The organism is Streptomyces sp. NPDC030991, assembly GCF_055571235.1.
The window spans coordinates 55,104-111,108 of the sequence record NZ_JBVIFR010000016.1 but is presented as its reverse complement, the minus strand read 5'-3'; the positions used below and the strand labels follow the sequence as shown (position 1 = coordinate 111,108).

The 56,005-nt window shown below is 72.8% G+C and carries 52 protein-coding genes, 2 pseudogenes and 1 riboswitch (1 of these 55 running past the window's edge); of the genes and pseudogenes, 22 read left to right on the top strand and 32 right to left on the bottom strand.

Features of this window, described 5'->3' with window-relative positions; translation table 11 throughout:
* Window positions 1-3 precede the first annotated feature (3 nt).
* Window positions 4-1,977, bottom strand: coding sequence for an APC family permease (locus ACZ45E_RS27650; protein WP_468225335.1), 1,974 nt, complete (start codon window positions 1,975-1,977; stop codon window positions 4-6).
* A gap of 119 nt (window positions 1,978-2,096) precedes the next feature.
* On the opposite strand from ACZ45E_RS27650, the gene ACZ45E_RS27645 reads away from it, so the two are divergent.
* The 5 genes and pseudogenes from ACZ45E_RS27645 to ACZ45E_RS27625 all read left to right on the top strand — a co-directional run bounded on the left by ACZ45E_RS27645 (window position 2,097) and on the right by ACZ45E_RS27625 (window position 9,745).
* Window positions 2,097-2,717: a YigZ family protein gene (locus ACZ45E_RS27645; RefSeq protein WP_468225332.1), complete on the top strand. Its 621-nt coding sequence runs from the start codon at window positions 2,097-2,099 to the stop codon at window positions 2,715-2,717.
* 228 nt (window positions 2,718-2,945) lie between these two features.
* Entirely contained in the window at window positions 2,946-4,349 is a 1,404-nt protein-coding gene (locus ACZ45E_RS27640; protein WP_468225329.1) for a ricin-type beta-trefoil lectin domain protein, read from the top strand.
* A gap of 82 nt (window positions 4,350-4,431) precedes the next feature.
* Window positions 4,432-5,289 (top strand): annotated as a pseudogene (locus tag ACZ45E_RS27635) (ThuA domain-containing protein); the annotation flags it as partial.
* A gap of 128 nt (window positions 5,290-5,417) precedes the next feature.
* On the top strand, window positions 5,418-6,581 hold the full coding sequence (locus ACZ45E_RS27630; RefSeq protein WP_468225326.1) for an exonuclease SbcCD subunit D: 1,164 nt from the start codon (window positions 5,418-5,420) through the stop codon (window positions 6,579-6,581).
* Entirely contained in the window at window positions 6,578-9,745 is a 3,168-nt protein-coding gene (locus tag ACZ45E_RS27625; RefSeq protein WP_468225324.1) for an AAA family ATPase, read from the top strand. The genes ACZ45E_RS27630 and ACZ45E_RS27625 overlap by 4 nt, the downstream gene beginning before the upstream one ends.
* 174 nt (window positions 9,746-9,919) lie before the next feature.
* Here the strand turns inward: ACZ45E_RS27625 and ACZ45E_RS27620 are convergent, their stop codons facing one another.
* On the bottom strand, window positions 9,920-10,387 hold the full coding sequence (locus ACZ45E_RS27620) for an Lrp/AsnC family transcriptional regulator (protein WP_468225322.1): 468 nt from the start codon (window positions 10,385-10,387) through the stop codon (window positions 9,920-9,922).
* 143 nt (window positions 10,388-10,530) lie between these two features.
* Here ACZ45E_RS27620 and ACZ45E_RS27615 point away from each other — a divergent pair, with 143 nt between their 5' ends.
* Window positions 10,531-11,007, top strand: a complete 477-nt coding sequence (locus tag ACZ45E_RS27615; RefSeq protein ID WP_468225319.1) for a rhodanese-like domain-containing protein — start codon at window positions 10,531-10,533, stop codon at window positions 11,005-11,007.
* Between the two features lie 180 nt (window positions 11,008-11,187).
* Here the strand turns inward: ACZ45E_RS27615 and ACZ45E_RS27610 are convergent, their stop codons facing one another.
* Window positions 11,188-12,888: a DUF885 domain-containing protein gene (locus ACZ45E_RS27610; protein ID WP_468225317.1), complete on the bottom strand. Its 1,701-nt coding sequence runs from the start codon at window positions 12,886-12,888 to the stop codon at window positions 11,188-11,190.
* 19 nt (window positions 12,889-12,907) lie between these two features.
* Entirely contained in the window at window positions 12,908-13,396 is a 489-nt protein-coding gene (locus ACZ45E_RS27605; protein ID WP_468225316.1) for an Lrp/AsnC family transcriptional regulator, read from the bottom strand.
* Window positions 13,397-13,455: 59 nt separating this feature from the next.
* Here ACZ45E_RS27605 and ACZ45E_RS27600 point away from each other — a divergent pair, with 59 nt between their 5' ends.
* On the top strand, window positions 13,456-14,706 hold the full coding sequence (locus ACZ45E_RS27600; RefSeq protein ID WP_468225314.1) for a trans-sulfuration enzyme family protein: 1,251 nt from the start codon (window positions 13,456-13,458) through the stop codon (window positions 14,704-14,706).
* Here ACZ45E_RS27600 and ACZ45E_RS27595 read toward each other — a convergent pair.
* From ACZ45E_RS27595 to pdxR, 3 genes are all read right to left on the bottom strand, one after another.
* Window positions 14,639-15,871 carry a GNAT family N-acetyltransferase gene (locus ACZ45E_RS27595; protein ID WP_468225311.1) on the bottom strand — a complete coding sequence of 411 codons (1,233 nt, stop codon included), beginning with the start codon at window positions 15,869-15,871 and terminating at the stop codon, window positions 14,639-14,641. The two genes, ACZ45E_RS27600 and ACZ45E_RS27595, sit on opposite strands and share 68 nt — an antisense overlap.
* A gap of 134 nt (window positions 15,872-16,005) precedes the next feature.
* The gene (locus ACZ45E_RS27590) at window positions 16,006-17,589 is read right to left on the bottom strand and encodes an alkaline phosphatase D family protein (protein ID WP_468225309.1); all 1,584 of its coding nucleotides are present in this window, start codon (window positions 17,587-17,589) and stop codon (window positions 16,006-16,008) included.
* A gap of 168 nt (window positions 17,590-17,757) precedes the next feature.
* A complete protein-coding gene (pdxR, locus tag ACZ45E_RS27585; protein WP_468225306.1) occupies window positions 17,758-19,194 on the bottom strand; it encodes a MocR-like pyridoxine biosynthesis transcription factor PdxR in 1,437 nt (478 codons plus the stop codon).
* Between the two features lie 205 nt (window positions 19,195-19,399).
* Here pdxR and ACZ45E_RS27580 point away from each other — a divergent pair.
* Window positions 19,400-20,248 (top strand): annotated as a pseudogene (locus ACZ45E_RS27580) (DMT family transporter); the annotation flags it as partial.
* 36 nt (window positions 20,249-20,284) lie between these two features.
* Here the strand turns inward: ACZ45E_RS27580 and ACZ45E_RS27575 are convergent.
* Window positions 20,285-21,115: an alpha/beta fold hydrolase gene (locus tag ACZ45E_RS27575; protein WP_468225303.1), complete on the bottom strand. Its 831-nt coding sequence runs from the start codon at window positions 21,113-21,115 to the stop codon at window positions 20,285-20,287.
* Window positions 21,116-21,268: 153 nt separating this feature from the next.
* Here ACZ45E_RS27575 and sigJ point away from each other — a divergent pair, with 153 nt between their 5' ends.
* Both sigJ and ACZ45E_RS27565 read left to right on the top strand, forming a co-directional pair.
* Window positions 21,269-22,150, top strand: coding sequence for an RNA polymerase sigma factor SigJ (sigJ, locus tag ACZ45E_RS27570; RefSeq protein ID WP_468225301.1), 882 nt, complete (start codon window positions 21,269-21,271; stop codon window positions 22,148-22,150).
* Between the two features lie 254 nt (window positions 22,151-22,404).
* The gene (locus tag ACZ45E_RS27565) at window positions 22,405-23,166 is read left to right on the top strand and encodes a GntR family transcriptional regulator (RefSeq protein WP_468225298.1); all 762 of its coding nucleotides are present in this window, start codon (window positions 22,405-22,407) and stop codon (window positions 23,164-23,166) included.
* Between the two features lie 141 nt (window positions 23,167-23,307).
* On the opposite strand, the gene ACZ45E_RS27560 is transcribed toward ACZ45E_RS27565, so the two are convergent.
* The 3 genes from ACZ45E_RS27560 to ACZ45E_RS27550 form a co-directional block, all read right to left on the bottom strand.
* Complete coding sequence (locus ACZ45E_RS27560; protein ID WP_468225296.1) at window positions 23,308-24,465, bottom strand: ROK family transcriptional regulator; 1,158 nt, start codon at window positions 24,463-24,465, stop codon at window positions 23,308-23,310.
* Between the two features lie 131 nt (window positions 24,466-24,596).
* Entirely contained in the window at window positions 24,597-25,247 is a 651-nt protein-coding gene (locus ACZ45E_RS27555) for a response regulator transcription factor (RefSeq protein WP_468225294.1), read from the bottom strand.
* Window positions 25,248-25,261: 14 nt separating this feature from the next.
* Window positions 25,262-26,479: a sensor histidine kinase gene (locus ACZ45E_RS27550; protein WP_468225292.1), complete on the bottom strand. Its 1,218-nt coding sequence runs from the start codon at window positions 26,477-26,479 to the stop codon at window positions 25,262-25,264.
* Between the two features lie 107 nt (window positions 26,480-26,586).
* On the opposite strand from ACZ45E_RS27550, the gene ACZ45E_RS27545 reads away from it, so the two are divergent.
* The 4 genes from ACZ45E_RS27545 (at window position 26,587) to ACZ45E_RS27530 (ending at window position 29,616) form a co-directional block, all read left to right on the top strand.
* On the top strand, window positions 26,587-27,510 hold the full coding sequence (locus ACZ45E_RS27545) for an ABC transporter ATP-binding protein (protein WP_468225289.1): 924 nt from the start codon (window positions 26,587-26,589) through the stop codon (window positions 27,508-27,510).
* Window positions 27,511-27,513: 3 nt separating this feature from the next.
* On the top strand, window positions 27,514-28,248 hold the full coding sequence (locus ACZ45E_RS27540) for an ABC transporter permease (RefSeq protein WP_468225287.1): 735 nt from the start codon (window positions 27,514-27,516) through the stop codon (window positions 28,246-28,248).
* Window positions 28,249-28,292: 44 nt separating this feature from the next.
* Window positions 28,293-28,712 carry a hypothetical protein gene (locus ACZ45E_RS27535; RefSeq protein ID WP_468225285.1) on the top strand — a complete coding sequence of 140 codons (420 nt, stop codon included), beginning with the start codon at window positions 28,293-28,295 and terminating at the stop codon, window positions 28,710-28,712.
* 97 nt (window positions 28,713-28,809) lie between these two features.
* Window positions 28,810-29,616 carry an SAM-dependent methyltransferase gene (locus ACZ45E_RS27530; RefSeq protein WP_468225282.1) on the top strand — a complete coding sequence of 269 codons (807 nt, stop codon included), beginning with the start codon at window positions 28,810-28,812 and terminating at the stop codon, window positions 29,614-29,616.
* Here the strand turns inward: ACZ45E_RS27530 and mug are convergent, their stop codons facing one another.
* The 7 genes from mug to ACZ45E_RS27495 form a co-directional block, all read right to left on the bottom strand.
* On the bottom strand, window positions 29,617-30,177 hold the full coding sequence (gene mug, locus ACZ45E_RS27525) for a G/U mismatch-specific DNA glycosylase (protein ID WP_468225544.1): 561 nt from the start codon (window positions 30,175-30,177) through the stop codon (window positions 29,617-29,619). It lies immediately after the preceding gene.
* Window positions 30,174-31,622, bottom strand: coding sequence for an adenylosuccinate lyase (gene purB, locus ACZ45E_RS27520; RefSeq protein WP_468225280.1), 1,449 nt, complete (start codon window positions 31,620-31,622; stop codon window positions 30,174-30,176). Before purB ends, mug begins: the two co-directional genes overlap by 4 nt.
* Window positions 31,623-31,688: 66 nt before the next feature.
* A complete protein-coding gene (locus ACZ45E_RS27515) occupies window positions 31,689-32,570 on the bottom strand; it encodes a Cgl0159 family (beta/alpha)8-fold protein (RefSeq protein ID WP_468225278.1) in 882 nt (293 codons plus the stop codon).
* On the bottom strand, window positions 32,567-33,541 hold the full coding sequence (iolC, locus tag ACZ45E_RS27510) for a 5-dehydro-2-deoxygluconokinase (RefSeq protein WP_468225276.1): 975 nt from the start codon (window positions 33,539-33,541) through the stop codon (window positions 32,567-32,569). Before iolC ends, ACZ45E_RS27515 begins: the two co-directional genes overlap by 4 nt.
* Before the next feature lie 3 nt (window positions 33,542-33,544).
* A complete protein-coding gene (locus ACZ45E_RS27505) occupies window positions 33,545-34,465 on the bottom strand; it encodes a TIM barrel protein (protein ID WP_468225274.1) in 921 nt (306 codons plus the stop codon).
* Window positions 34,466-34,631: 166 nt separating this feature from the next.
* Window positions 34,632-35,375 (bottom strand): GntR family transcriptional regulator, encoded by a 744-nt coding sequence (locus ACZ45E_RS27500; RefSeq protein WP_468225272.1) that lies wholly within the window; start codon window positions 35,373-35,375, stop codon window positions 34,632-34,634.
* A 147-nt stretch (window positions 35,376-35,522) separates the two neighbouring features.
* Window positions 35,523-36,296, bottom strand: a complete 774-nt coding sequence (locus ACZ45E_RS27495; protein WP_468225270.1) for an SGNH/GDSL hydrolase family protein — start codon at window positions 36,294-36,296, stop codon at window positions 35,523-35,525.
* Window positions 36,297-36,416: 120 nt separating this feature from the next.
* Between ACZ45E_RS27495 and ACZ45E_RS27490 the strand changes: the two genes are divergently transcribed.
* A complete protein-coding gene (locus tag ACZ45E_RS27490) occupies window positions 36,417-36,689 on the top strand; it encodes a holin (protein ID WP_468225267.1) in 273 nt (90 codons plus the stop codon).
* A gap of 34 nt (window positions 36,690-36,723) precedes the next feature.
* Here ACZ45E_RS27490 and ACZ45E_RS27485 read toward each other — a convergent pair whose 3' ends face one another.
* The 9 genes from ACZ45E_RS27485 to bioB all read right to left on the bottom strand — a co-directional run bounded on the left by ACZ45E_RS27485 (window position 36,724) and on the right by bioB (window position 47,345).
* Window positions 36,724-37,737: a hemolysin family protein gene (locus ACZ45E_RS27485; protein ID WP_468225266.1), complete on the bottom strand. Its 1,014-nt coding sequence runs from the start codon at window positions 37,735-37,737 to the stop codon at window positions 36,724-36,726.
* Window positions 37,734-39,068, bottom strand: coding sequence for a hemolysin family protein (locus ACZ45E_RS27480; protein ID WP_468225264.1), 1,335 nt, complete (start codon window positions 39,066-39,068; stop codon window positions 37,734-37,736). Before ACZ45E_RS27480 ends, ACZ45E_RS27485 begins: the two co-directional genes overlap by 4 nt.
* Window positions 39,069-39,254: 186 nt before the next feature.
* Window positions 39,255-39,683 (bottom strand): GNAT family N-acetyltransferase, encoded by a 429-nt coding sequence (locus ACZ45E_RS27475; RefSeq protein WP_468225262.1) that lies wholly within the window; start codon window positions 39,681-39,683, stop codon window positions 39,255-39,257.
* Between the two features lie 84 nt (window positions 39,684-39,767).
* A complete protein-coding gene (locus tag ACZ45E_RS27470; RefSeq protein ID WP_468225259.1) occupies window positions 39,768-42,332 on the bottom strand; it encodes an ABC transporter permease in 2,565 nt (854 codons plus the stop codon).
* Between the two features lie 2 nt (window positions 42,333-42,334).
* Complete coding sequence (locus ACZ45E_RS27465; protein ID WP_468225257.1) at window positions 42,335-43,129, bottom strand: ABC transporter ATP-binding protein; 795 nt, start codon at window positions 43,127-43,129, stop codon at window positions 42,335-42,337.
* Between the two features lie 150 nt (window positions 43,130-43,279).
* Window positions 43,280-43,999 (bottom strand): class I SAM-dependent methyltransferase, encoded by a 720-nt coding sequence (locus ACZ45E_RS27460; RefSeq protein WP_468225541.1) that lies wholly within the window; start codon window positions 43,997-43,999, stop codon window positions 43,280-43,282.
* Between the two features lie 213 nt (window positions 44,000-44,212).
* A complete protein-coding gene (bioD, locus tag ACZ45E_RS27455) occupies window positions 44,213-44,938 on the bottom strand; it encodes a dethiobiotin synthase (protein ID WP_468225254.1) in 726 nt (241 codons plus the stop codon).
* A 6-nt stretch (window positions 44,939-44,944) separates the two neighbouring features.
* On the bottom strand, window positions 44,945-46,222 hold the full coding sequence (locus tag ACZ45E_RS27450) for an adenosylmethionine--8-amino-7-oxononanoate transaminase (RefSeq protein WP_468225251.1): 1,278 nt from the start codon (window positions 46,220-46,222) through the stop codon (window positions 44,945-44,947).
* Window positions 46,215-47,345 (bottom strand): biotin synthase BioB, encoded by a 1,131-nt coding sequence (bioB, locus tag ACZ45E_RS27445; RefSeq protein ID WP_468225250.1) that lies wholly within the window; start codon window positions 47,343-47,345, stop codon window positions 46,215-46,217. Before bioB ends, ACZ45E_RS27450 begins: the two co-directional genes overlap by 8 nt.
* Window positions 47,346-47,488: 143 nt before the next feature.
* Here bioB and ACZ45E_RS27440 point away from each other — a divergent pair, with 143 nt between their 5' ends.
* Window positions 47,489-48,658 (top strand): 8-amino-7-oxononanoate synthase, encoded by a 1,170-nt coding sequence (locus ACZ45E_RS27440; RefSeq protein WP_468225248.1) that lies wholly within the window; start codon window positions 47,489-47,491, stop codon window positions 48,656-48,658.
* Here ACZ45E_RS27440 and ACZ45E_RS27435 read toward each other — a convergent pair.
* Together ACZ45E_RS27435 and ACZ45E_RS27430 are read right to left on the bottom strand one after the other, a co-directional pair.
* The gene (locus ACZ45E_RS27435) at window positions 48,642-48,875 is read right to left on the bottom strand and encodes a DUF397 domain-containing protein (protein ID WP_468225245.1); all 234 of its coding nucleotides are present in this window, start codon (window positions 48,873-48,875) and stop codon (window positions 48,642-48,644) included. The genes ACZ45E_RS27440 and ACZ45E_RS27435 overlap by 17 nt on opposite strands.
* Window positions 48,876-48,934: 59 nt before the next feature.
* A complete protein-coding gene (locus ACZ45E_RS27430; protein ID WP_468225242.1) occupies window positions 48,935-49,786 on the bottom strand; it encodes a helix-turn-helix domain-containing protein in 852 nt (283 codons plus the stop codon).
* A gap of 284 nt (window positions 49,787-50,070) precedes the next feature.
* Between ACZ45E_RS27430 and ACZ45E_RS27425 the strand changes: the two genes are divergently transcribed.
* Window positions 50,071-50,529, top strand: coding sequence for an ATP-binding protein (locus ACZ45E_RS27425; protein ID WP_468225239.1), 459 nt, complete (start codon window positions 50,071-50,073; stop codon window positions 50,527-50,529).
* Window positions 50,530-50,668: 139 nt separating this feature from the next.
* On the opposite strand, the gene ACZ45E_RS27420 is transcribed toward ACZ45E_RS27425, so the two are convergent.
* The 3 genes from ACZ45E_RS27420 to ACZ45E_RS27410 all read right to left on the bottom strand — a co-directional run bounded on the left by ACZ45E_RS27420 (window position 50,669) and on the right by ACZ45E_RS27410 (window position 52,625).
* Window positions 50,669-51,142, bottom strand: a complete 474-nt coding sequence (locus ACZ45E_RS27420) for a C40 family peptidase (protein WP_468225237.1) — start codon at window positions 51,140-51,142, stop codon at window positions 50,669-50,671.
* A 3-nt stretch (window positions 51,143-51,145) separates the two neighbouring features.
* Window positions 51,146-51,277: riboswitch (cyclic di-AMP (ydaO/yuaA leader) on the bottom strand.
* Between the two features lie 396 nt (window positions 51,278-51,673).
* A complete protein-coding gene (locus ACZ45E_RS27415; protein ID WP_468225234.1) occupies window positions 51,674-51,982 on the bottom strand; it encodes a hypothetical protein in 309 nt (102 codons plus the stop codon).
* Between the two features lie 7 nt (window positions 51,983-51,989).
* A complete protein-coding gene (locus tag ACZ45E_RS27410; protein WP_468225231.1) occupies window positions 51,990-52,625 on the bottom strand; it encodes an ATP-dependent Clp protease proteolytic subunit in 636 nt (211 codons plus the stop codon).
* 97 nt (window positions 52,626-52,722) lie between these two features.
* On the opposite strand from ACZ45E_RS27410, the gene ACZ45E_RS27405 reads away from it, so the two are divergent.
* The 5 genes from ACZ45E_RS27405 to ACZ45E_RS27385 all read left to right on the top strand — a co-directional run.
* On the top strand, window positions 52,723-53,010 hold the full coding sequence (locus ACZ45E_RS27405) for a type II toxin-antitoxin system Phd/YefM family antitoxin (RefSeq protein WP_468225228.1): 288 nt from the start codon (window positions 52,723-52,725) through the stop codon (window positions 53,008-53,010).
* 297 nt (window positions 53,011-53,307) lie between these two features.
* Complete coding sequence (locus tag ACZ45E_RS27400; RefSeq protein ID WP_468225538.1) at window positions 53,308-53,610, top strand: urease subunit gamma; 303 nt, start codon at window positions 53,308-53,310, stop codon at window positions 53,608-53,610.
* Window positions 53,611-53,624: 14 nt separating this feature from the next.
* Window positions 53,625-53,936, top strand: coding sequence for an urease subunit beta (locus ACZ45E_RS27395; protein WP_468225226.1), 312 nt, complete (start codon window positions 53,625-53,627; stop codon window positions 53,934-53,936).
* Window positions 53,929-55,650, top strand: coding sequence for an urease subunit alpha (locus tag ACZ45E_RS27390; RefSeq protein WP_468225223.1), 1,722 nt, complete (start codon window positions 53,929-53,931; stop codon window positions 55,648-55,650). Before ACZ45E_RS27395 ends, ACZ45E_RS27390 begins: the two co-directional genes overlap by 8 nt.
* A gap of 11 nt (window positions 55,651-55,661) precedes the next feature.
* Window positions 55,662-56,005: the 5' portion of an urease accessory protein UreF gene (locus tag ACZ45E_RS27385; RefSeq protein WP_468225222.1), read on the top strand. Its footprint extends 331 nt past the window's final position; 344 of the gene's 675 nt are visible here — the first part of the coding sequence; its start codon is at window positions 55,662-55,664; its stop codon lies off the right edge, out of view.

Genomic DNA, 56,005 nt, shown 5'->3' with positions numbered 1-56,005 from the left:
CCGTCAGCCGACGTGCACGCGCGGCCTGCGCTCCGGGTCGGGTTCCGCGCGGCGCAGCACCTCGCGGGTGACCGGGGCCACCTCGCCGTCGCCGAAGACCAGGAAACGCAGCAGGTGGCTGACGGGGTGGCCCTCGGTCCAGTTGAAGTAGGCGTGCGGGACCCGGCCCGTACGGTCGCGCAGGTTCATCAGGACCGCGGCCACGGTGTTCGGGACGCCCGGCCCGTGCACCCGCAGGCGGCGCACCCCGTGCTTCTCGTCGCCGTGCACGATCAGGTCCTCGGTGAAGTCCGAGGAGTCCTGGACGAAGACCTCCAGGAAGAGCACCGGCCCGCCCTCGGGGATGTGCGTGTCCTCGCGCTGGCAGTACTCCTTGTCGCGGTACTCGGCGGTGCTGTGCTCCTGCGGCTCGTTCGCGATGATCCGCAGCGGGCCCCGCGCCGCCGCCTCGTCGACGATCCGCGCGGCCGCGTCGTCGAACGTGACCGCGCCCGCGCGCAGCTCGAAGGCGCGGTGCACCCGCGAGGCGAAGGAGGAGAGCAGGATCGCCACGATGAAGATGAGGGCGATCTTGATGCCGTCGGGGCGCTCGACGACGTTGGTGACGAGCGTGTAGGCGAACACCGCGGTGATCGCGCCGAAGCCGATCGCCGCCCGGCGGTGGCCGCGCCGGTGCACGGCGACGGTCGACGCGAACGACGCCGACAGCATCAGCACCAGGACTCCGGTCGCGTAGGCGCCCGACTGGTCGTCGACGTTCGCGTTGAACCACAGGGTGATGGCGACCGCCGCCGCCATGAAGGTGAGGACCAGGGGGCGGACGGCCCGCGTCCATTCCGGGGCCATGCCGTAGCGCGGCAGGTAGCGGGGGACGAGGTTGAGCAGCCCCGCCATGGCGGAGGCGCCGGCGAACCAGAGGATGCAGATCGTCGAGACGTCGTAGACCGTGCCGAAGCCCTCGCCCAGATACGTGTGGGCGAGATAGGCGAGCGCGCGCCCGTTCGCCGGGCCGCCCGCCTCGAATGCGTCCTGCGGAATCAGGATCGTGGTGGCCAGGCTCGAAAGGAGCAGGAAACCGCTCATGATCAGTGCGGCCGTGGTGAGCAGCTTGCGGGTGTCGCGGACGCGGCCCGCCGGCCGCGCGTACGTGTCCGTGGCCTCGCCGCGCACCTGCGGCATCACCGCCACGCCGGTCTCGAAGCCGGACATGCCGAGCGCCAGCTTCGGGAAGACGAGCAGCGCGACACCGATCATCACGAACGGCGAGGAGTGCTCGGCCGTCATCGCGTCCCACCAGTTTCCGACCTTGACCGGCTCGGCCAGGACGTGGGTCGCGGCGGTGACGAGGACGACGACGTTCAGGACCAGATACGCGGCGACCAGCACGACCGCGACCCGGATGGCTTCCTGGAATCCCTTGAGGAAGACCGCGCCGAGCGCCGCGAGCAGCACCAGCGTGATCCAGGTGTTCGCACCGTGCAGCGCCTCGGGCGCGAACGGGTTCTCCACGACGTGGGCCGCCGCGTCCGCCGCCGAAAGCGTGATGGTGATCATGAAGTCGGTAGCGGCGAAACCCAGCAGCACCAGCACGAACAGCTTCCCCGCCCACCAGGGCAGGAGCCGCTCCAGCATGGCGATCGACCCCTCGCCGTGCGGCGACTCCTTGGCGACCCTGCGGTACACCGGCAGGGCGCCCAGCAGGGTGAGCGCGATCAGCACCAGCGTCGCCAGCGGCGACAGCAGGCCCGCGGCGAGGGCCGCGATGCCCGGCTGGTAGCCGAGGGTGGAGAAGTAGTCCACGCCGGTCAGGCACATCACGCGCCACCAGGTGTGACCCTCGTGCTCCGCCGGGACGTGCCCGTGCGGCCCCTGATGGCGGGCCGTCCGGTCGGTCAGCCCCTCCAGGAGCCAGGAACGCCAGCGGGGCGCGGGGGCGGGCGGCGAGGCGGCGGGGCGCTCGGCCCGGGTGCCGGTCATGGGGAGATGCTTCCTGTTCGGGCTGATCGAGCAAGGGGCGACGTGCGAGTATCCACCACATCGTCGCCCGCGCGTCGGGCGGGGGCGAGCCCGCCCGCACCTGCGCATACGCTGGGACGATGCAGGACGAGTACCGCACCGTGGCCCGCGAGGGCGTGCACGAGACAGAGATCAGCCGTTCCCGGTTCCTGTGCGCGCTCGCGCCCGCCGCGACGGAGGAGGAGGCGCAGGCCTTCGTAGCCCGGATCCGCAGGGAACACCCGACGGCGAGCCACAACTGCTTCGCGTACGTCATCGGCGCCGACGCCTCCGTACAGCGGGCGAGCGACGACGGTGAGCCGGGCGGCACGGCGGGCGCGCCGATGCTCCAGATGCTCACCCGGCGCGAGATGCGGTACGTCGTCGCGGTCGTCACGCGGTACTACGGAGGCGTGAAGCTGGGCGCGGGCGGGCTCATCCGGGCCTACGGGGGCGCGGTGGGGGAGGCCCTGGACGCTCTCGGCACGGTGACGCGCCGCCGGTTCCGGTTGGCCACGGTGACCGTCGACCACGCGCGCGCGGGGAAGATGGAGAACGACCTGCGGGCCACGGGCCGTGCGGTGCGCGACGTCCGCTACGGAGAGACCGTCGTCATCGAGATCGGGCTCCCCGAGGGGGATGTGGAGCAGTTCCTGGCGTGGCTGGCGGATGTGAGCGCGGGCACCGCCGCATGCGAACTGGGCGGAGAGGCGTACGGCTGAGCCGTCCTGCCGTTCATGGGCCCCCGGGAGAGTTCCCGGGGGCTTTCGCGTCTTCAACTCCTCGTGCGCGGACATCCGTTGAGGCCCTTCTTGGTTTCATCTCTTGACGGCTCTGGTGCAGACCTTTAGGTTCCCGATCGCCACAGCTTCATGAATGCACTCGTTGTTCATATGCATGAACAATCATCCCGACCGACGGCCTCCCCATGAAGGGCTGTGAACCCCCCCATGTCGATCCCGAACCCCCCTGTGCCCAGACTCACCCGCACGCGCTCGACCGCCCTGCGCGGCGTCCTCGCCACCGCACTGCTCGCGGTGTCGGCGAGCGCACTCGCCGCGACACCCGCCGCCGCGGCCACCGGCGCCATCGCCGGCCTCGCGGGCAAATGCCTCGACGTGGCGGCGGCCGACTCCGCCAACGGCACGGCCGTCCAGCTCCACGACTGCAACGGCACCGCCGCCCAGCAGTGGACGGTCGGCTCCGACGACACCCTCCGCGCCCTCGGCAAGTGCCTTGACGTCACCGGCGGTTCGACCGCCGACGGGGCCCGGCTCCAGCTGTGGGACTGCGCGGGCACCAACAACCAGAAGTGGTCCTTCTCCGCGGCCCGCGACCTCGTCGGCCGGCAGTCGGGCAAGTGCGCCGACGTCACCGGCAACACCTCGGCGAACGGCACCCCGGTCCAGATCTGGAGCTGCACCGGCGCCGCCAACCAGAAGTGGACCGCGCCCACCGGTGGCGGCACGGCCCCGGCCGCACCGATGGCCGTCGCCCCGTACCTCTACAACGGCTGGGGCAGCCCGCCGAACCCGGTCACCATCATGAACGCGACCGGCGTCAAGTGGTTCACGCTCGCCTTCGTGCTCAGCAACGGCAGCTGCAACCCCCAGTGGGACGGCGGACGCCCGCTGACCGGCGGCGTCGACCAGCAGACGATCAACACCGTGCGGGCGAACGGCGGGGACGTCATCCCGTCGTTCGGCGGCTACAGCGGCAACAAGCTGGAGAGCTCCTGCACCAGCGCCGGCGCGCTGGCGGGCGCGTACCAGAAGGTCATCGACGCCTACGGGCTCAAGGCCATCGACATCGACCTGGAGTCCGACGCGTACAGCAACCCGACCGTCCAGCAGCGCACCGTCGACGCGCTCAAGACGGTCAAGGCCGCCAACCCCGGCATCAAGGTGGTCGTCACCATCGGCACCGGGACCTCGGGACCCGACATGAGCCTCATCAACCGCGCCGACAACTCCGGTCTGAGCGTGGACAGTTGGACGATCATGCCGTTCGACTTCGGCGGCGCGGGACAGAACATGGGGACGCTGACCCTGCGCGCCGCGGAGGGCCTCAAGAACGCCCTCAAGAGCGCGTACGGCTACAGCGACGACCAGGCGTACCGGGACATGGGCATCTCCTCCATGAACGGCATCACCGACGACAACGAGACCGTCACCACCGCCGACTTCCGCACCATCCTCGGCTACGCGCAGCAGCACCACCTCGCGCGCCTGACGTTCTGGTCGGCCAACCGCGACCGGCCCTGCCCGGGCGCGTACCCGAACGACGACACCTGCTCGGGCGTGGCCCAGAGTGCCTGGCAGTTCACCGGCATCTTCGCCCAGTACACCGGCTGACCCCCATCCCCGCAGGAGAGTTCCGTGCTCAGATCCCTGCTCAGAAACCACCCGTAAACCGTACGGAAGGGATGAAACGGCAATGCGTACTCGTAGCTCCGGACCCGCCCGCACGGCCCTGCGGATCCTCCTCCTGCTCGCGGCCCTGATCGGCCTCGCGGCTCCACCGGCCGCGACGGCGGGCACCGAGGCGGCACCCTTCAAGGTGCTCGGCCTCCACAGCGGCACCTGGGACGCGGCGCACATCGACTTCGAGAAGGAGGCCAACAGCTGGTTCCCCCGGCAGGCCGCGGCGAACGGCTTCACCTACACCGCCAGCGACGACTGGAACCTCCTCGCCGACGGGGGCGTCAACGCCTACCAGGTCGTCCTCTTCCTCGACGACCTGCCGCAGACCGCCGCCCAGCGCACCGGGTTCGAGCGGTACATGCGCGCCGGCGGCGCCTGGATGGGCTTCCACGTCTCCGCCTTCACCACGGACGCGGCGAGCTGGTCCTGGTACCACAACCAGTTCCTCGGCAGCGGCGCCTTCAGGTCCAACACCTGGGGCCCCACGTCCGCGACCCTCCGGATCGAGGACCGCACGCACCCCTCCACCGTTCACCTGCCCGCCACGTTCACCTCGTCGGTCAGCGAGTGGTACAGCTGGTCCAACGACCTGCGGCGGAACCCGGACATCAAGATCCTGGCCTCCGTCGACCCCAGCAGCTTCCCGCTGGGCACGGACCCCGACCAGTCCTGGTACAGCGGCTACTACCCGATCCTGTGGACCAACACGAAGTACAAGATGCTCTACGCGAACTTCGGCCACAACGCGATGAACTACGACACGAACACCCGCCTCTCGTCGACCTTCGCGAGCGCGACCCAGAACCGGTTCCTGCTGGACGGGCTGAAGTGGCTCGGCGGCGCCACCGGGACGACCCCGCCGGACGACTCGCACTCATCACGGTGACCGCCGGCGGCCCCCCCGGGCCGGTGGTGACCGGCATCACGAGGTGCGGTGCGGGACGCCTGATCAGGGCGTTCCGCACGTGATGTCCGACCCAGCCGTTAGCCTCGTGTCCCATGAGACTGCTGCACACGTCCGACTGGCATCTGGGGCGCGCGTTCCACCGCGTGAGCATGCTCGATGCCCAGGCCGCGTTCATCGGCCACCTCGTCACCACGGTGCGCGAGCGTGACGTGGACGCGGTGGTCGTGTCGGGCGACGTCTACGACCGGGCGGTGCCGCCGCTCGCCGCCGTCGAGCTGTACGACGACGCGCTGCACCGCCTCGCCGAGCTCGGCGTGCCCACGGTGATGATCTCCGGGAACCACGACTCGGCCCGCCGCCTCGGTGTCGGCGCGGGACTGATCGGCCGCGCCGGCATCCATCTGCGTACGGAGCCGAGCCGCTGCGGCGACCCCGTCGTCCTGCCGGACGCCCACGGCGACGTCGCCCTCTACGGACTGCCGTACCTCGAACCGGCGCTGGTGAAGGACGAGTTCAAGGTCGCCAGGGCCGGTCACGAGCAGGTGCTCGCCGCCGCCATGGAGCGGGTCCGCGCCGACCTCGCCCGGCGCGCCGCCGGCACCCGCTCGGTGGTCCTCGCGCACGCCTTCGTGACCGGCGGCGCGCCCAGCGACAGCGAGCGCGACATCACGGTGGGCGGTGTCGCCGCCGTCCCGTCCGGCATCTTCGACGGCGTCGACTACGTGGCGCTCGGGCATCTGCACGGCAGCCAGGTCATCTCCGAGCGCGTCCGCTACTCCGGCTCGCCGCTGCCGTACTCCTTCTCCGAGGCCGACCACCGCAAGAGCATGTGGCTCGTCGACCTCGGCGCGGACGGTGCCGTCGCCGCCGAGCGGATCGACTGCCCTGTGCCCCGCCCGCTCGCCCGCGTCCGCGGCGACCTCGACGACCTCCTCGCCGACCCCGGCCTCACCGTCCACGAGGAGTCCTGGGTCGAGGCCACGCTCACCGACGAGGTGCGGCCCGACGACCCCATGGCCCGGCTCACCGACCGCTTCCCGCACACCCTCAGCCTGCTCTTCGAACCGCGCCGCACCGACGCCCGGCCCGAGGCCACGTACGCGGAGCGCCTCCAGGGCCGGGACGACCACGAGATCGCGGAGGACTTCGTGACCCACGTCCGGGGCGCCGGGCCCGACGAGGACGAGCGGGCGGTGCTGCGGGCCGTGATCGACACCGTCCGCACCGACGACATGGTGCGCGAGGTCGCCCGGTGAGGCTGCACACCCTGCGCGTCACCGCGTTCGGCCCCTTCGGCGGGGCCCAGGAGATCGACTTCGACGCCCTGTCGTCCGCCGGTCTCTTCCTGCTGCACGGGCCGACCGGCGCCGGCAAGACCTCCGTCCTCGACGCGGTCTGCTTCGCCCTGTACGGGTCCGTGCCCGGCGCCCGCCAGAGCGGCGGCGGCCAGGGGCAGAACCTGCGCAGCGACCACGCCGGGCCCGGCGTACGCACCGAGGTCGCCCTCGACCTGACCGTCGCGGGGCGCCGCCTAGAGCTCACCCGGCAGCCGCCGTTCGCCCGGCCCAAAAAGCGCGGCACCGGTTTCACGACGGAGAAGGCACAGAGCTGGCTGCGCGAGTACGACGCCGTGGCGGGCGAGTGGAAGGACCTCAGCCGCTCCCACCAGGAGATCGGCGAGGAGATCACCCAGCTGCTCGGCATGAGCAAGGACCAGTTCTGCCAGGTGGTGCTCTTGCCGCAGGGTGACTTCGCCCGGTTCCTGCGCGCCGACGCCGAAGCCCGCGGCAAGCTCCTCGGCCGTCTCTTCGACACCCACCGGTTCGCCGCCGTCGAGCAACGGCTCGCCGACGACCGGCGCGGCGCGGAGAAGCAAGTGACCGCAGGGGACGCCGAGTTGCTCGCCGACGCGCATCGCATGCAGCAGGCGGCGGGCGGCATCGTGGAGCTGCCCCCGGTCGACGCGGCGCCCGGCGACCCGGGACTCGCGGAGACCGTCCTGGCCTGGGCCGCGACCGCCCGCTCCGCCGCGCGCGAACACTTCACGCACGCCCATCTCGCCCTCGCCGCGGCCGAGTCGGCGCGCGTGGCGGCGCAGCGCGAGCTGTCCGACGTCATCGACACGGAGCGCCTGCAGCGCCGCTTCGCGGAGGCGCGGGCGCGGGCCGCCGCGCTGGCGGAGCGCGCCGATGAGCACCGGGCCGTCGAGGAGCGCATGGAGCGGGCCCGCAAGGCGGAGACGGTCGCACCCGCCCTCTCCCTGCGCGAGGCGGCGGAGGAGGAGCACCGGACGGCGCTACGGGAGGAGCAGCGGGCACGGGGCGCGCTGCGGACGGCGTTGCCGGGTGCGTCGGGGGCCCTGTGCGGGGCGCTCTCCGCGCCGGGTGCGCCGGGTGAGCCGGGCGCCCCGGACGGGTTGTTTCCCGCGCCGGGTGAACCGGTTCCGGCTGCCGGGGCCGGTTCCGCGCCGACCGGCGACGCGTTCGCCCCCGAGCCGCTCGCCGACGCGGGCCCGGCCGCACTCGCCGAGGCCGCACGGCGGGTCGCCCACGAGCTCGGCGGCCTCGACTCGGCGCGCCGTGCCGAACGCAGACTCGCCGCGCTCGCGCAGGAGCGCGCCGGACTCGACCGCGAGGAGCGCGCCGACACCGAACTCCTCGACGAGGCCGGGGCCTGGCTCGCCGCGTGGGACACCCGCCGCGCCGCTCTCCAGGCCGCTGTCGACGACGCCCAGGAAGCCGCGACCCGCGCCGAACACCTCGCCGGACAGCTGGACCCCGCGCGCCGCCAGGCCCGCGCCGCGGTCGAACGGGACCGGCTCGCCGCGCACGTCGAAGAGGTCGGCGCCGCGGTGCTGCGGGCCCGCGAGGACACGGCCGCCGCCCACGAGCACTGGCTCGGCCTCAAGGAGCAGCGGCTGCGCGATGTCGCCGCCGAACTCGCCGAGGGCCTCGTCGACGGCGCGCCCTGCACCGTCTGCGGGGCGACCGAACACCCCGCGCCCATGCGCAAGTCCGAGGGCCACGTCGACCGCGCCGCGGAGGAGGGCGCCCTCACCGCCTACCGCACCGCCGAGACGCGCCGCACCGACACCGAGCGCGCTCTGAGCGGCGTACGCGAGGAGCTGGCCGCCGCGAAGGCCGCCGCCGGGGACCAGGAGGCGGCTCGACTCGCCGAACTGGCCCGGGACCTGGAGGTCCGGCACGCCGACGCACGCGCCGCGGCCTCCGGACTGCACGCGGCCCGCGAGAGCCTCGCCCGCGCCGAGAGCGAGCACGAGCGTCGACTCGCGGCCCGCCAGGAAGCAGCGACCCGTACCGCCGCCCGCGCCTCCCTGCGTGAGGCGCTGGAGCGCGAACAGGCGGGCCTGGAGCGCGAGTTGACGCAGGCGCGCGGCAGCGCCGAGAGCGTCGAGGCGCGCGCGGCCCAGCTGGAGCGGCACGCGCGCCTGCTCACCGACGCCGCCGACGCCGCCCGCTCCGTCGAGGACACCGCGACCCGCCTCAAGGACGCGGACGCGCGACTCGCCGACGCCGCGTTCAGGGCCGGATTCGACACGCCACGGGCCGCGGCCATCGCGATCGTCGACGACACCGGACACCGGGAGCTGCAACACCGCCTGGACGCCTGGCAGTCGGAGCAGGCGACAGTCCGCGCCATGCTCGCGGAGGAGGACACCGCCGCCGCCTCGCACAGGCCGCCCGCCGATGTCACCGCGGCCCGCGCCGCGGCCGAGGCCGCGGACGCGCGCGTCCGGGCGGCAGGCTCCGCACGGGACGCGGCGGCCCGCCGCTGCGACGAACTCGACCGGCTCTCCCGCCGCGCCGCCACCGAGGCCCGCCGCCTGGGCCCGCTGCGCGCCACGTACAACCGCGTCGCCCGGCTCGCCTCACTCGCCGCCGGGACCTCCGCCGACAACGAACGCAAAATGCGCCTGGAGTCCTACGTCCTCGCCGCCCGCCTCGAACAGGTGGCGGCGGCCGCGACCGCGCGACTGCGCCGGATGTCGTCCGGCCGGTACACCCTGGTGCACTCCGACTCCCTCGCGGGGCGCGGCCGTTCGGGGCTCGGGCTGCATGTCGTCGACGCCTGGACGGGGCGCGAGCGCGACACGGCGACCCTCTCCGGCGGCGAGACGTTCTTCGCCTCGCTGGCCCTCGCGCTCGGCCTCGCCGACGTCGTCACGGACGAGGCGGGCGGGGTCCGCCTCGACACCCTCTTCATCGACGAGGGCTTCGGCAGCCTCGACGACCAGACCCTCGACGAGGTCCTCGACGTCCTCGACTCGCTGCGCGAGCGGGACCGCAGCGTCGGCATCGTCAGCCATGTGGGCGACCTGCGCCGCCGGGTCCACGCACAGCTGGAGGTCGTGAAGGGACGGGCCGGCTCGGTGGTGCGCCAGCGCGGGATCCAAGGCTGACGGCGTCAGGTCCGGGGAAGCGCCGCGGCCTGCCGCGCGCCCACGATCCGCGCCCACGATCCGCGCCCACGATCCGCACCCGCGACCCGCGCCCACGATCCGAACCCGCGATCCGAACCCGCGACCCGCACCCCTGGTCCGCACCTTTGGGCCCGCGCCGGGTCCGCACCCGGCTCAGCGACCGATCGCCCGGCGCGGCAGCGGTGACGAGTACACGACGCTCGTGGTCACGGAGCCCAACGCGCCGACCTTGCCGGAGACCTCCTCCAGGTGGCTCATCGAGCGGACCGCGACCTTGATCACGAAGCAGTCGTCGCCGGTGACGTGGTGCGCCTCCAGGATCTCCGGTGTCGCCTCGACCAGGTCGTGGAACGGCTTGTAGTTACCGTTCGGGTAGCGCAGCCGTACGTACGCGAGGATCGGCAGCCCGAGCCGCTCCGGCACCACGACCGCCGTGTACCCCGCGATGATCCCGGCCTCCTCCAGCCGGCGCACCCGCTCGGTGACGGCGCTGGCGGACATCGACACGGCTCGCGCGAGCTCGGCGTAACTGGCCCGTCCGTCGCGCTGGAGAGCTTCGAGGACGCGCCAGTCGGTGGCGTCCGGGACGTAGCCGGGCCCGGCTGTGGAATCGACGGTCATGGTCGAGAGATAGCAGGGAGATCCCCGGCGGAACAAGGGGGAGGCCGGGGATCGTCCCTTCAGGTCGCCGGTCGCCGCCCGTAGATTTCTCGCCAGGGGCCGGACCGCCGCCCCGCATCCCACCGAACGACGAGGACACCGCCATGCTCCCGACCACCGCCGACCCGGTGCTGCGCGTCGCCCCCGCCTCGCCCGCCGCCGCTGCCGCCTACTTCGGCGCGAGCCTCGCCTTCCACGCCGACGTGTCCGACGTCGCCGCCGCGCTCGCCGCCGGGAGCGAGCCCGGCTTCGTCGTGGTCGACTCCCGCTCGACCGCGTCGTGGGACCAGGGCCACGTCCCCGGCGCGGTGCACCTGCCGACCGCGCTCGTCGCCGAGCAGGCCGAGCACCTCCTCGACCGGTCCGTCCCCGTGGTCACCTACTGCTGGGGCCCGGGGTGCAACGGCGCCACCCGAGCGGCCCTCGCCCTCGCCGAACGGGGCTTCCAGGTCAAGGAGATGCTCGGCGGATTCGAGTACTGGGTCCGCGAAGGCTTCGCGTACGAGACGTGGGAGGGCCCCGCGCGCAGGGCCGCCGACCCGCTGACGGCGCCCGCCGACGCGGACGACTGCGGCTGCTGAACCCGGCCCGGCGGAGCCCGCCCCCCACCGGACCTGCAACCGGGGACCCGCCCACCGGGCCTACGACGTGGACAGCCCCGCCACCACCGAACCTGCAACCGGGGACAGTTCGACCACCGGACCTACAACCGGGACAGCCCGACCACCGGACCTACAACCTGGACAGCCCGACCACCGGACCTACAACCTGGACAGCTCGGCCACCAGGTCGTCCAGGCCGAGCGACCCCTGGGAGAGCGCCGCCATGTGCCACGCCTTCGCGTCGAAGGAATCCCCGTGCGCCGCCCGCGCGTTGGCCCGGCCGAGCAGCCACGCCCGCTCGCCCAGCTTGTAGCCGATGGCCTGCCCGGGGATCGACAGGTAGCGGGTCAGCTCGCTCTCCACGAAGTCCGCCGGGCGGCTGCTGTGGGCGCCGAAGAACTCCTGGGCCAGCTCCGGGGTCCACCGCTCACCCGGGTGGAACGGGGAGTCCGCCGGGATCTCCAGCTCCAGATGCATGCCGATGTCGACGATGACGCGGGCCGCGCGCATCATCTGCGCGTCCAGATAGCCGAGCCGCGTCTCGGCGTCGGTGAGGAAGCCCAGCTCGTCCATGAGGCGCTCCGCGTACAGCGCCCAGCCCTCGGCGTTGGCGGAGACCCCGCCGAGCGTCGCCTGGTAGCGGGAGAGGTCGTCCGCGACGTGCGCCCACTGCGCCAGTTGCAGGTGGTGGCCGGGGACGCCCTCGTGGTACCAGGTGGAGAGCAGGTCGTAGACCGGGAATCGGGTCGCGCCCATCGTGGGCAGCCACGTACGGCCGGGCCGCGAGAAGTCCACCGAAGGCGCCGTGTAGTAGGGCGCCGCGGCGCCGCCGGGCGGTGCGATGCAGGACTCCACCTTCCGGACCCGCTCGGCGAGTTCGAAGTGCGTGCCGTCGAGCGCTTCGATGGCCTCGTCCATGACGCTCTGCAGCCACTGCCGCACCTCGTCGACGCCCTCGATGTGCCGTCCGTGCTCGTCGAGGTGGGCGAGGGCCACCCATGGCGTCGCGGCGCCCGGCAGGATCTTCTCCGCCTCGGCGCGCATCTCGCCGAGCAGCCGGTGGAACTCGCTCCAGCCGTACGCGTACGCCTCGTCCAGGTCGAGGTCGGCGCCGTTGTAGTAGCGGGACCAGCGGGCGTACCGCTCGCGGCCCACCACGTCGGGGGAGCCCTCGATCGCGGGCGCGTACACGTCGCGCATCCAGTCGCGCAGTTCGACGGTGGCCGCGTCGGCCGCGCGCGCCGCCTCGGTGAGTTCGCCGCGCAGCGCCTCGGGCCCGTCGGCGGTGAACTCCTCGAACCAGCCGCGCCCCTGCCCCGCCCACTCGGTGAGCTGCTCGACGAAGGTGGCCGTCGGGCGCGGCGCGCCGTGCAGCTTCCGCTCCAGGCCGAGGCCGAGCGTCTCGCGGTACCCCGCGAACGCCGCCGGTACCGCCCGCAGCCGTTCGGCGACGGCCGCCCAGTCCTCGTCGGTGTCGGTCGGGGTGACCGTGAAGACCTCACGCACGTGGTGGACCGGCGAACCGAGGTTGCTGACGGCGCGCAGCGGCTCCTCGGCGTCGTGCACGGCGAGTTCGGCGGTCAGCCGCTCGCGCAGCAGCCGGGCGCAGCGCCGCTCGACGTCGCTGTCGGCGCCCGGCGCGCGCTCCGCCGCGTCGAGCCGGGCGAGGGTCTCGCGGGCCAGCCCGGCCACGGCCTCGATGCCCGCGGGGGAGAGGTCGGGCAGGCGGCCGTGGGACCCCGGGTCGCCGAGGTACGTACCGGTGACGGGGTCGAGGGCGACGTAGGCGTCGACGTAGGCGTCGGCGATCTGCCGGGGCAGCCGGCTCTGGGGATGCTGGTCGCTCGGTGTGGCTGACATGCGGACATCCTCGTACGGGTCAGGGGGCCGCGTCACCCTCGGGTGGCAGCAGCGGGCCGCACTCCCACTGCTGGAAGATCAGCCGGGTCTCGACGCGGGCCACCTCGTGCCGTGCCGTGAACGCGTCGAGGACGAGCCGCTGGAGATCCGCCATGTCGCGTACGGCCACGTGCACGAGGTAGTCGTCGGGGCCGGTCAGATGGAAGACCGTGCGCGCCTCGGGCAGCGCCCGGATCCGCTCCACGAACGGGCCGACGAGCTCCCTGCGGTGCGGGCGCACCTGCACCGAGAGGAGGGCTTGCAGTCCCCGGCCGAGCTTGGCCGGGTCCAGGCGCAGCACATGGCCGAGGATCACCCCGGAGCGGCGCAGCCGGCCCACCCGGTCCAGGCAGGTCGAGGGGGCGACGCCGACCTGTGCGGCCAGATCGCGGTAGGTGGTGCGGGCATCGTTCTGCAGCAGCCTCAGTATCTCCAGGTCGACCGGATCGAGTACGACGGAATCGGTCATCCGGCGAACGTAGCACGGGAGTTGATGCAGAGACTCCGCCCGTTGTTCAGCATGGGCGCATGGACCGCAACGAGGAAGTGACGCGCCCCCGGCCCCACCCCCGCCCCCGGGCCCTCGCCACCGAGGCCGTGCACGCGGGCCGCGACGATCTCGCCGCCCTCGGCCTGCACGCGCCGCCCATCGACCTGTCCACCACGTACCCGTCCGCCGACAGCCGCGCCGAGGCCGCCCGCCTCGACGTGTTCGCCGCGCACGGCGTCCTCGACGAGGGGCCGCCGGTCTACGGCCGCCTCGGCAACCCGACCGTCGCCCGCTTCGAGACGGCCCTCGCCCGCCTCGAAGGGACGGACACCGCGGTCGCGTTCGCGAGCGGCATGGCGGCGCTGACCGCGGTGCTTCTCGTACGTCTCTCGGCGGGTCTGCGCCATGTCGTCGCGGTCCGCCCCCTCTACGGTTGCAGCGACCACCTGCTGACGGCGGGCGCGCTCGGCTCGGAGGTCACCTGGGTCGACCCGGCGGGCATCGCGGACGCGATCCGGCCCGACACCGGCCTGGTGATGGTGGAGTCACCCGCCAATCCGACCCTCGCCGAGGTCGATCTGCGCGGCGTCGCCCACGCCTGCGGCTCGGTGCCGCTGCTCGTCGACAACACCTTCGCGACGCCCGTGCTGCAACGGCCCCTGGACAGCGGGGCACGGCTCGTGCTGCACAGTGCGACCAAGTATCTCGGCGGGCACGGGGACGTACTGGGCGGTGTGGTGGCCTGCGACGAGCTGTTCGCCCGGGAGCTGCGCAAGGTGCGGTTCGCGACCGGCGGCGTGCTGCACCCGCTCGCCGGATACCTGCTGCTGCGCGGCCTGTCGACCCTGCCGGTCCGGGTGCGCGCCGCCTCGGCGACCGCGGCGGAACTGGTCCGCCGGCTCGCCGCCGACCCGCGCGTGACCCGCGTCCACTATCCGCGGATCGGCGGCGCCATGGTGGCCTTCGAGGTCGCCGGGGACCCGCACGCGGTGATCGCCGGGGTCGAACTCGTCACCCCGGCCGTCAGTCTCGGCAGCGTCGACTCCCTCATCCAGCACCCGGCCTCGATCAGCCACCGCGTGGTGGCCGCCGGCGACCGCAGAGCGTCGGGCGTCGGCGACCGGCTGCTGCGCCTGTCGGTCGGTCTCGAGGACGTCGAGGACCTGTGGGCCGACCTCGACCGGGCCCTGGGCGCCGAGGAGCCGGGCCGGCGCGATGTCGTCAGTTCCGCTCGGCCTGCTCGTACGGGGAAGGAGACACCGTCGGTGTCGCGTCGAGCCGGGCGGTGATCACCAGCGTGCCCTCCTCGATCTGGTAGTCAAGCGGCAGATCGAGGCCGCGCATCGCCGCCACCATGCCCGTGTTGGACGCCTGGGTGACCGCGTACACGCTCGCGCAGTCCGCCTCGGCCGCCAGCGCGACCAGGCGGCGCAGCAGTTCGGCGCCGATGCCGCGGCGCTGCCAGTCGTCCTCGACGAGCAGCGCGATCTCGGTCTCGTCGCCGTCCCACAGCAGGTGGCCGAGCGCGACGATGCGCCCGGAGGCGGTCCGCGCGGCGAGGGTGCGGCCGAAGCGGGGGCTGAGCAGGTGGTTGAGGTAGCGGTCCGCGTCGCCGACGGGGCCGTGGTAGCGCATGCTCAGCGTCCGCCCCGAGCACCGCTCGTGCATCGCCTTCGCCGCTTGGAGGTCCGCGACCTGCGCGCGCCGCACCGTGATCTCGTTGCCCTCGGGCAGCGTGAGGACGTCCTGGCTGCGCGGCACCCGCGGGCCGAGCCGCGCGTCGAGCTCGACGAGGGCGCGGGCCCGCGCGAACTCGGTCGGGGTGAACGGCAGGTACGGCCGCTCCACGGTGATGACCCCGCCGTCCGGCGTCCGCAGCCGCATCGCGGTCTCCTCGAAGCCGCCCTCGTCCGCCGCCGCGCCGCTCGCCGCTGACGAGGCGGGCAGCGACCTGATGGTGCACCGTCCCAGCAACTGGCGCAGCGACAGCGGCAGTTCGGCCGCGTCGAGCGCCGTGCGCGCGGCGAGGCCCAGGATGCGGGTGGGGGCGTCCACCAGGTCGTGGGCGTCGGCCCGCTCGATCCAGGTGCCGGTGCCTCCGGCCTCCGCGGCGGCCCGGTCCAGATCGGCGGCGGGCAGCTCCTGCGGGGCGCGCAGCAGGAACTCGTCCACGGTGCCGTCGGCCAGCGGATGCGTCTGCAGGCTCAGGATGTCCACCCGGCGGTGGGCCAGCGACGTGCACAGCGCGGCGAGGGAACCGGGCTCGTCCCGCACGGTCGTCCGCATCCGCCACAGGACGCTCCGCGCGGGGTCCAGGGGCGCGCCGGGATCCGGCGCGGGCGCCGGGGGCGCGTGGCCCTGGCGGTGTGACCACCATTGGGTGGCCCGCGCCATCAGGGCCACGCGCCTGCGGCGGGCGGGGCGGTTGTGCTGCACAGGGGTCACATCAGACATGTCTCGACTCATGCATCCACTGTGAAGGAACGGTGTTGCGTGATCACGAACGGTTTGTGACCGATGGGTAAAGAGTGCCTATGTCCGTTTTCGTTTCGCCGCTGTCCTGTTTCGTTTCGCCGCCGTTCCTGGCCTCACTGTCCGACGCGCCCGGGTTGCAGTGTCTTGGTGAACAGCACGTCGCCGCCCTCCTGCCGCAGCCGTACGGTCAACTCCCCGCTGCCGCCGTCGATGGCGACCTCGCCGAAGTACGGCGGGGTCTCCGCCGGTGAGGTGTTCGCCCGGGTCGGAGCCTTGATGAACACCTGTCGGGGGCCGAACGTCGCGTCGAGCTTCGCCGCCTGGAACCCGCCCGCGGCGAGCGGCCCCGACACGAACTCCCAGAACGGTTCGAAGTCCTGGAACGCGGCGCGCGACGGCTCGTAGTGCTGCGCCGAGGTGTAGTGCACGTCGGTCGTGAGCCACAGCGTGCCCGTGATCCGCCGGTGCTTGATGTGCCGCAGCAACTCGGCGATCTGCAGCTCCCGGCCGAGCGGCGCCCCCGGATCGCCCTGCGCCACCGCCTCGAAGTTCACCGCCCCGTCGGCCACCACGAGGCCCAGCGGCATGTCGGAGGCGATCACCTTCCACACCGCGCGGGAGCGTGACAGCTCGCGCTTGAGCCAGGCCAGTTGTTCGGCCCCGAGGATGCCGGTGGCGTCGTCGGCCTGCCGGTTCGGCGAGTTCGCGTTGCGGTATGTCCGCATGTCCAGGACGAACACGTCGAGCAGCGGACCCTGCCGCAGCACCCGGTACACCCGCCCGTCCGCGTCGCCCGGCGGCAGTGTCGAGACGGGGAAGTACTCGCTGAACGCGCGCAGCGACCGGGCCGCCAGGACGTCCGTGCTCTTCTCGGTGTAACGGGCGTCGTCCAGGATCTGACCCGGGTACCAGTTGTTGTGCACCTCGTGGTCGTCCCACTGCGTGATGGTGGGGACCTGGGCGTTGAACCGGCGCGCGTTCTCGTCGAGCAGGTTGTAGCGGAACGCCCCGCGGAACTCCGCCAGCGTCTCGGCGACCTTGGACTTCTCCTCGGTCGTCACATTGCGCCACACCCGCCCGTCGGGCAGCGTCACGCTGGGCAGGATCGGCCCGTCCGCGTAGATGTTGTCGCCGCTGCACAGGAAGAAGTCCGGGTCCAGGGCGCGCATGTCCTCGTAGACGCGGTAACCGCCCCGGTCGGGGTTGATGCCCCAGCCCTGGCCCGCGATGTCCCCTGACCACAGGAACCGCACCCCGGCCCTGCGCCCCACGCGCGCGGTGCGGAACGTGCCGTTCACCGGAGCGCTCGTACGGCGCGGATCGTCCGGGTCGGCGAGCAGCACCCGGTAGTGGATCTGCTCGCCGGGCTCCAGGCCGAGCAGCCGGGTCGTGCCGGTGAAGTCGGTGTCCGGGCCCAGCAGCGGGCCGCGCCGGCGCGTCACCCGCTTGAAGGACTCGGTGGCCGACGTCTCGACGATCATCCGCGCGGGGCGGTCCGAACGCACCCACACCAGGCCCGAGTGCGCGGTGACATCACCGGCCTGTACGCCCCAGCCCGCCCGGGGACGCCCCGAGAGCGCGAACGCGGGGGCCGCCGCGCCGCCGATCGCGGGCAGCGCGAGCGCCGCCGACGCGGCGAGCGAACCCCGCAGCACTCCACGGCGGCCGGGCAGGGGACTCGGCGGACGGTGTGACATGGGCGCCTCCAGTGACGGTTCCGAGAACAGTGCGGTGCTCACCTGCGTGACGCCGCGGAGCCACACCCAACTGTTCCGGCACGGCGCGCACACGAACCCCAAGTGAACAACCGCCCCCGCGCCAGGGGAACCGGGCGCGCGACGGAAGTCCCGTTCCCCGGCCCGCCGTCAGGACCGGGCCCCCGGCCGTCGGGCGGCGCGTGCCAGGAGCCGGACACCCTCGGCGATGCGGGCCGGCGTCAGATGCGCGTACCCGAGCACCAGGGGGACCCCGTCACCGCCCGCGCCGCCGCCGTAGTGACTCAGCGGGCGGACGGCCACCCCGGAGGCCGCCAGCCGCGCCAGGACCGCGTCCTGGGGGCCGCAGCGCCCGGGCAGGGTGGCGATGACGTGCAGGCCCGCCGCGATCCCCGAGACCTCGGTGCCGGGAAGGTGCTCCTCCAGAGCGGCCACCAGGGCGTCCCGGCGCTCCTTGTACGCGCGTTGGCAGCGCCGCAGATGCCGGTCGTGGTCGCCGCGCTCGACGAAGCGGGCCAGCACCGCCTGGTCGAGCGCGGGGTTGCCGAGGTCCATGTACCGCTTGCGCGCCACGATCTCGTCGGCCAGCGCGGCGGGCACGACCAGCCAGCCCAGCCGGAGCCCCGGCGCCAGCGACTTGCTCACCGAGCCCGTATAGGCGACGTGGTCCGGATCGAGGCCCTGCATGGCGCCCACCGGGGCACGGTCGTAGCGGAAGTCCCCGTCGTAGTCGTCCTCCACGACGAGCCCGCCCGCCTGCCGCGCCCACTCCAGGAGCCGGGCCCGGCGCGACGCCGAGTACGCGATGCCCGAAGGGAAGTGGTGCGACGGCGTCGTCACCACGGTGCGCACGCCCGAAGCGCGCAACGGCGCCATGGCGAGGCCCTCGTCGTCCAGCGGCAGCGACACGGCCCGCTGCCCCGCCGCGGCGAACAGCTCGTCGTGCTGCGGACTGCCAGGGCGCTCCACACCGATGGCACGCTGCCCGCGCGCGTGGAGCACGCTCGCGAGGAGCGTCACCGCCTGCGTCACCCCGGAGCAGACGATGATCCGCTCCGGGTCCGTCACCACCCCGCGACGCCGTGCCAGCAACTCCGCGAGAGCCGTACGCAGCCGGGGCAGACCGCGCGGATCCGGATACCCCAGGCCCGGATGCGGCAGCTCCGAGAGCACCCCGCGCTGCGCCGCCGCCCACGCGGAACGGGGGAACAGCGACAGGTCCGGGCCGCCCGCCACGAAATCGGCCCGGACGTCCGGTGAGGGGCGCGGCGCCAGGTCCCGGGCCCCGGGGGCGGCGGCCCGCACCGCCTCGCCCACCCACGTCCCCGCGCCGCGGCCACTGCGCAGGTAGCCCTCCGCGGTCAACTGCTCGTACGCCTCGGTGATCAGCCCGCGCGACACCCCGAGGTCGCCCGCCAGATCCCGGCTCGACGGCAGCCGCGTCCCCGGCGCGAGCCGCCCCGAACGCACCGCCTCCCGCAGAGCCGACTGCAAGGAACGCCCACGCGCGCGTGCCGGAGCGGAAGCGGCCGGCAGCAGCAACTCCCAAGCGGGGAACGGGGAATGCGGCGGGTTCGTGGACGTCATACGCAGCGACCCTAATGCGACGCCACTCGTGCCCCTGAGCCCCCGGCTTCTTGACCTCCCCGTCTCTCCGGACCTCCTTGCCCCCCGGGGCCCTCCTGGCCTCCTCGCTCTCTCCCGGCTTCTCCCGGGCTTCTCCGATTGGTCCCCGATACCGCTCCCTCGGTGGTCCTCGTACGGGACCACCCTTCGCCCTAGCGTCGGCGCCATGAAGGTCATGAACGCCACGAACCTCAAGGGCTCCCTGCTCGCCGCACTCGCCTGCGTCCTGGTGGGCGGCTCGTTCACCGCCAACAGCGTGCTGGGCCGGTACCCGTACGCGGGCGGCCAGTTCCTGCGCTACGGGATCGCCTGCCTGCTGCTCCTGACACTGGTCGGCCGGGGCGGCGCCGCGCCGCTCCGGCGCCTGGGGCCGCGCGACTGGGTACGGCTCACGTCCCTCGCGGCCGTCGGCATGATCGGCTTCAATCTCGCCGTCCTTGCCGCCGAACGGACCGCTGAACCGGCGGTACCGGGTGTCTTCGTAGGATGCGCGCCCGTCGTCGTCGCCGTCGTGCTGCCCCTGCTGTCCGGTCGGGGCGGGCCGCGGGCCATCGTGCTGCACGGTGCGCTGCTCGTGGCCGCCGGGGCCTTCACCGTCCAGGGGTGGGGACGTACCGACGCCACCGGCCTCGCCTTCTGCGCGTGCGCCCTCGCCGGTGAGGTCGGCTTCGCCGTGCTCGCCGTACCGGTGCTGCGGCCGCTCGGCCCCCGGCTCCTGTCCTGCGTCGTCTGCGCGATCGCCGCGCTGGAAGCGGCCGTTGTGGGCCTCTTCGCCGACGGGTCCGCCTGGCTGCGGGTGCCCGACCGTACGGAGGCGGCGGCCCTGGTGTGGCAGGCCGTGATCGTCACCGTGATCGGCTTCGTCTGCTGGTACATGGGCGTGCAGCGGATCGGCGCGGAGCGCGCCACGCTGTTCTCCGGGCTCATCCCGGTCGCCGCGGCCTGCACCGCGCCCCTGGTCGGCTCGGGGAACTACGGCCTCGCCCAGGGTGTCGGCAGCGCCCTGGTCGGTGCCGGGGTCGCCCTGGGCTCGGGCGTGTTCAGCCGGCGGTCACCGGCTCGTGTCGAGGATGACGCGGGCCACCAGGGCCGGGTCGTCGTTCATCGGCACGTGACCGCAGCCGGGCAGCCTGACCAGGCGCGCCCCGGGCAGGACCCGCTTGGCGCGGATGCCCTGCCGGCGCAGCAGGATCCGGTCCCGCGTGCCCCAGGCGACGGTGACGGGGATCTCCGGGATGTCGTCGCGGAAGCGCACGCCACGGCCCGCGTCGAGCGTCTCGTGGAACCCGGTCGCGTGGCGCAGCGCCAGCGTCTCGGCGACCACCGCGTCCGGTGAACGGCGCCCGGGCCGCGCGTAGATGGTGCCGGTGAGCGCGGCCCGCCCGGCGGCCGACCGGGCCAGCCGCTCGACCAGCGGCAGCGGCATCACCCGCGCGCCCTGCCGCATCGCGAGCAGCGTCCCGAAGGCGTAGCGTCGCTCGGCCTCGGTCCAGAAGCCGGCCGGGGACAGCGCCGTCACCGACCGCACGCGCTTCTCCCGGCCCAGCTCCAGGGCGAGCAGCCCGCCCAGCGAGTTGCCCGCCACATGGGGCCGGTCGAGCCCGAGTTCGCGGCAGAACGCGTCCAGGACCGGCACCACGCCGGGCAGGCCGTACGCGAGACCGTCCGGCAGCGCGGGTGACGTCCCGAACCCCGGGAGGTCCACGGCGATCACATCGCGCTCGGCCGCCAGGATCTGCAGCACCGGCTGCCACGCCTGCCAGTGGTGGCCTATCCCGTGCAGCAGGAGGAGCGGTTCCCCGGCCCCCGCGCGCTCGTACGCGAGGGTCACCGTGCGCGGCCCGCCGGGGCCGTCGATGCTGAAGGACGCCTGTGCCGCCATGTCGCTCGCTCCCTGTCCCCGCCACATCCCGACGGTCCCTTAGACACCTCGTCAGCAACAATTACCGCTCAGTAGCCCCCAGTTCAAGAGGCAGGCGAGCGGAGGGCCGGGTTCCGTGTGGACAGCGCGTGGATCGTCGGTTGGGATGGGGGCGTGTCCACTGATACAGGGATCGATGTCTTCCAAGAGCACCGCCCCGTCCTGATGGGCGTGGCCTACCGCATGCTGGGCCGCGTCGCCGACGCCGAGGACGTGGTCCAGGACGCGTGGCTGCGCTGGGCCAGGTCCGACCGGGCCGACGTGCTCGAACCGCGCGCCTACCTGGTCCGCGTCACCACCCGCCTCGCCATCGACCGGCTGCGCCAGGCACAGACCCGGCGCGAGTCCTACGTGGGCCCGTGGCTGCCCGAGCCGCTCGTCACCGACTTCGGGCCCACCGTCCCCGACACCGCGGAACGGGCCGTGCTCGCCGACTCCGTGTCGCTCGCCGTCCTCGTCGTCCTGGAGTCGCTCTCGCCCCTGGAGCGCGCCGTGTTCGTGCTGCGGGAGGCGTTCGGGCTGCCGTTCGCGGAGATCGCGGCCACCCTGGAGCGCGGCGAGGCCGCGGTGCGCCAACTCGCCGCACGCGCGCGCAAGCACGTGGAGGAGCGGCGGCCCCGCTTCGACGTCGACCCGGCCCAGCAGCGCGATCTGACCGAGCGGTTCCTCGCCGCCGCGACCGAGGGCGACCTCGACGGACTCATGTCACTGCTCGCCCCGGACGTACGCCTGGTCGGCGACAGCGGCGGCAAGGCGAAGGCGCCCGTACGCGTCCTGGAGACCGCCGACAAGGTGGGCCGGTTCCTGGCGGGCGCCGCGGGACAGGGGAACGCCGAGGGGTTCGAGTTCCGCACCATGGAGATCAACGGCGGCCTCGGGCTGCTCGCCCTCTCCGACGGCAAGCTCGACGCCGTCTTCCAGCTCGGCATCAGCGACGGCAAGGTCCAGTACATCTACATCGTGCGCAACCCGGACAAGCTCCGGACGCTGCTGTAGGCCGCGCGCCACAAGGGCCCGCCGTCCGCGATCGCGGACGGCGGGCCCTCGCGCGTGCCGCACGAACGCCGCGTGAACGGAGTGCGGCCCTCCATGAACGCTCTGCGGCAAAGCCCCTGTGCGGGCGGTAACCGATCGAGGATTGGTCTTGACCAAGTTCGGAGGCGGCCCTACGCTCGCAGGGATAGTGCAGGAACCTTTAATAAACAAGGGCGCTAAAAAGCCGCCGGGGCACGGCTGTTGCGGAGGACAGGGTGGGGACCACGCAGTTGGAAGCGGCACCGGAGCCGAAGTACTGGCACCTCAAGACCGTGCTCAGCGAGGCGCTCGACTCCGAGTTCGCCGTCGGGGAGATCCTGCCGAACGAGCGTGACCTCGCGGCCCGCTTCGGCGTCGCCCGTGCCACGCTCCGGCAGGCCCTGGAGCAGCTCGAACTCGAAGGACGGCTGCAGCGCCGCCGCGGCGTCGGCACCACCGTCGCGCCGCCGAGGGTGGGCGTCGCCGTCGCCTCGAACGACCACGACTGGCCCGGCGCCAGCGGGGACGCGTGGCAGGCCGTCGACTGCACCCCGGCCGTGCCGCCCGCCGCGGTCGCCGACATGCTGGGCACCGCCCCGGGCGAGACCGTGCACGTGCTGCGCCGTACGCGCGTCTCCCACGGTCAGCCGGTCGCCGCCGAGCTGCTCTACGTCCCGTCGGCCTCCGTGCCCGACCTGACCGCCATAGACGCTCCCTCCGGCGCCGCACGCGCGCGTGCCGTCCTGCGCGAGCTGCAGCGGTTCGGCCTCGACGGCCAGGACCGCGCGGTCGAGCTGGGCTCGGCCCGCGCCGACGACGCGAGGGAACTCGACCGACTTCCCGGCGCCCCGGTCCTCGTCGTCACGACCCGCTACTTCAGCGACGGCGTCACGGCAGCGGTCTCCATGGCCACCTACCGGGCCGACACCTGCCGCCTCACCTTCGGCGACACCCCGGACGTGGAGATCCACCACACCCCCGAGACCCGGGCGTCCTGACCCCGCACGCCCACGGCCGGCGGGGGACGACCCCGCCGGAGCCGAGCGCCCGGCCGCGAAGGGCGGTCACCCGCGCACGGCGCGCAAGCGGACCCGAACCAGACCCGGCCCCGGACCGAGCTGCCCCGGGCGCGAGCCCCGTCATCGCCGGGCCGAAACCGTCCCCTCCGTGGCGAACAGCTGCTCCTCCACGTGATCGAGCGCGAGCCGCAGCGCCCCCGTGGCCACAGCCGCCTCGCCCAGCATCGACAGGGCGACCCGGGGCGGCCGCAGGCAGTACCGCTCCAGCTCGCGCCGGAGCGGATCCAGCACCCCGTCGATCCCGGCGGCCCACCCGCCGACGATGACGAGCTCCGGGTCCAGCGCCAGCACCAGCGCGGCGACATCGTGCACCAGCCGCTGGATGAACCGCTCCATCGCCGCCCCGGCCCGCTCGTCGCCCTCGCGGGCCAGCGCGAACACCTTCGCCACGGCCGGCTCGTCCAGCGGATGCAACGGCTCGTCCGTCGTCGACAGCAGCGTCTCCGGCCGCACCTCGCGGCCCAGCAGATGCAGCGCCCCGATCTCCCCGGCAGCGCCCCCGTACCCCCGGTGCAGCCGCCCGCCGATCAGGGAACCGGCCCCGGGACTGAGCCCCGCCAGCACGAACACCAGGTCGTCCGACTCGATCCCGGCGCCCTTCCAGTGCTCGGCCACGGCCGCCGTGTTGGCGTCGTTCTCCACGATCACCGGGCACTTGAAGGAGCGCCGCAGCCGCTCACCGAGCGGCAGCCCGGTCCACCCGGGCAGCGCCGTACCGAGCCGCACCGTGCCGTCGGCCTCCACGATGCCTGGGCTGCCCACACCGACCGCGCGCAGCGAACTGCGGGCCACCCCGGCGCGGCGCAGCAGATCCGCGACGGTCCCGCGCAACCGCTCGATGCGCTCCTCCGCCGGTGCGGCCTCGTCGACGTCCTTGGAGGCCGAGCCGAGGATCCTGCCGTCGAGCGCCGAGAGCACGGCGGCGACCCGGTGCGGCCCGATCTCCAGACCCAGCAGATGCCCCGCCTCGGCCCGGAAGCGGAACTTCCGCGCGGGCCGTCCCTGGCGCCGCGCGCCCGGTTCCTCGACGGTGGTCTCCACGACGAGTCCGGCCTCGATGAGCCCCTCGACGACGCCTTCCACGGTCGGCCGTGACAGCCCCGTCACCCGCGTGATCTCGGTGAGCGTCGCGAAATCCGTGGAGCGCAGCGCGTGCAGCACCACCGCGGAGTTGATCCGCCTGAGCAGAGAGGGATCCCCGCCGGTCAGCTGCCCCAACGTCCGTCCTCCCAGCAGTTGCGCGTGTTCGCCGGATGGTACTCGCCACGGCCGACACCGGCGAGAGTCGGGTGCACTTCTGCGGTAACGGGTGCTCACCCGGGCAGGCTCCGAAACAGGCGATACGGCGTTCAGTGCGGCGCGACGAAACCGGATTCGTACGCGGCGATCACCGCTTGCGTCCGATCGCGGGCCCCGAGCTTGGCGAGCACGGCGCTGACGTGCGACTTGACCGTCTCCGTGCCGACCACGAGATCCGCGGCGATCTCCGCGTTCGACAGGCCGCGCGCCATTCGCCGCAGCACCGCCGCCTCGCGCTCGGTCAGCGCGGCCCGCTCCATCGTGGCCCGCGCCGACGCGTTGCCGTACTCGGCGGCCAGCTTGCGCACCGCCGCCGGGAAGAGGAGGGACTCACCCGCCGCGACGAGCCGCACCGCGTGCACGATCTCGGCGGGCCGTGCCCGCTTCAGCAGAAACCCGTCGGCGCCCGCGCGCAGCGCCCCGTACACGTACTCGTCGTTCTCGAAGGTGGTGATGACGAGGATCTTCGGCGGTCGCCGCACGGCACGCAGCACCGCGCGCGTGGCCTCGATGCCGTCGAGCAGCGGCATCCGTACGTCCATGGCGACGACATCGGGGCACAGCGCGCGCACCAGGGGGATCACCGCCGCGCCGTCGGCCGCCTCACCCACTACCTCGATGTCCGGCTGCGCCTCCAGCACGGCGCGCAGACCGGCGCGGACGAGGGGTTCGTCGTCGACGAGGAGCACGGTGAGCGGCACCCGGCCAGCCTAGGTCACCCCACCGGCAGTTCGACGTGCACCTGCCACTGGCCGCCGACAGGACCCGTGCGGGCCCGCCCGCCCAGCAGCGCGGCCCGCTCCCGCATCCCGCGCAGCCCGCTCCCCGTACCGTCGGCCCCGGCCCGTGCCCCGGCGGGCAGGTCGTTGCACACATCCAGGCAGAGCCGGCCGTCGGCGACGGTGAGCGCGACCCGGACCGGGACGGTGCCGCAGTGCCGCAGGACGTTGGTGAGCCCTTCCTGCAGAATGCGGTAGCCCTCCCGTGAGACGTGCCCGGGCACCGACTCCAGCGGGCCGCTGACGCGCACGTCCACCTGCGTCCCCGCGGCCCGCGCCGAACCGAACAGCCGGTCGGCGTCCCGCAGCGTGGGGCGGGAACTCACCGGCTGCTCCGCCTCCCGCAACACCACCAGCACCCGCTCCAGATCCTCCAGAGCGGCCCTGCCGGTCTCCTCGATGGCGTCCAGGGCCCGGTCCGTGAACGCCGCGTCGCCCGCCGCCCGGGCCGCGCCCGCCTGCACCACCGCCACCGTCAACGCGTGGCCGATGGAGTCGTGCAGCTCCCGCGCGATGCGGTTGCGTTCAAGGAGCCGCTCGGTCCGTTCCTCCAGGAAGGCGAGGCGCTCGGCCGCGGACGGGCCGAGCAACAGCGGGGCCGCCCACGCCATCAGCCGGCCCGCGCCCTCCACCACGTACAACAGGGCCAGGAGCACGACGGGGATGAGCGGCGCGCACCACCAGCCCTGCCCCGGCAACGGCAGCGGGGACACCGTGCTCACCGGCTGACCCGCGGCGGCGCCGGTCAACTCCAGCACCACCGCCATCAGCTGCGACGTCACAAGAGCCACGGAGAGACCCAGGGCCAGCCGCAGCACCAGCCAGACCGCCGTCCTGCCCCGGTCCCGCCACGAGGCCGACGGGGTGACCGAGACCTCCCCCTCCGCGCCGCCGCCCGCCACGCGCGCGTGCCCGCCGGGAAACAGCATCAACCGCGCCTGCAACCCCTCGGCGCGCCGGACCACCGGCACCGTCCCCACCAGGACGAGCAGCGGTACCGGTAGGACGTAGATGAGCGCCCAGTCCCGCGGGGAAGGGGACGAGAGGCCCGGATAGATGGCGCCGCACACGAAGGCGAACGCCGCGGCACACAACAGATGCAGCCAACGGGTGTACGTGACCGCACACGTCAGCGGTCTCAGCAGGCGGGGCATGCGGCCATCGTGCCAGCCGCGCCGGCGCCGGCGGCTCCCCCGTGCGAGGGAGGCGGTCCCCACCGGCGGGGGAGGACCGGCGCCCCGGAGCACGCGAGGCTGCTGTCATGACCAGCATCGACGTCCAGGACCTCACCAAGGAGTACGGCACGACGCGCGCCGTGGACCGGCTGACCTTCCGGGTCGGGCCGGGCCGCGTCACCGGGTTCCTCGGGCCGAACGGAGCCGGTAAATCCACCACCATGCGCCTCGCCCTCGGCCTCGCCAGGCCCACCTCCGGGAGCGCCCTGATCGGGGGCCGCCCCTATGCGGCGTACGACGAACCGCTGCGCCAGGTGGGCGCGTTGCTCGACCCGCAGGCCGCCCACGGCGCCCGCACCGCGCGCGACCACCTGCTGATGCTCGCCGCCACCCACCGCATCCCGGTGCGCCGCGTCGAGGAGGTGCTCGAACAGACCGGTATCGCGGCGGCGGCCGGGCGCCGCGTGAAGACGTTCTCGCTCGGGATGCGCCAGCGTCTCGGGATCGCGGCGGCCCTGCTCGGCGACCCCGCCGTCCTCCTGCTCGACGAGCCGTCCAACGGACTCGACCCCGAAGGCATCGTCTGGATCAGGGAGTTGCTGCGCGACCTCGCGCGCGCGGGACGCACCGTCCTCGTCTCCAGCCACCTCATGAACGAGACCGCGACCTTCGCCGACCACCTCGTCGTCCTCGGCCGCGGACGGCTGCTCGCCGACACCTCGATGCCGGACTTCATCGCCGCGCACAGCGCCCGCCGCGTCCGGGTACGCACCACCGAACCCGACCGGCTGCGCGCCGCACTCGCGCGCGCGGGCCACCCCCTCACCCTCGCGGCGGACGGCCGCTGCACCGTGACCGGCGCCACCGCCGCCGAGGTGGGCGCCCTGGCCGCGGCCGACGGCATCCCGGTCCTCGAACTCGCCGACGAGCACGCCTCGCTGGAGGAGGCCTACCTCGCTCTGACCGCGAACGACACCGAGTTCACCGCCACGCCGCTCCAGGAGGTCTGACCCATGTCCACCACCGCCGTACTGCACTCCGAGTGGATCAAGGTCAGATCGCTGCGCGGCAGCCTCGGATCGCTGCTCGCCGTCTTCGTGTCCACCGTCACGATCACAGTCCTCGTCTTCGCCACGGTGGGCCGCGCCGAGGCCGACCACGGGGACGACGCCCTCCTCGGCGCCTTCTACGCCCTCAACTTCGGCCAGATCGCCGCCCTCGCCTTCGGCGCCACCACCGTCTCCGGCGAATATCTCGACGGCGCGCTGCGGGTGTCCCTCGCGGCCGTACCCGACCGAACTCTGCTCTACGGAGCGAAGATCGGCGTCATCGGCGGGTGCGCCCTCGTCACCGGCACCGCCACGACCTTCACCGCGTTCCTCGCCGGTCAGGCGTTCCTGGGCGACGACGCCCTCGGCCTCGGTGACCCCGGCGCGCTGCGCGCCTGCGTCGGCGGCGGTGTGTACCTCGCGCTGATGGCGCTGTTCGCGGCGGGACTCACCGCCGTACTGCGCAGCGCCGTGGCCGTGTTGAGCATCCTCGTCCCCTTCCTGCTGATCGTGTCGTTCGTCGTCGGGGACGTCGCGGGTGCCGCCGCCGACCTCCTGCCCGACCGCGCGGGCCAACAGGTCCTGCGCCACCACCCCGTGGGCTCCCTCGGCCCCTGGACGGGACTCGCCGTGACCGGGGCGTGGGCCGCGGCGGCCGTCCTCGCCGGCTGGTGGACGGTGCGCCGCAGGGACGCCTGACGCCCGGTCGGCCCGTTGTCAGTGGCGGCCGCTTTACTGGAGGCATGAACATCGCGGAGCAACTCGCGACGATCGACCTGCTGTGGAGCGGCCCCTTCCCGGCCGAGCACGGCAGCTCCGTCGCGGGCTGGGGCGGCCCCGGGTTCGTCATGGCCGAGCTGGCCGAGCGGGACGGAGACCGCGACCTCGCGGAGGCCCAGGCGGACGCCGACCGCGACGGCCTGACCGCACTGCTCACCGCGCGCTGGGGGGAGCCGTACCGGCTGAGCCTGTGGAGCACGCATGCCCGGGCCCTCGAGCACGGCGAGGAGATACCCGAGCCCTGGGGCTGGCTCAGCGCCTGTGCCCAGGACCTCCACCTGTGGGGCGTCGGCGAACGATGGGTGGCCCTCGCCGTCGCCCGGCAGGGTGACGACCAGCCGTACCAACTCCTCACGGTGATCACGGACATAGCCCCTCCCTGAGCACGCCTGTACGGAACTCCCGTGCCACCATGGGATCTTGAGCCCGACCCCACCTCGACAGGGTTCACCGCCCCGAGGACCGCACGAAGGAGAGCACATGAGCGACGACAGCGCGCAGCAGCCGGGGGAGCGGATCGCCGGCCACATCGCGCACAACGCCCGTGTGTGGAACTACTGGCTGGGCGGCAAGGACCACTACGAGGTGGACGAGCAGGTGGGGAACATGGTGACGTCCATGTACCCGAGCATCGGCGAGGTCGCCCGCGCCGACCGCGCCTTCCTGGGCCGCGCCGTGGACTTCCTCGCGGGCGAGGCGGGCATCCGCCAGTTCCTCGACATCGGCACGGGCCTGCCGACCGTGGACAACACGCACGAGGTCGCCCAGCGCATCGCGCCCGACGCCCGCGTCGTCTACGTCGACAACGACCCGATCGTGCTCACCCACGCCCGCGCGCTGCTCACCAGCTCCGCCGAGGGCGCCACCCACTACGTGGACGCGGACGCGCACGACCCGCGGGCGATCATCGAGGCCGCGTCCGAGACGCTCGACCTGGAGCGGCCCGTCGCGGTCATGCTCCTCGGCATCCTCAACTTCGTCCTCGACACCGACGAGGCCACCTCCATCGTGCGCCGCCTCGTCGACGCGATCCCCTCCGGCAGCTACGTCGTCCTGACCCACCCGACGCTGGAACTGGGCGGCGAGGGCAACGAGGCGGCGATGAAGTTCTGGAACGAGAACGCGACCCCGCCCATCACCGCCCGTACCGGCGCCGAGGTCATGGCGTTCCTCGACGGGCTGGAGCTCGTCGAGCCCGGCCTGGTCTCGTGCGCCCGCTGGCGCGCCGAAGGCACCGAGGAGGGGCCGCTGGTCGCCCAGTTCGGGGTCGTGGCCCGCAAGCCGTAACTACTCGGGCAGGTCCGGGCAGGACGCGGCGGCGCGCAGCCGGGCGAACTCCTCGGCCATCGTCGCCGTCGTCCAATGCGCGTTCAGACCACTGGGGTTGGGCAGCGCCCACACCCGGGCGCCGCCGATCGTCCGCTCCTGCGGCCCGATGCGCGCCTTGGGCTCCTGGAAGGCCGAGCGGTACGCGGTCACGCCCACCACCGCGAGCCACCGGGGCCGCAGCCGCGCGACCTTCTCCGTCAGGAGGCGCCCGCCCTCCCGGTACTCCTCGGCGCTCAGTTCGTCGGCCCGCGCCGTGGCCCGCGCGACCACGTTGGTGATCCCGAGCCCGTACGACGTCAGCTCGTCCTGCTCGGCGGGGTGGAGGCGGCGCGGCGTGAAGCCGGAGAGGTGCAGCACGGGCCAGAACCGGTTGCCGGGGCGCGCGAAGTGCTGCCCCGTCGCCGCCGACATCAGGCCGGGGTTGATACCGCAGAAGAGCACGTGGAGGCCGCTCGCGACGATGTCCGGAACCAGACGGTCACGAGCGGCCTCCAGCTCCGCGGGGGTCGGCCGCGTCAGAGGATCGCCCCCGGCGCGTACCCCGCGGCCCGCGGGTGCTGCTTCACGATCCGCTCGACACGGGCCACGATCTGCTCCACCTGACCGGCGGCCGCGCCCGTGAACGACAGCTTGTCCGCCATCAGTCCGTCGAGCTGCGCCCGGTCCAGCGGGATACGGGCGTCGGCGGCCAGCTTGTCCAGCAGCTCGTTGCGCTCGGCGCCCTGCTCGCGCATCGCGAGGGCGGCGGCGACCGCGTTCTCCTTGATGGCCTCGTGCGCCTCCTCGCGGCCCACGCCCGCGCGCACCGACGCCATCAGCACCTTGGTGGTGGCGAGGAACGGCAGGTAGCGGTCGAGCTCACGGGCGACGACGGCGGGGAACGCGCCGAACTCGTCGAGCACCGTGAGGAACGTCTCCAGCAGACCGTCGAGCGCGAAGAACGCGTCGGGCAGCGCGACACGGCGCACCACCGAGCAGGACACGTCGCCCTCGTTCCACTGGTCGCCCGCCAGCTCGCCGGTCATCGACGCGTAGCCGCGCAGAATCACCATCAGCCCGTTGACGCGCTCGCAGGAGCGGGTGTTCATCTTGTGCGGCATCGCCGACGAGCCGACCTGGCCCGGCTTGAACCCCTCGGTGACCAGCTCGTGCCCGGCCATCAGCCGGATCGTCTTGGCGGTCGAGGAGGGCGCCGCGGCCAGCTGCACCAGCGCGGTGACGACCTCGTAGTCCAGCGAACGCGGGTAGACCTGGCCGACCGAGGTGAACGCCTCGGAGAAGCCCAGGTGGGCGGCGATCCGCTGCTCCAGGTCCGCGAGCTTGTCCGTACCTTCCGCGGAACCGCCGAGCAGGTCGAGCATGTCCTGCGCGGTGCCGACCGGGCCCTTGATGCCGCGCAGCGGGTAGCGGGCCAGCAACTCCTCGACCCGGCCGTACGCGACGAGCAGCTCGTCGGCGGCGGTCGCGAAGCGCTTGCCGAGCGTGGTGGCCTGCGCGGCGACATTGTGCGAGCGGCCCGCCATGACCAGCTCGCCGTACTCACCGGCCAGCTTGGCGAGGCGGGCGAGGACGGCCACGCTGCGGTCGCGCACCAGCTCAAGGGAGAGCCGGATCTGGAGCTGCTCCACGTTCTCCGTGAGGTCGCGGGAGGTCATGCCCTTGTGGACCTGCTCGTGCCCGGCGAGTGCGTTGAACTCCTCGATGCGGGCCTTCACGTCGTGGCGCGTGACCTTCTCGCGCTCGGCGATCGACGCCAGGTCGACCTGGTCCAGCACTCGCTCGTAGTCGGCGATCGCGGTCTGAGGCACCTCGATCCCGAGGTCCTTCTGGGCCTTCAGCACGGCGAGCCAGAGCCGGCGCTCCAGCTTCACCTTCTCCTCGGGCGACCAGAGGGTGGCGAGCTCGGCGGAGGCATAGCGTCCGGCGAGAACGTTCGGGATACGGGGCTTGGCAGGCGCAGTCACGTGTACGGAGTTTACCGGGCGTCCCTACAGGCTCCGAACCACCTGCCCGCTGGAGGAACCTCCAGGTCACCGACGGTTGCCGTGGACGAGCCCGGCCGCGATGTCGACGGCCGCGGCGACGTCGCCGCCGGGCGGGTACAGGAGGGCGCGTCCGACCACCAGCCCGCGCACCGCGGGCAGGGACATGGCGCCCGCCCAGGAGGCGTAGGTCTCGTGCGGGTCGCCCCGCGGGTCGCCGCCGAGCAGGAGCGTCGGCAACGTGGTCGCGTCCAGGACACGCGCGAGTTCGTCGACGACCGGCAGCTTCAGCCAGGTGTAGGCGCTGCTCGCGCCGAGCCCGCTCGCGATGTGGATCGACCTGATGACGCTGTCGGGATCGAGCAGATTGCGTACGCGCCCTTCGTGGCGCACCGTCAGGAACGGTTCGACCATCGCCATGAGGCTGTGCTCGGCCAGGCTGGTGACCGCCGCCGCCGTCGCCTCCAGCGTCCGTACGGTGCCGGGGTCGTCGAGGCAGATCCGGGTGAGCGTCTTGCCGCCCTCGAGCCCCTGGGCGGCGATCACCTGGGTGGTGTACGCGGTGAACCGGTCGTCGAGTTCGAAGGCGGCGCCCTGGAGCCCGCCGCGGTTCATCGAACCGATGGCGATCCGGTCCTCCAGGGCTCCCATGAGCAGGAGGTCGTCGAGGAGGTCGGGGGTGCCGAGGACCCCGTCCACGCCGGGCCGGGCCAGCGCGGTCGCCAGCCGGTCCAGCAGGTCGGTGCGGCTGGCCATGGCTCTGTCGTCACCGCGGACCCCGAGGGCGCCGCGGGCCGGGTGGTCGGCGGCGACGATGAGCAGGCGCCCGTCGTGCCCGCCCAGCGGGCGGCGGGAGCGTTTCTGCCAGGAGCGGCCGACGCGCCCGGGGTCGTCGGCGCGGATCCCGGTCAGCCGTGCGGCGTCGATCATGCGGTTCCCGCCCTCCGGGCCCGCGGCGGGGCGGCGAGGGCCGCTTCCACCTCGGACGTCGTCGGCATGGCGGTGGAGCAGGCGAGGCGGGAGGCCACGAGGGCGCCCGCGACGTTGGCGAACTCGATGGTCCTGCGCAGCTCCCAGCCGCTGAGGAGGCCGTGGACGAGGGCGCCCCCGAACGCGTCCCCGGCCCCGAGGCCGTTGACGACGTCGACCGGGAACGGCGGGACCTCCACCCGCTCGTGCCGGGTGGCCGCGAGGACCCCCTTCGGGCCCTGCTTGACGACGGCCAGTGCGAGGCCGCGGTCCAGGAGCGCGTCGGCCGCCCGGCGCGGCTCGCTCTCGCCGACGGCGATCTCGCACTCCTCCCGGTTGCCCACGGCGACGGTGACCTGGTCGAGCGCCCGCTCCACCTGCCGTGTCGCCTCCTCGGGGCCGGTCCAGAACATCGGCCGGTAGTCCAGGTCGAGGACGGTGTGAGCGCGGCGGGCCCGGGCCTGCCAGGCGGCGAAGTGGGCGGCCCGGCTCGGCTCGGCCGACAGGCCCGTCACCGTCGCCCAGAAGACGGCCGCCTCCCGGATGTCGTCCAGCGGCAGCTCCTCGGCTTCGATCATGAGGTCGGGCGCGCCGGCGTACCGGTAGAAGTAGAGCGGGAAGTTGTCGGGCGGGAAGACCTCGCAGAAGGTCACGGGTGTGGGCGGCCCGTCGGGCGCGGTGATCGGGGTGAGGTGGGCGGTGTCCACGCCGAGCCGGGCGGCCTCCTGCCGTACGTACCGGCCGAAGGGGTCGCGGCCGACCCGGGAGATGAGGGCGGCGTCGCGGCCGTGCCGGGCCGCCGCGACGGCCACGTTCGTCGCGCTCCCGCCGAGGAACTTCTCGAACGTCCGCACCTCTTCCAGGCCGACGCCCTGGTCGAGGGGGTAGATGTCGACCCCGGTCCGGCCGATGGCGACGAGCTCGTGAGCCATGGGTCAGCCCTCCACGGGGTCCGCGCGGTGCCCGGCGGCGCCGGGCAGGGAGAGGAGGTGCGCGACCGAGGCGCGGACCTCGTCGGCGGGCCCGGCGCCGGCCCCGGTGCCCGAGGGGGGCGGCAGGATGGTGTCCTGTTCGAGCACGTACCACCCGGTGTACCCGTCGGCTTCGAGGAGTCCGACGATCGCGGCGATGTCGATGTCGCCGGCGCCGAGAGGGACGTACATCCCGGCGGCGACCGCCTCGGTGTACGTCATCCGCCCGGCCCGCACCCGGTCGCAGAGGTCCAGGCGTACGTCCTTGAGGTGGACGTGGGCGATCCGCCCGGGCTGCCCGGCCGCGACGGCCACCGGGTCCGCGCCGCCGATGAGCAGGTGCCCGGTGTCCAGGCACAGGCCGATGCCGCTGCCGTCGAGGACGCGCCGGGTCTCCTCGCCCGACTCGATCATGGTGCCCACGTGCGGATGGAGCGTCGCGACGAGGCCGGCGTCGGCGGCGACGGCGGAGATCCGGTCGAGGTTGGCCAGGAGCGCCGACCAGCCGGCGGCGTCGAGCGGGGGGCGGGCGTCGTAACCGTGGGTGCCAGTGGCGGCCGCGACGACGACCGTGCGCGCGTCGGCGGCGAGGAGCGCGGCGATCGCCGTCCCGATCCCGGGGAGCGGGTCGTGGTGCGGATCGTGCAGGACGGCCGGGACGAACTGGCCGACCGCCCGCAGGCCGTACGAGGCGAGCGTCGCGGCCTTGTCCGCCGGGGCGTCGGGGAGGAAGCCGTTGGGGCCGAACTCGGTCGCGGTGAGGCCGACTTCGCGCATCTGGCGCAGGACCAGGTCGGGGGCGAGCTGGTGCCCCCAGCCGGGGACCTCGCAGACCCCCCAGGAGATCGGAGCTCCCGCGACGCGCTGGGCGAGCGGTGTGGTCACGGCCTTCCTCCCTTTCTGTGGTTCACGCGGCGCGCGGGGCCGGTCTCCCGCTCACCTGCCCCGAGACTGCCCCTACCGATCACAGCCTGTCAACCTATTGTCCTGACATATAGGGTCCGGGCTCGCCGGTCGTCCGGACGCCACGGAGCGGTGCGCCGCGGTGCTGTCAGCGGGCCGCGATGGTCATTTCGAAGGAGTAGCGCGAGGCCCGGTAGAGGTGGGCCCCGTACTCGATGGGCCTGCCCGTGTCGTCGTACGCGGTCCGGGTCATGGTCAGCAGGGTGGCGCCGCGGGTCTCGTCGAGCAGTTTGACCTCGGCCGCGGTGGCGCGGCGGGCGCCGATGGTCTGCTCGGCCGTGTGCAGGTCCACGCCGGACCTGCGCAGCAGCTGGTAGAGGCCCGCCTCGGTCAGGGCTTCGGCGTTCAGATCGGCCAGGCCCAGCGGGAGGTGGTTGCGCATGAGCGCGATGGGCTGCTCGTCGGCGAACCGGAGCCGCTCGATCGCCAGGACCTCGGTGCCCTCGTCGAGCCGCAGCGCCGCGGCGGTCGCGGCGTCCGCGGGCCGGGCGGCGACCGCCAGCACCTCGGTCCTCGGGTGCCGGTCGTCGCGCTCCAGGTCGTCGTAGAGGCTGGAGAACTCGATCTGGCGGCGGATGCGGTTGGTGACGACCTGGGTGCCCACGCCGCGCTTGCGGGCGAGCAGCCCCTTGTCCACGAGGTGCTGCATCGCCTGCCGCATGGTCGGGCGGGAGAGTCCGAACTGGTCGGCCAGGGCGATCTCGTTGCTCAGTCGCGTGCCCGGCGGCACGACGCCGGTCTCGATGAGCTGCTGCAGTTGCTGGGCGAACTGGAAGTACAGCGGGACCGGGCTGCTCCGGTCGATGGTGATCAGTTTCGTGAACGACTCCACGTCACCCTCCTGGGCACTGCTGCGAAACGACAACAGTATGGCGCACTTCCCATTAAGCTCCATATGTCCGTAGGTTCGTACGTACGGATGTCATGACAAAGCGAGTTCCGCTCGTGCGCCGGTCCGCGCGGGCCCGGACGGACCGCGCTACTCCTGCGTCCAGGGGAGCAGGTCGGGGCGCTTGGGCGGGCGGCCGTCGCCGGAGGACCGGCCCGTCAGCCTGCGGCCGATCCACGGACCCAGGTGCTGCCGGGCGAAGCGGGCGTCGGCCACGCGGCGGGACATCCAGCCCGGCGCCACCGCGGCCTCCAGGGGCGTGCGCCAGTCCGACTCGGCCTCGTGGCCCAGGGCCTGCCAGACCGCCTCGGCGATCCGCCGGTGGCCCTCCGCGGTCGGATGCAGCCGGTCCACGTCCCACATCCGCTGATCGCCGAGGACGGGCACCCCGTACAGGTCGACGACCAGGGCGTCGTGGCGCGCGGCGAGGTCGTCGATGCAGACGTACAGCTCCTCCATCCGCGGCCGGAAGCGCTGCATCACCGGGCCGTCGCGCCCGGGGCTGCGCATCAGGACGAGCCGCTCGCACGACGGCGCGAGCTTCTCGACGGCCTCCGTGAGGAGGTCCCGCACCCGGACCATGTCGCACTTGGGCCGCAGCGTGTCGTTGAGGCCGCCCACGAGCGTCACCACGTCGGCCTTCATCTCGGCGGCCACGTCGACCTGCTCGTCGACGATCTGCTTGATGAGCTTGCCGCGCACGGCGAGATTCGCGTAGCGGAAGCCGGGGCTTCGTGCGGCCATCCGAGCGGCCAGCAGGTCGGCCCAGCCCCGGTAGGTGCCGTCGGGGAGCAGGTCCGACATGCCCTCGGTGAAGGAGTCGCCGACCGCGACAAGACTGGTGTATTCGGCATTCATCTGCATGGCGGCAGAAATCGTATCCCGCCCGGTGACCGGCGCGTACGCGGCAGGTCTGGGCAGCGGCTCCGGACGGCGGTATGCCGGGAACACACACCGCAGCACCACGTCACGGGGGAGTGCACCATGTGGACCAGTTCCTTCTGGAAGGCCACCGCCGAACGCGCCGTACGGACCTTCGCCCAGGCCCTGGCCGCCGTCCTCGTCGCCGGGGCGACGAACCTGTTCGACGTCGACTGGGCCGGGGCCCTCGGGACCGCCGGCCTCGCCACCCTCCTCGCGGTCCTCACCGCCGTCGGCACCGCGGGGGTCGGCGCCCGCGGTCCCGGGGTCCTGGAGACACCCACCGAGGGCGCGACCCACGGGGCCCACCCGCACCCCGGCGGACCCGCGGCCTAGCCAGGTCCCCCGCGTCGCTACGGGCGGGGTGACCTCACGCGGGCTGCCCGAACAGCTCGCGCAGCACGTCCTCCATGGTCACCATCCCGGCGAGCCGGCCGTCCGCGCCGAGCACCGCCGCCACATGCGTACGGCTGCCGCGCATCGCCGTGAGGACGTCGTCCAGCGGCGTGCTCTCGCGCACCCGGGCGATCGACCGCATGTCCGGCACCCGGAACGGCAGATCGCGCGGCATCGCGTCCAGCGCGTCCTTCACGTGCAGATAGCCGACGATCCGCCGCCCCTCGTCCACCACAGGGAACCGCGAGAATCCGGACTGCGCGGACAACTGCTCCAACTGCTCGGGCGTGACGCCCACGCGCGCGTAGACCACCTTCTCCAGCGGCAGGACGACGTCCTTGATGGGACGCCGGCCCAGCTCCAGCGCGTCGTGCAGGCGCTCCTGCGCCCGGTCGTCGATCAGGCCCGCCTCGGAGGAGTCCTTGACCATGCGGGCCAGCTCGTCGTCTGAGAACGTCGCCGTGACCTCGTCCTTGACCTCCACGCGCAACAGCTTGAGCACCCCGTTCGCGAAGGCGTTCACCGTGAAGATGACCGGCCGCAGGGCGCGCGCCAGGGCCACCAGCGGCGGGCCGAGCAGCAGTGCCGAGCGCACCGGCTCGGCGAGCGCGACGTTCTTCGGCACCATCTCCCCGAGCAGCATGTGCAGATACGTGGCCACGGTCAGCGCGATCACGAACGAGATCGGGTGGACCAGACCGTGCGCCACCCCGACGCCGTCGAACAGCGGCTCCAGGATGTGCGCGATGGCCGGCTCGGCGACGATGCCCAGCACCAGCGTGCACAGCGTGATGCCGAGCTGCGCCGCGGCGAGCAGCGCCGACACGTGCTGGAGACCCCACAGGACGCTGCGCGCCCGCCGGTCGCCGTCCTCGGCGTACGGCTCGATCTGACTGCGCCGTACGGAGATCAGGGCGAACTCCGCGCCCACGAAGAAGGCGTTGACGACGAGCGTCGCCAGACCGATCAACAACTGGATCGCGGTCATCGCGTCTCCTCCTGCGGGGTGGTGCCGGTGAGCGGGGCGTGCAGCAGGACGCGGGCGGCGCGGTGTCCGCGCGCGTCCACGACGTCGAGCCGCCACCCGGTGACCTCGACACGGTCACCGACGTCCGGGATCCGCCCCAGCTCGGACGCGACCAGCCCGGCCAGCGTCTCGTACGGGCCGTCCGGCACCCGAAGTCCCACACGCGCGAGCTGGTCGGTGCGGGCGGAGCCGTCGGCCGAGTACAGGGTGCGGCCCTGCTCGTCGGTGCCCGCGGCGGCGATGTCGGGCGTCTCGTGCGGGTCGTGCTCGTCGCGGACCTCGCCGACGACCTCCTCGACGATGTCCTCCAGGGTGGCGACACCGGCCGTACCGCCGTACTCGTCGATGACGACGGCCATGGTGCGCCTGCCGGAGAGCCGGTCGAGCAGCCGGTCCACGGTCAGGGTCTCCGGGACGAGCAGCGGCTCGCGCAGCAGCTCGGACACGCGTTTGCGGGGCCGCTGCTCGGCGGGGACGGCCAGGACGTCCTTGATGTGCGCCACGCCCACGACGGAGTCGAGGCTGCCGCGGTAGACGGGGAAGCGGGACAGCCCTGTCGCCCGGGTCGCGTTCGCCACGTCCTCGCAGGTGGCCTGGACATCGAGGGCCATGACCTGGACGCGTGGCGTCATCACGTTCTCGGCGGTCAGGTCCGCCAGGTTGAGCGTGCGGACGAACAGCTCCGCGGTGTCCGCCTCCAGCGCGCCCTCCTTCGCGGAGTGCCGGGCGAGCGCCATCAGCTCCTGCGGCCCGCGCGCGGAGGCCAGCTCCTCGGTCGGCTCGATGCCGAAGCGGCGCACCAGGCGGTTCGCGGTGTTGTTCAGATGGGTGATGAACGGGCGGAACGCCGCGCTGAACCAGCGCTGCGGCGTCGCCACCCGCTTGGCGACCGCCAGCGGTGAGGAGATGGCCCAGTTCTTCGGCACCAGCTCGCCGACGACCATCAGGAACACGGTCGACAGGGCCGTGCCGAGCACGAGGGCGACCGATGTCGACGCCGACGCGGGGATGCCGACCGCTTCGAGCGGACCGGCGATGAGCTTGGCGATGGACGACTCGGCGAGCATGCCGACGACCAGGTTGGTGACGGTGATGCCGAGCTGTGCGCCGGACAGCTGGAAGGTCAGGTTCCGGGCGGCCTTGAGGGCACCGGAGGCGCCGCGCTCACCGCGCTCGACAGCGAGTTCCAGGTCGCCGCGCTGGACGGTGGTGAGCGAGAACTCCGCCGCGACGAAGGCGCCGCAGGCCAGCGAGAGCAGCACTGCGACGGCGAGCAGAAGCACTTCGGTCATCGGGTCACCTCCGTCCCATGATCGGCCAGGGGCGGGAGTGACGCGCGCTCTCGTGGACCACGCAGGGGGACGGACCGGGTACTGGGGGGCTCGCCCATGGGCGGACGCTCACACCTTTCGCAGAAGTTCGAATGACCCTCCCATGGTAAAGGCTCAGCAAAGCGCGGTTGGCTCCGGGCACCGGGCTCACTCCGCGGCCAGCGGCTTCACCCAGCGGGACCACTGCGGCTCGGGCGTGTAACCGGCGGCCCGCCACGCGGAGTGCGCCCGCTCGTTGCGGTCCAGGACCATCGCGTCGCCGCGCCGCCCGCCGAGCGCCACGAACCGCTCCTCCGCGGCGGCCAGCAGCGCCGACCCGATGCCCTGCCGCCGTGCGTCCGGGCGCACCGCGAGCCGGTACAGATGGCACCGCCAGCCGTCGAACCCGGCGATGACCGTGCCCACCAGCTCCCCGCCGCGCTCCGCGAGCAGCAGCGCCCGCGGGTCCCGCGTGACGAGGCGCTCCACGCCGACGCGGTCGTCGCTGATGCTGGTGCCCTCGGCGGCCGTCTTCCAGAACGCCAGCACGGCGTCGAGATCGGCGGGGGACGCGGACCGGATACGAAGATCGCTCATGGCCCGATCCCAGCACCGGCCCCGCCCGGCCCGCCGCCCTTTCCACATGGCGGACGCCGCCGCCCGCCCCGCGGTCCCGACCGGTCACTCGTGCGCGATCGCCGTCAGCACGTTCATCCGGGACGCCCGCAGCGCCGGAAGCAGCGCCGCCGCAAGACCCACGAGCACCGAACCGACCACCACCGCGACGATCGTCGGCCACGGGATCGCCAGCGCCTTCATGCCCTCCAGTGCGAGGACGTGATGTGCGGAGACCCCCCACACGAGGCCGAGGGCGAGCCCGAGGACCGCGCCGAACACCGCGATCACCACCGACTCCAGGCGGATCATGCGCCGCAACTGCCGCCGGGCCAGCCCGATCGCCCGCAGCAGCCCGATCTCCCGGGTGCGCTCCACCACCGACAGGGCCAGAGTGTTGACCACACCGAGGACCGCGATGACGATGGCCAGGCCCAGGAGCGCGTACACCAGGTACAGCAGCACCGCGATCTGGTCGTGGACGAGCTTCTTGTAGTCGGCCAGGTCGCGCACCTGCACCTGCGGATACGGGTCGAGTGCCTTCTCCAGGCGGCTGCGCAGCGTCTGGGCCGAGGTGCCGGGCGCCGCGTTCACGTACACCGCCGAGTCCTGGCCGCCGGGCACATACCGCTCCAGGGTGGCGAGCCCCATGAAGAAGCCGCCCTGGATGCCGAAGCCGCCGCCCTCCTGGTCGGTGAGGGCGCCCACGGTGAAGTCGGCGCGCCGCCCGCCGGGCAGCTCCACCGGCAGCACACTGCCGACCCGCGCCCCGTGGTCGTCCGCGAACTCCTTCTGCAAGGCGAGGTGCCGGGGCGCGAGCGCCGCCGCCGTGCCTCCCTGCGCGTACGGCACGTGCGCGACGTCGTCGAGCCGCCGCTCGTACCCGGCCGCGGTCGTCTCGACCCGTTTCCCGTCCGGCATCCGCACCGCGAGCGGGGTGAAGCGCTGCCGTACGACCAGGCCGACGCCGTCGGTGGCCTCGATCCTGTCGGTCACCTCCTGCGGGAACGGCAGGAAGTTGGCGTTCTGCACGGTGAAGTCGGCGCCGAGCGTCTCCTCGATCTGCTCGTCGAAGGACTTGCTCATCGACGCGCTCGCCACGGACATGCCCGCGACCAGCGCGAGCCCCACCATGAGTGCGCCGGCCGTGGCACCGGTGCGCCGCGGATTGCGCAGGGCGTTGCGCTGACTCATCCGGCCGATCGAACCGAACACGGCCGGGAACGCGGCGCCGAGCACACGAATCACGGGGCGGACGAGCAGCGGACCGGCGATCACCGTCGCGAGCAGTGTCAGCACGATCCCGAGCGAGAGCAGCGTGCCCGCCGTGCCGGTCCGCGTCGCCGTCACGCATCCGACGAGCGCGGCCGCGCCCGCCGCGGCGACCAGCAGCCCCACGATCGCGCGCACCTTCAACGGCCGTCCCGCACCGGCTATCTCGGCGTCGGCGAGCGCCGCCATGGGGGAGACGCGGGCCGCCCGCCGCGACGGCAGGTACGCGGCCACGAAGGTGACCCCGACGCCGACCACGAACGACGCGACCGGCGTGCCCCAAGCCACCACCATCTCGGTGGACTTGAGGTTCATCCCGAAGACGCCCATGAGCTTGATCAGGCCCGCGGCGAGCGCCACCCCGACCCCGAGTCCGACGGCGGAGCTGACGAGACCGAGCAGGACCGCCTCCGTCAGCACCGAGCGCCGCACCTGCCGCCGGTCGGCGCCTAGCGCCCGCAGCAGCCCCAACTCCCGGGTCCGCTGGGCGATCAGCATCGAGAACGTGTTGACGATCAGGAACACACCGACCAGGACGGCGATCCCAGCGAAGCCCAGCATCACATACTTGATGATGTCGAGGGATCCGCCCAGATCCTCGACCGCCGACTTCGCGTCCTCGTCGGCGGTCTTCAACTCGTAGGTGTCTCCGAGCCGTTGCGCGATGTTCCGCTTGAGCTGCGCGTCGCTGACGCTGTCCGTCGCGTCGACCGAGATGCTCGTCGCCCGGCCGGCCCCGCCGAGCAGACGGCGCTGCGCGGTGCCCGTGTCGAGGAAGACCAGGGCCGCGCCCGGATTGGTGGTGCGGTACGTCGCGATGCCGACGACCTCGACCTCGAACGACCCGGGCCGTGCCATGACGGTGAGCGTGTCCCCGACGCGTACGTGCTTCTTGTCGGCCGTGTCCGCGTCGAGCAGCGCCTCGCGGTCGCCGCGCGGCGCGTGGCCCGACGTCAGCCGGACCGGGCTGCGCTCCGTCGGCTCCCAGTTGGTGGCGATGGTGGGCGCGCCGCCGGTCGGCCCGACCGATTCGTTGTGCCGGTCCACCACGGTGATGCTCTCGACCCCGGCGTCGACGTGGGTGGCGGCGACCCCCTCGACCGTCCGGATCCGGGCGGCCAGCGAGGCGGGCACGGTGCGTACCTCGCCGGACGGCAGCGCCTCGCCGAGGTCGTCCTCCTTGGGGCTCACCCGTACGTCCGCCGAGGTCGAGGCGAACAGCCGGTCGAAGGTGCGGGCCACCGTGTCGGAGAAGATCAGGCTGCCCGCGACGAACGCCACCGACAGCACCACCGCCAGGGCCGAAAGCACCAGGCGTCCCTTGTGCGCGAGAAAACTCCGCAGCGTCGCCTTCAGCACGGCTACTGCCCCGAGCCGGGCCGGCCGGTCGGCGCGCCCCGGGCGGCGGAGACGTCGAACCGCTTCATCCGCTCGAGGACCGACTCCGGCGTCGGCGCGCTCATCTCGTCCACGAGCCGGCCGTCACCGAGGAAGAGCACCAGGTCGGCGTGGGCGGCGGCGCCCGGGTCGTGGGTCACCATCACCACGCTCTGCCCGAGCCCGTCGACCGCCTCGCGCAGGAACCCGAGCACCTCGAGACCCGCCCGCGAGTCCAGGTTCCCCGTCGGCTCGTCCGCGAAGATCAGCTCGGGCCGGGCCGCGAGGGCCCGCGCGCACGCCACCCGCTGCTGCTGCCCGCCGGACAACTGCGCCGGCCGGTGCTTCAGCCGGTCCCGGAGCCCGAGCGTGTCGATGACCTGGTCCAGCCACTTCGGGTCCGGCGTCTTGCCCGCGATGTCCATCGGCAGCGTGATGTTCTCCGCCGCGTTCAGCGTGGGGATGAGGTTGAAGGACTGGAACATGAACCCGACGCGGTCGCGCCGCAGCCGGGTCAGCTCACGGTCCTTGAGCCCCGTGATCTCCGTGTCGCCGAGCCACACCTGTCCCGCCGAGACGGTGTCCAGTCCCGCCAGGCAGTGCATCAGCGTGGACTTGCCCGACCCCGAAGGGCCCATCACCGCCGTGAAGCGGCTTCGCGCGATGTCCACGTCCACCGCGTCGAGCGCGAGCACCTGGGTCTCACCGGAGCCGTACGCCTTGGTCAGGCCCCTGGCCCGCGCGGCGACCACATCCGTGACCACGTCCGCATCCCCCACTCCAACTCCCTTACAACGTAAGCCAGTTGTGCAGCGTGTCGGGTACGACCATAGCCCGCGGCGGCCGGTCCCGCGGTACCCGCGACATCGGCGCGGCCTGTACGTCCGATGCACGCAGGCCGGACAGGGTCGGGGGCGTGGACGTGAGGATCATGGTGCGGGGTCGCGCGAGGGACCCGCGTCGCTGAGCTCCGGCCGTCGCGCCACCCCCAGCACGCAGTACGACGTGGGCAGCCGAGGCCCCCGCTCCGGCAACAACAGCTCGCGGTACGGGCCCAGTTCGAAGCCGGCGTCCCGCAGCGCACCCAGTGTGTCCCGCCCCACGTGACACCCCCCGAACAGCCGCGGCCACACCGTCCGGTCCAGCGCCGTCTGCACGCCCCGCATGCCGCGCCCCGGTGCTCGTACATGCTCGAAGAACCGCACCTCGCCGCCGGGCCGCACCACCCGGCGCACCTCGGCCAGCGCCCGGGCCACGTCGCGCACGCTGCACAGCACGATGGAGAGCACGACCGCGTCGTACCCCTCGCTCTTCACCGGCAGCGCCTCCGCCGCGCCCGGTACGACATCCACCGGCACCTCCGCGCGCTGCGCCGCCTCCACCGCCAACTGCCGCAGCACACGCTCGGGTTCGATGGCGACGACCTCGGAGACGGTGCGCGGGTAGTGCGCGAAGTTCAGCCCGTTGCCCGCGCCGACCTCGATGACCCGCCCCGAGAGACCGCCGAGCAACTCACCGCGCACCGGCGCCATCGACGGCTCGGCCCGTTGACTGAACCGGGCGTAGTACCGGGCGAACAGCGGATGACTCACCACGTCGTACGGTGCCCGCCGCGTCGCCTTCTTCGCCGGGGACGAATGCCGGTCCATCATGGGACCCTCCTGGGGCCGGTCCGACTGGTCACGCGGATTCTTCCCCCGCGCGGCCGCGCTGAACGGATTCGCGCGGCGCGGTACCGGGTCCGTGAGCGCCCCCGCCCCACCGCGACCACCGGGCCCACGGGGGCGCCGGGACGCCCGCCCGGCCCTTCCCCGTCGCACCCCGCCGAGCCGTCCGACCGCCCCCGCGCCCCTGCGGCGGCGTCAGCCGGCCCGCCGCGCGAACTCCTCCCCGTCCCACACCCCACCCAGCTCCGGACCGAGCCACCCCGGGGCCCGCGACCGGAACGCGGCCACGTCCAGCCCCCCGGCCCCCGCCGGCACCGCCCCCACCAGCGGGGCACCCGCCACCCGGGGCAGGTCCCCGACGTTGCAGCGCTCCGCGAGCCCCGGCTCCCGCGGCCAGCTCCCGATGACGACACCCGCCTGCACGAGGCCCCGGGCACGCAGCGCCTCGGCCGTCAGCTGCACGGAGTTCAACGTGCCGAGGCCCGCCCGCGCGACCACCAGGACGGGCGCCCCGAGCAGCCGCGCCGCGTCGGCCAGCGTCGCGCCCTCCTCGTCGAAGTGGACCAGCAGCCCGCCCGCGCCCTCGACCAGTACCAGATCGTGCGACGCGGCCAACTTCCCCGCCGCTTCGGCGACATCAGCGGGACGCACCGGCGCGAGCCCGGCCCGCGCCGCGGCCGTCCCCGGCGCCAGCGGCTCCGGGTACCGGCCCAGCTCCACCGGTGTCACCGCGCCGCCCGCGAGCCGCACCACCTCGTCGGCGTCCCCCGGCTCGCCGGGCGCGAGGCCGGTCTGCGCGGGCTTGAGCACGGCCACCGACCGCCCGGCCCGCACCGCGGCGGCGGCCACCGCGGCCGTCGTCACCGTCTTGCCGATCTCGGTCCCGGTCCCGGTGACCACCAGCACCGTCGCACGCGTCATACCCGCTCATCCCTCCCGCGCGGCCGCGCACACCGCGCGCCCGATCCGTGCCAGATCATCGTCGCCGGTGATGTACGGCGGCATCGTGTAGACGAGGTCCCGGAACGGCCGCAGCCAGACCCCCTCGGCGACCGCCGCCCGGGTCGCCGCCGCCATGTCCACCTCGTGGTCCAGCTGCACGACGCCGATGGCGCCGAAGACCCGTACCTCACGGACCCCCGGCAGCTCCACGGCCTCCGACAGCGCGTCACGCAGTCCGCTCTCGATCCGTTTGACCTCCGCCCGCCAGTCCTGGCCGAGCAGCAGGTCGATCGACGCGCAGGCCACCGCCGCGGCCAGCGGATTGCCCATGAACGTCGGCCCGTGCGCGAGCACCGGCACCTCGCCCCGCGAGATCCCGTCGGCGACCCGCGCCGTGCAGAGCGTCGCCGCCAGCGTCAGATAGCCGCCGGTCAACGCCTTGCCGACGCACATCACATCCGGTGTCACCGCCGCGTGCTCGGCCGCGAACAGGGCCCCCGTCCGCCCGAACCCGGTCGCGATCTCGTCGAACACGAGCAGCACGTCGTGCGCGTCGCACGCCTCCCGCAGCACCCGCAGATACGTGGGAGAGTGGAACCGCATCCCGCCCGCGCCCTGCACCACCGGCTCCACGACGACCGCCGCCAGCTCGTGCGCGTGCCGCCCGATCAGCTCCCGCAACCGCTCCGCGTACGTCTCCTCGTACGCGCTCGGCGGTGCGTCCGCGAAGATCTGCTCCGGCAGGACCCCCGCCCACAGCCCGTGCATCCCGCCCTCCGGGTCGCACACGGACATCGGCTGCCAGGTGTCACCGTGGTAGCCGCCCCGCCAGGTCAGCAGCCGGCGCTTCTCGGGCCTGCCGAGCGAGCGCCAGTACTGCAGGCACATCTTGAGGGCGACCTCCACCGACACCGACCCCGAGTCGGCGAGGAACACATGCTCGAGACCCTCGGGCGACATGTCGACAAGACGTTCCGCGAGCCGGACGGCGGGCTCGTGCGTGAGCCCGCCGAACATGACATGGCTCATCCGCTCCAACTGCCCGCGCGTCGCGTCGTTGAGCACCGGGTGGTTGTACCCGTGGATCGCCGACCACCACGACGACATGCCGTCCACCAGCTCGCCGTGCCCGGCGACCCGCAGCCGCACCCCGGCCGCCGACTCGACGACCAGGGGCCGCTGCCGACCCGGCATGGGGCCGTACGGGTGCCAGACGTGCTGCCGGTCGAGGGCCAACAGCTCCTCCACGCGCGCGTCAGGCATTGGGCGCGACGTCCGTCCCCGCACCCCGGCGACGTACGGCCACCAGATCGGCACGCGTCCGCGCGGCCTCGGCCGGGGCGTCCGCCGAGTCGGTGGCACACACCGAACCGCAGCCACCGCCCCGGTGCTCGGGCAGCGTCACCTCGTCGGCGCCCTCCACCTCGAACCCGGCGTCCGCGATCATCTCCAGGTCCGCCCGGCCCGCCTGGCCCTCACTGGTCAAGTAGTCACCCAGGAAGATGGAGTTGGCGATGTGCAGGGCCAACGGCTGCATGGAGCGCAGATGCACCTCGCGCCCGCCCGCGATCCGCACCTCCACGTCCGGGCAGACGAAGCGGACCATGGCCAGAATGCGCAGGCAGTGCTGGGGCGTCAGATGCCACTCCTTGGCCAGCGGCGTCCCCTCGAAGGGGATGAGGAAGTTCACCGGCACCGAGTCCGGGTCCAGCGCACGCAGCCCGAACACCACGTCGACGAGGTCCTCGTCGCTCTCGCCCATCCCCGCGATCAGCCCCGAACAGGCCGAAAGACCCGCCGCGTGCGCCTTCTGTACGGTGTCGACCCGGTCCGCATAGGTGTGCGTCGTCGTGATGGAGCCGTAGGTCGCCTCGGACGTGTTCAGGTTGTGGTTGTAGGCGTCCGCACCCGCCCCGCGCAGCCGTTCGGCCTGGCCGTCGGAGAGCAGGCCGAGGCAGGCGCACACCTCGACGTCCTCGTTCTCGGACTTGATCGCGTCGATCGTCCTCGCGACCCGGTCCACGTCCTTGTCCGTCGGGCCGCGCCCGCTCGCCACCAGACAGACCCGCTTGGCGCCGCCCGCGACCCCCGCGGCGGCCGCCTTGGACGCCTCGTCGGGCTTGAGCCACGTGTACTTGAGGATCTCCGCCTTCGAGCCCAGGCGCTGCGAACAGTACGAGCAGTCCTCCGGGCAGAGCCCCGACTTGAGGTTCACCAGGTAGTTGAGCTTCACCCGGCGCCCGAACCAGGTGCGGCGCACCTTGCCGGCCGCCGCCACCACGTCGAGCAGGTCGTCGTCCGACGTCGCCAGCACGGCGAGCGCCTCTTCACGGCTCGGCAGTTCGCGCCGCAGCCCCTTGTCCACCAGCGTGTTCAGCAGGTCCATGGCGTCAGATCCTCGCCTATCGAGCCGCCCCCGCGAAAGGAGACTTCGTACAAAGGACCGCGTTCGACGTGTGGGTATTACCACACCCTGACCTGGTGGCGGCGCGACTAGGGTCTGTGCGTTACCTACAAACAGAGGGAGTCATGGCCACAGCCTCCACCCGCGCGTTCGGCTGGCTCGACGAGCAGCGCCGCACCCGTGAAGCCGCCGGGCTCGTCCGCACGCTGCGCCCCCGCCCGGCCGACTCCCCACTGCTCGATCTCGCGAGCAACGACTACCTGGGTCTGGCCCGCCACCCCGAGGTCGTCGAGGGCGCCGCCGAGGCCGCGCGCCGCTGGGGCGGCGGGGCGACCGGCTCCCGGCTGGTGACCGGCAGCACCGAACTGCACGCCCGCCTGGAGCGCGAACTGGCGAAGTTCTGCGGCTTCGAGGCCGCACTCGTGCTGTCCTCCGGTTACGCCGCGAACCTGGCCGCCGTCACCGCGCTCGCCCCGCACGGCTCGCTGATCGTCTCGGACGCGGCCAACCACGCCTCCCTCATCGACGGCTGCCGCCTGGCCCGCGGCACCACCCAGGTCGTGCCGCACGCCGACCCCGCCGCCGTCCGCAAGACCCTCGGCGCCCACGAGGGGCCCGCCGTCGTCGTCTCGGACACCGTCTTCTCCGTCGACGGGGACCGGGCGCCCCTCGGTGAACTTGCCGCCATCTGCCGGGAGTTCGGGGCCGGTCTGCTCGTCGACGACGCGCACGGTCTGGGCGTGCTAGGCGCCGGCGGCCGCGGCGCCCCGCACGCGGCGGGCCTGGCCGGTGCGCCGGACACGGTGGTCACGGTCACGCTCTCCAAGTCCTTCGGCAGCCAGGGCGGCGCCGTCCTCGGACCGGCCCATGTCATCGACCATCTCGTCAACACGGCCCGTACGTTCATCTTCGATACGGGGCTGGCTCCGGCGGCGGTCGGCGCGGCACTGGCCGCCCTGCGGCTGCTGCGCGGCGAACCGTGGCGCGCGGACCGGGCCCGCGAGGTCGCGACGACGCTGTATCAACTGCTCACCGAGGCGGGCCTGTCGGCGGTACGGCCGGACGCCGCGGTGGTCTCGGTGCGGGCGCCCTCGCCCGACGAGGCGGTGCGCTGGGCCGCGGACTGTCGCGCGGCGGGTCTCTCCGTGGGCTGCTTCCGCCCGCCGTCCGTGCCGGACGGCATCTCGCGACTGCGGCTGACCGCCCGCGCCGACCTCACCGACACGGAACTCGGCGAGGCCGTGCGGGTGATCAGCCGCACGGCTCCCGGCGGAGCGTTCAGCGCAGTGAGGTGACGAACTCCTCCCAGGCCGGGGCCGCGAACAGCAGGGCGGGCCCCGCGGTGTTCTTCGAGTCGCGGACGCCCACCAGTCCGGTCGCGGGCCCCGAGGTCAGGGGGGCTGTCTCGACGCAGTTGTTGGCGCCGGTGCTGCGGCTGCTGCGCCGCCACCGCGCGCCGCTCAGCGACGAGCTGGAGGGAACGGAAGGAACGTGCCGAGGCAGTGCATTCATGGTGCCCCCTTACGCAGTGCCGGGCCCGGGGCGAGGTGTCGGCGTCCTCGTCCGCTCGGCTATCCGGCGATCTGTGCGATGAATTCCAACGAGTCCTCGGGTGACAGAGCGCGGAGGAGAAGAGCATCGAAGGCGTCCGTGTACGCCGTGAGGTCTTCTTTCCGCTCGAGGTAGAGGCTACTCGTCAAATGGTCGAGAACAACCACGTCCAGATCAGATGTGTTCGGAAATGAGAACACAACGAAAGGGCCGGTGAGGCCGATATGGCCACCTGTCGAAAAAGGGAGCACCTGAATTCGGACATGTGGCATCTGCGCCGCCTCGGCCAGATGTGCAAGCTGTCGCCGCAGGATGCCGGATCCGCCCACTTCGCGCCGCAGCACCCCTTCGTCGAGCACCGCGCTCAGTCGCAGCGGCGGTTGCGCCCGCAACACGTCCTGCCGCGCGAGCCGCACCTCCACCAAGGCCTCGATGTGCCGCTCGGGCATCCCCGTCAGCACCGAACGCGTCACCGCCCGCGCGTACTCGGGCGTCTGCAACAGCCCCGGGACCACGCTCGTCTCCAGCGTCCGGATGCGGCACGCCTGCGACTCCAGACTGATGAAATCGCGGTAGGACGGCGGCAGCAGCCCCCGATAGGCGTGCCACCAGTGCTGCCCGCCCGCATCCTCGGCACCCGCAAGCGCGACCACGAGTTCGCGCTGGCGCGGATTCTCCGTCTCGAACGCGTCGAGCAGGCGCAGCACGTCCGACGCCTTCACACCACTGCGCCCTGTCTCGATCCGGCTCACCTTCGACTGGTGCCAGCCGACCAGCTTGGCGGCCTCCCCACTGGTCAGCCCGGCCTGCACCCGTAACGCGCGTAGCTCCGCGCCGAGTTTGCGACGGCGGACAGCGGGACCGTACTTCATGCCGACTCCTCAACGCTCCTCGGGCCTCGCGGCCGGGCTCTCCCCGACCCGTGCCACATGGCCGCTGAGCAGACGGTAGAGGAACCGGCGAGCGCTCGCCCAAATACGGTCTACCGTCGCAGAGTTCACCGCTTCGAGCGACAGATATATGCATATCTTGGGGGATCGGCACCGCGGGAGGGCAACCAAGTGGCACTCTGTCGCGAAGCAGAAGTCGGAGGCCGCACGCCAGCGAACCGCCAGAGTCGCAGGCGCGGTCCCGGTGGGAAAGGGACGACGTCGCCATGGCAGACCACCAGGAAGCATCCGTCACGCTGCCGAGCGATCCCGCCTCGGTCTCCGCCGCCCGCGGGTACGTGAGCAACGTACTGGCGGAGTGGGGCATGCCGCGGGACTCCGACGCGGCGGACATCGTGCGCCTGATCGTCTCGGAACTGGCGACCAACGCCGTGCAGCACACCCTGGGCCAGTCGCCCACCTTCACCGTCGACCTGGAACTCGAACGCGACGAACAGTTGCGGATCGGCGTCACGGACAGTCATCCGCGCTACCCCAAGCGCCTGCCCGCCGCCGTGCAGCAGGACAACGGCCGCGGCATGGTGATCATCCGCTCCCTCACCGCGGAGTGCGGCGGAAGGCTCTCGGTGTCACCCACGCCGGAGGGCGGGAAGACCGTGTGGATCTCCCTGCCCTGGATCATCAGCATGAACGACGGCCCCACCCGCCCCCTGCCCGCCCGCTGACGGCACCGGGCCGCGATCCCGGAACCACCGGGCACGCCGGAGCGCGCCGAATGCCCCCGGAGGCACCGGAGCCCTGCGCGAGCGCGCGTGGGGACGGGCCTGGCGCCCGGCCCGTCCCAGAGGCTGCCGTGCGGCGGGGTCAGCGCACCCGGCCGTACCAGACGCTCCGCGTCCAGATCTTCTGCAGCCGCACCACGTCCCCGGTCTTCGGGGAGTGCCAGATCCGCCCCTTCCCCGCGTAGATGCCCACGTGGTAGACGCTCCGGCCCGAGTGGAAGAAGACCAGGTCCCCGGTCCTGCGATGGGACGGGGCGACGTGGCGGGTCTTGTTGTACTGCTGACCGGCGGTGCGCGGCAGCTTCTTGCCCGCCCGCTTGAACGAGTAGAGCGTCAGGCCCGAGCAGTCGAACCGGTGCGGCCCCGAGGCGCCCCACTTGTACGGCGCTCCCTTCTTGGAGGCCGCGACCTTCAGAGCCTTGGTCGAGACCGCCACGGCCGACGCCTCGGACGCGGTACCGGGAACCATGATTCCGGCACCGGCGACGGCCAGCGTCAGGGCCGACGCGGTACCCGCCCGGGTCAGCAGCGAGGGAACACGATTGAGCGCAGTCATGCGCAACCCTTCGTCAGCCGCCTGTGAAGGGTGACCTGTCGGGTTCGGGCAGGCGAAGATGCCCGGCCGCGGTCTGCGGCTTCACCCCAAGGACCACTCGGACGCCACCTCCGTCGAGATGGGCCGGCGGCCCGTCGTGCCTGGGTCCTCCACTCCTGCCGGTGCACTTCTGTCGACCTGGCATCCGCGCGGCGGCAGGACTCGGCGTCCGCACGGACCGCCCCGCCGCGGCGGCGGGGGCTTGTCGTCGGAAGGGATCTTCACGCACTTGTGGAGGCGAAGCCGAGTCGAACCGGCGGTAAGTGAGGCTCCTCACGCTTGACCCGTTCAGGTGGACAGTGCGGCATTCGAACCCCGTCCGCGACCCCCGACCACGCTCGTACCAGCGGCGGAACGGCTTGTTCCGGTCTCTGCGTACCGTCGGAGCGCAACTGCGACCGACTGGATTCTGTAGCACTGTCTACGCCATTCGGCGGTACACCATCTGGACCGTTTCGGCGCGACGGCAGACAGTCCGCCCGAGCTGTGGCATCAACTGACCGTTTCTGGCGGCAGAGCGACCCTCTGTGTTCGTTTCTCGCCGTCAAGGACGCGCAACGCGCGTGTCAGGGTTGCCGCGTGCACCTCGCTCTCGCCCCGCCGGTGCATCAGCTCCAGCGCGTCCCGCAGCGCCACCGCCCGGCCGACCAGCGCCTGCGCCGCCCGCAGCCCCCGATAGGTGTCGTCGCCGCGCGCCGGATTGATCCGCGCCAGCGAATCGACCACCGCCAGATAGCTGTCCACGAGGTCGCACTCGGCCCGGGTCAGCGCGGGCAGCGGCGGCAGTTCGGACGGGTACACCGGCCGGTCACCTCGCACCCTGCGCGCCGAGCGCGCTCTTGCGGCTCCGCACGACGGCGTCCACCAGGCCGTACGCAAGGGCCTGGTGCGCGTCCAGCACCATGTCCCGCTCGATGTCCCGGCCGACCTGCTCCTTCTCCCGCCCCGAATGGCGCGCGAGCAACTCCTCCAACCGCTCGCGCGTCCGCACGATCTCGCGCGCCTGGATCTCCAGATCGGTGGGCTGGCCCCGGGCCGGTTCGGGCAGCGCGGGCTGGTCGAGCACCACGCGCGCGCCGGGCAGCATCATCCGCTTCCCCGGTGCTCCGGCGGCCAACAGCACCGCGGCGACGGACGCGGCCTGCCCCAGACAGGTCGTCTCCACCGCGCAACTGACGTACTGCACCGTGTCGTAGATCGCCGTCATCGCACTGAACGAGCCGCCGGGCGAGTTGATGTACAGCGAGATGTCCTGGTCGGGCGCCGTGTATTCGAGGTGCATGAACTGCGCCATCACATCGTTGGCGGACGTGTCGTCGATCGGGGTCCCGAGAAAGACGATGCGCTCCTCGAGCAGCTTCGCGTACGGATCGAGCGTGCGGTGCCCCGATGCCGTGCGCTCGGTGAACTCGGGCAGGACATAGCGGCCGGACGGACGGGTCATGGTGCTCGCGCCTCCTGTGCTCGTCACGGCCCCCGGGCTGCCCGGAAGCCGTCGCTGTAAAAAATGTACAGGACGTACATGACGTACGATGGGGAGCATGGCCTACGAGATTCCGGTGACGCAAGCCAGGGCTGAGTTCGCCGATCTGATCAACCGCGTGGTGTACGGCGGGGAGCGCGTCGTCGTCACCCGGCACGGCAAGCCGCTCGTCGCCCTGGTCTCGGCCGCTGACCTGGAACGACTCGAAGCGCTCAACGAGGCCGCGGGGGACGCCGGGCAGCCGGCGATCACCTCCGTCTCCCGCGTCGGATCCGTGGCGTCCGCTCCGGGCGAACGGCAGCGGTTCGGCATCGCGGCGGAACACCGCGGCCCGGAAGTCCGCTGAGCCGACGGCCCTGACCGACGCGGGTGCCGACCCGGACGCATCGCGGGCGCCGACCCGGACGCGTCACGGGCCTCATGGGTATGGGCGAGGTCAGCCGACGGCAATGCGGCGGTCAAGCGATGGTTAACCTCGTTGAAACTCCGCCCAACTAGCCTGCGCCGCACGTCACCAGGGGTTTTGGTAACCAGGGTGCGCAAGACCATGCGCATTTCTTGTGTGTTACATCTATACCCGTCGCGGTGGCCGCGGCAGCCGGGCCCCGCACGGTCCGGAGCGAAGGACTGTGAGGTGGGACGCGTGCAACTGACCCCGCACGAGCAGGAGAGACTGCTCATCCATGTGGCCGCCGACGTGGCCGACAAACGCCGGGCCCGGGGTCTGAAGCTCAACCACCCCGAGGCGATCGCCCTGATCACCTCGCACGTCCTCGAAGGCGCCCGCGACGGCCGCACCGTCGCCGAACTCATGTCATCCGGGCGCGCGGTGCTCACCCGGGACGACGTCATGGAGGGCATCCCCGAGATGATCCACGACGTCCAGGTCGAGGCGACCTTCCCGGACGGCACCAAACTCGTCACCGTCCACGAGCCGATCGTCTGACAGGGGCGGCAGTCATGATTCCCGGAGAGATCCTCTTCGCCGACGAGCCGGTCGCCTACAACGAGGGCCGCGACGTCATACGTATGACGGTGCTCAACGCCGCCGACCGCCCCATCCAGGTCGGCTCCCACTACCACTTCGTCGAGGCCAACCCCGGCCTCGAATTCGACCGTGCCGCCACCCGCGGCCGACGGCTCGACATCCCCGCCGGGACGGCCGTCCGCTTCGAGCCCGGCATCCCCGTCGAGATCGGACTCGTGCCCCTCGCGGGCAACCGGATCGTCCCCGGCCTGCGCGGCGAGACCCGAGGTGCCCTCGATGCCTGAGCTGTCCCGCGCCGCCTACGCCGACCTGTTCGGTCCCACCACCGGCGACCGGGTCCGCCTCGCCGACACCGACCTCTTCGTCGAGATCGAGGAGGACCGCTCGGGCGGCCCCGGCCGCTCCGGCGACGAGTCCGTCTTCGGCGGCGGCAAGGTCATCCGCGAATCCATGGGCCAGTCGCAGGCCACGCGCGCGGAAGGCACCCCCGACACCGTCATCACCGGCGCCCTGATCATCGACCACTGGGGCATCGTCAAGGCCGACATCGGCATCCGGGACGGCCGGATCACCGGGATCGGCAAGTCCGGCAACCCCGACACCATGGACGGCGTCCACCCCGACCTGGTCATCGGCCCGGAGACCGAGATCCTCGCGGGCAACGGGAAGATCGTCACCGCGGGCGGCATCGACACCCACATCCACTTCATCTCGCCGACCATCGTCGACGAGGCCCTCGCCTCGGGCGTCACGACGCTCGTCGGCGGCGGCACGGGCCCGGCCGAGGGCTCCAAGGCGACCACCATCACGCCCGGCTCCTGGCACCTCGCCCGGATGTTCGCGGCGAAGGAGGACAGCCCCGTCAACATCGGGTTCCTCGGCAAGGGCAACACCATGTCGAAGGAGTCCATGCGCGACCAGCTGCGCGCGGGCGTCCTCGGGTTCAAGATCCACGAGGACTGGGGCGCCACCCCGGCCGTGATCTCCGCCTGCCTCGACGTGTGCGAGGAGTCCGGCGCCCAACTCGCCATCCACTCCGACACGTTGAACGAAGCCGGTTTCGTCCAGGACACCTTCGACGCCGTCGGCGGCCGGACCCTGCACGCCTTCCACGTCGAGGGCGCCGGCGGCGGCCACGCGCCCGACATGATCACCGCCGTGCAGCTCCCCAACATGCTGCCGAGCTCCACCAACCCGACCCGCCCGCACACCGTCAACACCGTCGAGGAACACCTCGACATGCTGATGGTCTGCCACCACCTCAATCCCGCGGTCCCCGAGGACCTCGCCTTCGCCGAGTCCCGCATCCGGCCCACCACCATCGCGGCCGAGGACATCCTGCACGACATGGGCGCCATCTCGATCATGTCGTCGGACTCGCAGGCCATGGGCCGCATCGGCGAGGTCATCATGCGTACCTGGCAGACCGCGCACGTCATGAAGCGCCGCCGCGGCTTCCTGCCCGGCGACCTCCGCGCCGACAACCAACGCGCGCGTCGCTATGTCGCCAAGTACACGATCAACGCGGCGATCGCCCAGGGCATCGAGCACGAGGTGGGCTCCGTCGAGTCCGGCAAACTCGCCGACCTGGTGCTGTGGGACCCCATGTTCTTCGGCGTGAAACCGCAGGTCGTCATCAAGGGCGGGCAGATCGCGTACGCGCAGATGGGCGACGCCAACGCCTCCATCCCGACCCCTCAGCCGGTGCTGCCCCGCCCGATGTTCGGCGCCCGCGGCAGGGCGCCCGCGGCCAACTCCTTCAACTTCACCAGCGAATGGGCCCTGGAGGACGGTCTCCCGGACCGGCTCGGCCTGGCGCGCACGTTCGTCCCGATCCGCTCGACCCGGGGCAGGACCAAGGCCGACATGCGGAACAACGACGCCCTGCCGAGGGTCGAGGTCGCCCCCGACTCGTTCGCCGTGACCATCGACGGCGAACTCGTCGAACCCGCCCCCGCCGCCGAACTGCCGCTCGCCCAGCGGTACTTCCTGTTCTGAGCGGCCACACCATGACACGCGCGACCCTGCTCGTCCTCGCCGACGGCCGCTTCCCCGCCGGCGGGCACGCCCACTCCGGCGGCGCGGAGGCCGCGGTCAAGGCGGGCCGCGTCACCGACGCGGCGAGCCTGGAGGAGTTCTGCCGCGGCCGCCTGCACACCAGCGGCGCCACCGCGGCCGCCCTCGCGGCCGCCGCGGCGCTCGGCGTCGACCCCCTCGCCCTCGACGCGGCGGCCGACGCCCGCACACCCTCCGCCGCCCTGCGCGGCACCGCGCGCAAACTCGGCCGACAGCTGATGCGCGCCGCCCGCGCCACCTGGCCCCACCCCGAACTCGACGCCCTGGCGCGGCAGTT

Excerpts from the sequence above, each read along its gene's own strand:
- ACZ45E_RS27650 (WP_468225335.1), bottom strand. The coding sequence starts at position 1,977 with ATGACCGGCACCCGGGCCGAGCGCCCCGCCGCCTCGCCGCCCGCCCCC.
- bioD (WP_468225254.1), bottom strand. The coding sequence starts at position 44,938 with ATGACGCGTGCGACGGTGCTGGTGGTCACCGGGACCGGGACCGAGATC.
- ACZ45E_RS27615 (WP_468225319.1), top strand. The coding sequence starts at position 10,531 with ATGCTCCCGACCACCGCCGACCCGGTGCTGCGCGTCGCCCCCGCCTCG.
- ACZ45E_RS27440 (WP_468225248.1), top strand. The coding sequence starts at position 47,489 with ATGGCCACAGCCTCCACCCGCGCGTTCGGCTGGCTCGACGAGCAGCGC.
- ACZ45E_RS27405 (WP_468225228.1), top strand. The coding sequence starts at position 52,723 with ATGGCCTACGAGATTCCGGTGACGCAAGCCAGGGCTGAGTTCGCCGAT.
- ACZ45E_RS27460 (WP_468225541.1), bottom strand. The coding sequence starts at position 43,999 with ATGGACCGGCATTCGTCCCCGGCGAAGAAGGCGACGCGGCGGGCACCG.
- ACZ45E_RS27490 (WP_468225267.1), top strand. The coding sequence starts at position 36,417 with ATGTGGACCAGTTCCTTCTGGAAGGCCACCGCCGAACGCGCCGTACGG.
- ACZ45E_RS27485 (WP_468225266.1), bottom strand. The coding sequence starts at position 37,737 with ATGACCGCGATCCAGTTGTTGATCGGTCTGGCGACGCTCGTCGTCAAC.
- ACZ45E_RS27610 (WP_468225317.1), bottom strand. The coding sequence starts at position 12,888 with ATGTCAGCCACACCGAGCGACCAGCATCCCCAGAGCCGGCTGCCCCGG.
- ACZ45E_RS27480 (WP_468225264.1), bottom strand. The coding sequence starts at position 39,068 with ATGACCGAAGTGCTTCTGCTCGCCGTCGCAGTGCTGCTCTCGCTGGCC.
- ACZ45E_RS27390 (WP_468225223.1), top strand. The coding sequence starts at position 53,929 with ATGCCTGAGCTGTCCCGCGCCGCCTACGCCGACCTGTTCGGTCCCACC.
- bioB (WP_468225250.1), bottom strand. The coding sequence starts at position 47,345 with ATGGACCTGCTGAACACGCTGGTGGACAAGGGGCTGCGGCGCGAACTG.
- ACZ45E_RS27395 (WP_468225226.1), top strand. The coding sequence starts at position 53,625 with ATGATTCCCGGAGAGATCCTCTTCGCCGACGAGCCGGTCGCCTACAAC.
- ACZ45E_RS27540 (WP_468225287.1), top strand. The coding sequence starts at position 27,514 with ATGTCCACCACCGCCGTACTGCACTCCGAGTGGATCAAGGTCAGATCG.
- ACZ45E_RS27450 (WP_468225251.1), bottom strand. The coding sequence starts at position 46,222 with ATGCCTGACGCGCGCGTGGAGGAGCTGTTGGCCCTCGACCGGCAGCAC.
- ACZ45E_RS27535 (WP_468225285.1), top strand. The coding sequence starts at position 28,293 with ATGAACATCGCGGAGCAACTCGCGACGATCGACCTGCTGTGGAGCGGC.
- ACZ45E_RS27425 (WP_468225239.1), top strand. The coding sequence starts at position 50,071 with ATGGCAGACCACCAGGAAGCATCCGTCACGCTGCCGAGCGATCCCGCC.
- ACZ45E_RS27550 (WP_468225292.1), bottom strand. The coding sequence starts at position 26,479 with ATGCCCCGCCTGCTGAGACCGCTGACGTGTGCGGTCACGTACACCCGT.
- ACZ45E_RS27575 (WP_468225303.1), bottom strand. The coding sequence starts at position 21,115 with ATGGCGGCACAGGCGTCCTTCAGCATCGACGGCCCCGGCGGGCCGCGC.
- ACZ45E_RS27410 (WP_468225231.1), bottom strand. The coding sequence starts at position 52,625 with ATGACCCGTCCGTCCGGCCGCTATGTCCTGCCCGAGTTCACCGAGCGC.
- ACZ45E_RS27495 (WP_468225270.1), bottom strand. The coding sequence starts at position 36,296 with ATGCAGATGAATGCCGAATACACCAGTCTTGTCGCGGTCGGCGACTCC.
- ACZ45E_RS27645 (WP_468225332.1), top strand. The coding sequence starts at position 2,097 with ATGCAGGACGAGTACCGCACCGTGGCCCGCGAGGGCGTGCACGAGACA.
- ACZ45E_RS27435 (WP_468225245.1), bottom strand. The coding sequence starts at position 48,875 with ATGAATGCACTGCCTCGGCACGTTCCTTCCGTTCCCTCCAGCTCGTCG.
- ACZ45E_RS27605 (WP_468225316.1), bottom strand. The coding sequence starts at position 13,396 with ATGACCGATTCCGTCGTACTCGATCCGGTCGACCTGGAGATACTGAGG.
- ACZ45E_RS27595 (WP_468225311.1), bottom strand. The coding sequence starts at position 15,871 with ATGTCTGATGTGACCCCTGTGCAGCACAACCGCCCCGCCCGCCGCAGG.
- pdxR (WP_468225306.1), bottom strand. The coding sequence starts at position 19,194 with ATGACGTCCACGAACCCGCCGCATTCCCCGTTCCCCGCTTGGGAGTTG.
- ACZ45E_RS27420 (WP_468225237.1), bottom strand. The coding sequence starts at position 51,142 with ATGACTGCGCTCAATCGTGTTCCCTCGCTGCTGACCCGGGCGGGTACC.
- ACZ45E_RS27600 (WP_468225314.1), top strand. The coding sequence starts at position 13,456 with ATGGACCGCAACGAGGAAGTGACGCGCCCCCGGCCCCACCCCCGCCCC.
- ACZ45E_RS27630 (WP_468225326.1), top strand. The coding sequence starts at position 5,418 with ATGAGACTGCTGCACACGTCCGACTGGCATCTGGGGCGCGCGTTCCAC.
- ACZ45E_RS27430 (WP_468225242.1), bottom strand. The coding sequence starts at position 49,786 with ATGAAGTACGGTCCCGCTGTCCGCCGTCGCAAACTCGGCGCGGAGCTA.
- ACZ45E_RS27530 (WP_468225282.1), top strand. The coding sequence starts at position 28,810 with ATGAGCGACGACAGCGCGCAGCAGCCGGGGGAGCGGATCGCCGGCCAC.
- ACZ45E_RS27475 (WP_468225262.1), bottom strand. The coding sequence starts at position 39,683 with ATGAGCGATCTTCGTATCCGGTCCGCGTCCCCCGCCGATCTCGACGCC.
- iolC (WP_468225276.1), bottom strand. The coding sequence starts at position 33,541 with ATGGCTCACGAGCTCGTCGCCATCGGCCGGACCGGGGTCGACATCTAC.
- ACZ45E_RS27620 (WP_468225322.1), bottom strand. The coding sequence starts at position 10,387 with ATGACCGTCGATTCCACAGCCGGGCCCGGCTACGTCCCGGACGCCACC.
- ACZ45E_RS27515 (WP_468225278.1), bottom strand. The coding sequence starts at position 32,570 with ATGATCGACGCCGCACGGCTGACCGGGATCCGCGCCGACGACCCCGGG.
- ACZ45E_RS27590 (WP_468225309.1), bottom strand. The coding sequence starts at position 17,589 with ATGTCACACCGTCCGCCGAGTCCCCTGCCCGGCCGCCGTGGAGTGCTG.
- ACZ45E_RS27545 (WP_468225289.1), top strand. The coding sequence starts at position 26,587 with ATGACCAGCATCGACGTCCAGGACCTCACCAAGGAGTACGGCACGACG.
- ACZ45E_RS27640 (WP_468225329.1), top strand. The coding sequence starts at position 2,946 with ATGTCGATCCCGAACCCCCCTGTGCCCAGACTCACCCGCACGCGCTCG.